Origin of the sequence: Sphingobacterium humi (assembly GCF_009768885.1) — a bacterium.
Classification (GTDB): Bacteria; Bacteroidota; Bacteroidia; order Sphingobacteriales; family Sphingobacteriaceae; genus Sphingobacterium; species Sphingobacterium humi.
The window spans coordinates 57,672-115,342 of record NZ_WSQA01000013.1 but is presented as its reverse complement, the minus strand read 5'-3'; the positions used below and the strand labels follow the sequence as shown (position 1 = coordinate 115,342).

General features: G+C 41.7%; 52 protein-coding genes (2 of these 52 cut by a window edge). 40 read left to right on the top strand and 12 right to left on the bottom strand.

The genetic code is table 11. The features are described from left to right. The 3 genes from GQF63_RS15830 to hemW form a co-directional block, all read right to left on the bottom strand. Window positions 1-880, bottom strand: partial view of a glyceraldehyde-3-phosphate dehydrogenase gene (locus GQF63_RS15830; protein WP_160370209.1) — the 5' portion only. Its footprint begins 569 nt before the window's first position; 880 of the gene's 1,449 nt are visible here — the first part of the coding sequence; its start codon is at window positions 878-880; its stop codon lies off the left edge, out of view. A gap of 222 nt (window positions 881-1,102) precedes the next feature. Next, window positions 1,103-1,426 (bottom strand): hypothetical protein, encoded by a 324-nt coding sequence (locus GQF63_RS15825; RefSeq protein WP_160370208.1) that lies wholly within the window; start codon window positions 1,424-1,426, stop codon window positions 1,103-1,105. Window positions 1,427-1,621: 195 nt separating this feature from the next. After that, window positions 1,622-2,752: a radical SAM family heme chaperone HemW gene (hemW, locus tag GQF63_RS15820; RefSeq protein ID WP_160370207.1), complete on the bottom strand. Its 1,131-nt coding sequence runs from the start codon at window positions 2,750-2,752 to the stop codon at window positions 1,622-1,624. Between the two features lie 183 nt (window positions 2,753-2,935). Here hemW and GQF63_RS15815 point away from each other — a divergent pair, with 183 nt between their 5' ends. The 8 genes from GQF63_RS15815 (at window position 2,936) to GQF63_RS15780 (ending at window position 12,221) form a co-directional block, all read left to right on the top strand. After that, the gene (locus tag GQF63_RS15815; RefSeq protein ID WP_160370206.1) at window positions 2,936-4,015 is read left to right on the top strand and encodes a site-specific integrase; all 1,080 of its coding nucleotides are present in this window, start codon (window positions 2,936-2,938) and stop codon (window positions 4,013-4,015) included. Then, window positions 4,012-4,914, top strand: a complete 903-nt coding sequence (locus GQF63_RS15810) for a hypothetical protein (RefSeq protein WP_160370205.1) — start codon at window positions 4,012-4,014, stop codon at window positions 4,912-4,914. Before GQF63_RS15815 ends, GQF63_RS15810 begins: the two co-directional genes overlap by 4 nt. A gap of 86 nt (window positions 4,915-5,000) precedes the next feature. Beyond that, a complete protein-coding gene (locus GQF63_RS15805) occupies window positions 5,001-5,348 on the top strand; it encodes a helix-turn-helix transcriptional regulator (protein ID WP_160370204.1) in 348 nt (115 codons plus the stop codon). A gap of 110 nt (window positions 5,349-5,458) precedes the next feature. Next, on the top strand, window positions 5,459-6,631 hold the full coding sequence (locus GQF63_RS15800) for a VapE domain-containing protein (protein ID WP_160370203.1): 1,173 nt from the start codon (window positions 5,459-5,461) through the stop codon (window positions 6,629-6,631). Between the two features lie 99 nt (window positions 6,632-6,730). Next, complete coding sequence (locus GQF63_RS15795; protein ID WP_160370202.1) at window positions 6,731-7,594, top strand: toprim domain-containing protein; 864 nt, start codon at window positions 6,731-6,733, stop codon at window positions 7,592-7,594. A gap of 857 nt (window positions 7,595-8,451) precedes the next feature. Then, window positions 8,452-9,660 (top strand): DNA adenine methylase, encoded by a 1,209-nt coding sequence (locus GQF63_RS15790; protein ID WP_160370201.1) that lies wholly within the window; start codon window positions 8,452-8,454, stop codon window positions 9,658-9,660. Further along, a complete protein-coding gene (locus GQF63_RS15785) occupies window positions 9,644-11,401 on the top strand; it encodes an AAA family ATPase (RefSeq protein ID WP_160370200.1) in 1,758 nt (585 codons plus the stop codon). The genes GQF63_RS15790 and GQF63_RS15785 overlap by 17 nt, the downstream gene beginning before the upstream one ends. After that, window positions 11,394-12,221 (top strand): retron system putative HNH endonuclease, encoded by an 828-nt coding sequence (locus GQF63_RS15780; protein WP_160370199.1) that lies wholly within the window; start codon window positions 11,394-11,396, stop codon window positions 12,219-12,221. Before GQF63_RS15785 ends, GQF63_RS15780 begins: the two co-directional genes overlap by 8 nt. Window positions 12,222-12,436: 215 nt before the next feature. Here GQF63_RS15780 and GQF63_RS15775 read toward each other — a convergent pair whose 3' ends face one another. Continuing rightward, window positions 12,437-14,815 carry an ABC transporter permease gene (locus GQF63_RS15775; protein ID WP_160370198.1) on the bottom strand — a complete coding sequence of 793 codons (2,379 nt, stop codon included), beginning with the start codon at window positions 14,813-14,815 and terminating at the stop codon, window positions 12,437-12,439. 372 nt (window positions 14,816-15,187) lie between these two features. Here GQF63_RS15775 and GQF63_RS15770 point away from each other — a divergent pair, with 372 nt between their 5' ends. Next, window positions 15,188-18,397: a PVC-type heme-binding CxxCH protein gene (locus GQF63_RS15770; protein ID WP_160370197.1), complete on the top strand. Its 3,210-nt coding sequence runs from the start codon at window positions 15,188-15,190 to the stop codon at window positions 18,395-18,397. 219 nt (window positions 18,398-18,616) lie between these two features. Next, window positions 18,617-20,155: a hypothetical protein gene (locus GQF63_RS15765; protein WP_160370196.1), complete on the top strand. Its 1,539-nt coding sequence runs from the start codon at window positions 18,617-18,619 to the stop codon at window positions 20,153-20,155. Between the two features lie 21 nt (window positions 20,156-20,176). Here the strand turns inward: GQF63_RS15765 and GQF63_RS15760 are convergent, their stop codons facing one another. The 3 genes from GQF63_RS15760 to tnaA form a co-directional block, all read right to left on the bottom strand. Further along, the gene (locus GQF63_RS15760; protein ID WP_160370195.1) at window positions 20,177-20,710 is read right to left on the bottom strand and encodes a dihydrofolate reductase family protein; all 534 of its coding nucleotides are present in this window, start codon (window positions 20,708-20,710) and stop codon (window positions 20,177-20,179) included. 41 nt (window positions 20,711-20,751) lie between these two features. Then, window positions 20,752-21,909, bottom strand: a complete 1,158-nt coding sequence (locus GQF63_RS15755) for an FG-GAP repeat domain-containing protein (RefSeq protein ID WP_160370194.1) — start codon at window positions 21,907-21,909, stop codon at window positions 20,752-20,754. Window positions 21,910-21,980: 71 nt separating this feature from the next. Next, window positions 21,981-23,360: a tryptophanase TnaA gene (tnaA, locus tag GQF63_RS15750; protein WP_160370193.1), complete on the bottom strand. Its 1,380-nt coding sequence runs from the start codon at window positions 23,358-23,360 to the stop codon at window positions 21,981-21,983. Window positions 23,361-23,534: 174 nt separating this feature from the next. Here tnaA and GQF63_RS15745 point away from each other — a divergent pair, with 174 nt between their 5' ends. From GQF63_RS15745 to GQF63_RS15700, 11 genes are all read left to right on the top strand, one after another. Further along, on the top strand, window positions 23,535-24,092 hold the full coding sequence (locus GQF63_RS15745; protein WP_160370192.1) for a hypothetical protein: 558 nt from the start codon (window positions 23,535-23,537) through the stop codon (window positions 24,090-24,092). Window positions 24,093-24,094: 2 nt separating this feature from the next. Next, a complete protein-coding gene (locus GQF63_RS15740) occupies window positions 24,095-24,718 on the top strand; it encodes an OmpA family protein (RefSeq protein WP_160370191.1) in 624 nt (207 codons plus the stop codon). 109 nt (window positions 24,719-24,827) lie between these two features. Further along, window positions 24,828-24,980: a hypothetical protein gene (locus GQF63_RS19690; RefSeq protein ID WP_212592609.1), complete on the top strand. Its 153-nt coding sequence runs from the start codon at window positions 24,828-24,830 to the stop codon at window positions 24,978-24,980. Window positions 24,981-24,994: 14 nt separating this feature from the next. Further along, window positions 24,995-26,383 carry an enolase C-terminal domain-like protein gene (locus GQF63_RS15735; RefSeq protein WP_246163578.1) on the top strand — a complete coding sequence of 463 codons (1,389 nt, stop codon included), beginning with the start codon at window positions 24,995-24,997 and terminating at the stop codon, window positions 26,381-26,383. 17 nt (window positions 26,384-26,400) lie between these two features. After that, window positions 26,401-27,501: a plastocyanin/azurin family copper-binding protein gene (locus tag GQF63_RS15730; protein WP_160370190.1), complete on the top strand. Its 1,101-nt coding sequence runs from the start codon at window positions 26,401-26,403 to the stop codon at window positions 27,499-27,501. Then, the gene (locus tag GQF63_RS15725; RefSeq protein ID WP_160370189.1) at window positions 27,501-28,988 is read left to right on the top strand and encodes a PQQ-dependent sugar dehydrogenase; all 1,488 of its coding nucleotides are present in this window, start codon (window positions 27,501-27,503) and stop codon (window positions 28,986-28,988) included. The genes GQF63_RS15730 and GQF63_RS15725 overlap by 1 nt, the downstream gene beginning before the upstream one ends. Before the next feature lie 494 nt (window positions 28,989-29,482). Beyond that, a complete protein-coding gene (locus tag GQF63_RS15720) occupies window positions 29,483-31,627 on the top strand; it encodes a hypothetical protein (protein WP_212592608.1) in 2,145 nt (714 codons plus the stop codon). Further along, window positions 31,627-31,959: an SGNH/GDSL hydrolase family protein gene (locus GQF63_RS15715; RefSeq protein WP_160370188.1), complete on the top strand. Its 333-nt coding sequence runs from the start codon at window positions 31,627-31,629 to the stop codon at window positions 31,957-31,959. Before GQF63_RS15720 ends, GQF63_RS15715 begins: the two co-directional genes overlap by 1 nt. 6 nt (window positions 31,960-31,965) lie before the next feature. After that, complete coding sequence (locus tag GQF63_RS15710; protein WP_160370187.1) at window positions 31,966-32,352, top strand: SGNH/GDSL hydrolase family protein; 387 nt, start codon at window positions 31,966-31,968, stop codon at window positions 32,350-32,352. Window positions 32,353-32,472: 120 nt separating this feature from the next. Continuing rightward, the gene (locus GQF63_RS15705) at window positions 32,473-32,886 is read left to right on the top strand and encodes a hypothetical protein (protein ID WP_160370186.1); all 414 of its coding nucleotides are present in this window, start codon (window positions 32,473-32,475) and stop codon (window positions 32,884-32,886) included. Between the two features lie 167 nt (window positions 32,887-33,053). Further along, window positions 33,054-33,617 carry a GNAT family N-acetyltransferase gene (locus tag GQF63_RS15700; RefSeq protein ID WP_160370185.1) on the top strand — a complete coding sequence of 188 codons (564 nt, stop codon included), beginning with the start codon at window positions 33,054-33,056 and terminating at the stop codon, window positions 33,615-33,617. Between the two features lie 58 nt (window positions 33,618-33,675). Here the strand turns inward: GQF63_RS15700 and GQF63_RS15695 are convergent, their stop codons facing one another. From GQF63_RS15695 to GQF63_RS15685, 3 genes are read right to left on the bottom strand one after another with little or no spacing between them, the layout of a single operon-like run. Further along, window positions 33,676-35,535 (bottom strand): M1 family metallopeptidase, encoded by a 1,860-nt coding sequence (locus GQF63_RS15695; RefSeq protein WP_160370184.1) that lies wholly within the window; start codon window positions 35,533-35,535, stop codon window positions 33,676-33,678. A gap of 58 nt (window positions 35,536-35,593) precedes the next feature. Next, window positions 35,594-36,043: a hypothetical protein gene (locus tag GQF63_RS15690; protein WP_160370183.1), complete on the bottom strand. Its 450-nt coding sequence runs from the start codon at window positions 36,041-36,043 to the stop codon at window positions 35,594-35,596. Then, window positions 36,033-37,439, bottom strand: a complete 1,407-nt coding sequence (locus tag GQF63_RS15685; RefSeq protein WP_160370182.1) for a WG repeat-containing protein — start codon at window positions 37,437-37,439, stop codon at window positions 36,033-36,035. The genes GQF63_RS15690 and GQF63_RS15685 overlap by 11 nt, the downstream gene beginning before the upstream one ends. Before the next feature lie 172 nt (window positions 37,440-37,611). On the opposite strand from GQF63_RS15685, the gene GQF63_RS15680 reads away from it, so the two are divergent. Beyond that, window positions 37,612-39,120, top strand: coding sequence for a sulfatase family protein (locus GQF63_RS15680; protein ID WP_160370181.1), 1,509 nt, complete (start codon window positions 37,612-37,614; stop codon window positions 39,118-39,120). A gap of 96 nt (window positions 39,121-39,216) precedes the next feature. Here GQF63_RS15680 and GQF63_RS15675 read toward each other — a convergent pair whose 3' ends face one another. Then, window positions 39,217-40,074: a M23 family metallopeptidase gene (locus tag GQF63_RS15675; RefSeq protein ID WP_160370180.1), complete on the bottom strand. Its 858-nt coding sequence runs from the start codon at window positions 40,072-40,074 to the stop codon at window positions 39,217-39,219. A gap of 129 nt (window positions 40,075-40,203) precedes the next feature. Between GQF63_RS15675 and mutY the strand changes: the two genes are divergently transcribed. The 17 genes from mutY (at window position 40,204) to GQF63_RS15590 (ending at window position 56,555) form a co-directional block, all read left to right on the top strand. After that, on the top strand, window positions 40,204-41,256 hold the full coding sequence (mutY, locus tag GQF63_RS15670) for an A/G-specific adenine glycosylase (protein WP_160370179.1): 1,053 nt from the start codon (window positions 40,204-40,206) through the stop codon (window positions 41,254-41,256). Between the two features lie 14 nt (window positions 41,257-41,270). Continuing rightward, window positions 41,271-41,723: a single-stranded DNA-binding protein gene (locus tag GQF63_RS15665; protein WP_160370178.1), complete on the top strand. Its 453-nt coding sequence runs from the start codon at window positions 41,271-41,273 to the stop codon at window positions 41,721-41,723. 64 nt (window positions 41,724-41,787) lie between these two features. Then, on the top strand, window positions 41,788-42,828 hold the full coding sequence (gene pheS, locus GQF63_RS15660) for a phenylalanine--tRNA ligase subunit alpha (RefSeq protein ID WP_160370254.1): 1,041 nt from the start codon (window positions 41,788-41,790) through the stop codon (window positions 42,826-42,828). Between the two features lie 70 nt (window positions 42,829-42,898). Continuing rightward, window positions 42,899-43,477 (top strand): TetR/AcrR family transcriptional regulator, encoded by a 579-nt coding sequence (locus tag GQF63_RS15655; protein WP_160370177.1) that lies wholly within the window; start codon window positions 42,899-42,901, stop codon window positions 43,475-43,477. A gap of 224 nt (window positions 43,478-43,701) precedes the next feature. Beyond that, on the top strand, window positions 43,702-45,111 hold the full coding sequence (gene rlmD, locus GQF63_RS15650) for a 23S rRNA (uracil(1939)-C(5))-methyltransferase RlmD (protein ID WP_160370176.1): 1,410 nt from the start codon (window positions 43,702-43,704) through the stop codon (window positions 45,109-45,111). Next, complete coding sequence (locus tag GQF63_RS15645) at window positions 45,111-45,506, top strand: hypothetical protein (protein WP_160370175.1); 396 nt, start codon at window positions 45,111-45,113, stop codon at window positions 45,504-45,506. The genes rlmD and GQF63_RS15645 overlap by 1 nt, the downstream gene beginning before the upstream one ends. A 62-nt stretch (window positions 45,507-45,568) precedes the next feature. Then, window positions 45,569-46,327, top strand: a complete 759-nt coding sequence (locus tag GQF63_RS15640) for a hypothetical protein (RefSeq protein WP_160370174.1) — start codon at window positions 45,569-45,571, stop codon at window positions 46,325-46,327. Window positions 46,328-46,445: 118 nt separating this feature from the next. Next, a complete protein-coding gene (locus tag GQF63_RS15635) occupies window positions 46,446-47,135 on the top strand; it encodes a YiaD family glycine zipper/OmpA-like lipoprotein (RefSeq protein ID WP_212592607.1) in 690 nt (229 codons plus the stop codon). A 201-nt stretch (window positions 47,136-47,336) separates the two neighbouring features. Then, complete coding sequence (locus GQF63_RS19800; RefSeq protein ID WP_160370173.1) at window positions 47,337-47,957, top strand: acyltransferase; 621 nt, start codon at window positions 47,337-47,339, stop codon at window positions 47,955-47,957. Window positions 47,958-48,069: 112 nt separating this feature from the next. Beyond that, window positions 48,070-49,503, top strand: a complete 1,434-nt coding sequence (gene miaB, locus GQF63_RS15625; protein WP_160370172.1) for a tRNA (N6-isopentenyl adenosine(37)-C2)-methylthiotransferase MiaB — start codon at window positions 48,070-48,072, stop codon at window positions 49,501-49,503. 23 nt (window positions 49,504-49,526) lie between these two features. Next, window positions 49,527-50,798: a sigma-54 interaction domain-containing protein gene (locus tag GQF63_RS15620; protein WP_160370171.1), complete on the top strand. Its 1,272-nt coding sequence runs from the start codon at window positions 49,527-49,529 to the stop codon at window positions 50,796-50,798. A gap of 11 nt (window positions 50,799-50,809) precedes the next feature. After that, on the top strand, window positions 50,810-51,331 hold the full coding sequence (locus GQF63_RS15615; protein ID WP_160370170.1) for an LptE family protein: 522 nt from the start codon (window positions 50,810-50,812) through the stop codon (window positions 51,329-51,331). A 17-nt stretch (window positions 51,332-51,348) separates the two neighbouring features. Further along, window positions 51,349-52,488, top strand: coding sequence for a hypothetical protein (locus GQF63_RS15610; protein WP_160370169.1), 1,140 nt, complete (start codon window positions 51,349-51,351; stop codon window positions 52,486-52,488). Window positions 52,489-52,503: 15 nt separating this feature from the next. Next, window positions 52,504-52,878 (top strand): preprotein translocase subunit SecG, encoded by a 375-nt coding sequence (secG, locus tag GQF63_RS15605; RefSeq protein ID WP_160370168.1) that lies wholly within the window; start codon window positions 52,504-52,506, stop codon window positions 52,876-52,878. Window positions 52,879-53,660: 782 nt separating this feature from the next. Beyond that, window positions 53,661-53,936: a co-chaperone GroES gene (locus GQF63_RS15600; RefSeq protein WP_153512622.1), complete on the top strand. Its 276-nt coding sequence runs from the start codon at window positions 53,661-53,663 to the stop codon at window positions 53,934-53,936. Between the two features lie 91 nt (window positions 53,937-54,027). Further along, window positions 54,028-55,665 carry a chaperonin GroEL gene (gene groL / locus GQF63_RS15595; RefSeq protein ID WP_160370167.1) on the top strand — a complete coding sequence of 546 codons (1,638 nt, stop codon included), beginning with the start codon at window positions 54,028-54,030 and terminating at the stop codon, window positions 55,663-55,665. Between the two features lie 83 nt (window positions 55,666-55,748). Beyond that, window positions 55,749-56,555: a M90 family metallopeptidase gene (locus GQF63_RS15590; RefSeq protein WP_160370166.1), complete on the top strand. Its 807-nt coding sequence runs from the start codon at window positions 55,749-55,751 to the stop codon at window positions 56,553-56,555. Here GQF63_RS15590 and GQF63_RS15585 read toward each other — a convergent pair. Continuing rightward, a complete protein-coding gene (locus GQF63_RS15585; RefSeq protein WP_160370165.1) occupies window positions 56,552-57,070 on the bottom strand; it encodes a hypothetical protein in 519 nt (172 codons plus the stop codon). The genes GQF63_RS15590 and GQF63_RS15585 overlap by 4 nt on opposite strands. A 154-nt stretch (window positions 57,071-57,224) precedes the next feature. On the opposite strand from GQF63_RS15585, the gene GQF63_RS15580 reads away from it, so the two are divergent. Continuing rightward, on the top strand, window positions 57,225-57,671 hold the start of the coding sequence (locus tag GQF63_RS15580) for an aldo/keto reductase (RefSeq protein WP_160370164.1). Its footprint extends 537 nt past the window's final position; only the first 447 of its 984 coding nucleotides appear in the window; it begins with the start codon at window positions 57,225-57,227; the stop codon falls past the right edge of the window.

The following is a 57,671-nucleotide window of genomic DNA, read 5'->3' as shown; positions in this document are numbered from 1 at the left end:
TGGTACAGCTGGCCGCCGAGAACAATTGATCGGCTTGCGTATCGATGCTGTCTTCATTCACACCGTAAACAATATTCGGTACGCCTTTGCCAGGTGCTGTTAATAGCACTTGCGCGGCTCCTTTGGCCGTTAAGTGTCGACCTAACTCTTGGGCATCACGAAATGCGCCTGTATTGTCGATTACCAAGGCATCGTTGATGCCGTATTGGGTATAATCTATATCTTCTGGGTTTTTGGCCGAAATCAGGTAAACCGGTACGCCATTGATGATTAAGGCACCACGTGCTACATCGATATCGACCTCGCCTTCGAAATCGCCGTGGATGGAGTCTTGCCGTAAGAGGCTTGCTCTTTTTTCCAGGGTTTTCTGATCGGTTTGATCGCGGGTAACAATAGCTCTCAAGCGCAATTGTCTACCTGCGGCGGCCTTTGAAATCAGCTCGCGTGCTAGCAGACGACCAATTCTACCGAAACCGTAAAGCACCACATCTCTAGGGGCAAAGCTTTGATGCTGCTGCGCGCCAGCCAGTTCATTGGCGAGGAAATCGGCTAAATCTTCCTCCTGAACGGCATGCTTGCGAACTTCAAGGGCTAATTTGCCAATGTCTATACGCGAAGGATTTAAGTTAAGCTTTTGGATGGTTTCGGCAATGTTCAAGGTTTCCTCAATTTCAATTGCTTTCTCGGCCAATTCCTTGGTTTCCTGATGCAGGTTCAAGATAAAGCTGACACGGCGATCGATTAATTGATTACGGAACAAAACAAGCTCGATGGATTGGTTAAACCATAGATCGCTAACCAGTTGGATAAGCTTAACGCAAGCGTTTTGCTTCACTTTGTAACTTTTGATTTGGTCTTCAAAAGTAGAATGATGTATCATAATGTACTATAATGGATTATTATGATGCAAAACTATAAATTATAAAGTGGATAGCCTGATTTGGGGAAAGATTTACCGATATTTCAACAAATCAAGAGTTAATGATTTTATTTGCTAATGAAAGGGATTGATTGTTAAGAGAAAATAAATGGCTTTTCGCCTATTCCACAGATTCCTTTCGCTCCTCGCTAAAACAGGGCTTCGCCCTTGCCATGGAGGGCCTTACTTTCGGAAGGCTTTGCGAATGGCGGAATGCGATTGGTAGGGGGAGGTGCGGCTGGCGTAAGGGCTGCTTTTATAGGCATGGCTGAAGACGATTTGCCCACCGATGATCATTCTTTCATAGTGAAGGTGTAGGATGCTGTCACCCAGGTCGATTTTGATTTCTTTGTTTTTATTTTGTTCAAAAAGTGCTTTAATATAGCTGTATAGCTCGTCTAATTCGGCTTGGGAAGCTAAGTAGACTTCTGCTTTTTCGATTATATTCTCGTCGTTTAGTCGAAAGCTAAACCGCACTTGTCCTGTTTCCAACAGGTCGGTTTTCATTTCGTATTTCGTATCCAAGTAATAGGAGCCAATGGATTGACTGATGACATCTATTTCCTTGATTTGTGCGGAAAGATGGAGGCTGCAGAAAAAAAAATAAAACGAGGGCGGCGCTGATTTTTTGAAACATAAGGTGGTCTATTTCTATACTAGAATTCCCCAGCCGCAAAAGGTTTAATCGCGAAGCTTATTTTTTTATTGCAAGACAATAAAGAGGTCGGAGGCAATTTGATCGGCCAGGAGTTTTCCGGAAGAGCTTAAGCGCAAGTATTGCGACTCTTCGAGGAGGATATGTCCTTCTTGCAGGTGTTCTTCGGCTTCTGTTAAGAGGCTGTTCTTAAAATCGCTGCCAAATTCCTGGTTTACATAAGTGAGATCTACGCCCCATTTTGTGCGTAAGGAGGTCATGATATATTCGTTAAAGCGATCTTCGGGGCTCAGGTTTTCTGTTTCCAGCGGCAGTTGGTTTGCATACAGCTCTTTGATGTACAGGGCGTTGTTGGCTTTGTTCCAAGAACGGGATACGCCGTTAAAGGAATGTGCTGAGGGCCCTATGCCCAGGTAATGCTTGCCTCGCCAATAATTGCTGTTGTGGATGGCGTGTTTTCCAGGTTTGGCAAAGTTGGAGATCTCGTATTGCTCATAGCCGTTTGCCTGCAGGTAATCAATCATCATCAGCATCTGCTCGGCACTTTGGCTTTCGTTCATGGCCGGCGTTTTCCCTTTGTTGATCAAATGATCTAGCGCTGTTTTCTTCTCTACCGTCATGGCATAAGAGGAAATATGCGGCACGGCATAATCGATCAACTGCTGCATATTGGATTTCCATTTTTCATCGCTCAGCAGGGGATATCCGTAGATGAGGTCGCAGGTGATGTTTTCAAAGCCGGCATCCTGCACCCGCATCACCGCAGCCTTTGCCTCCTCGGCATGATGCGCCCGATTCATCCAACGTAAATCCTCTTCGTAAAAGGATTGGATACCGATACTGAAGCGGTTGATGGGGGTATGGCGTAAGGTTTGCACCTTGGCGGCGTTGAGGTCGTCGGGATTCGCTTCCAGGGTAATCTCGGCCTGTGGATTGATGTCGTAAAGCTGGCCCACCTTATCGATCAGCCTAGCGATTTCATCGGCTGTGAGTAGGGAAGGGGTGCCACCACCAAAGTAAATGGAATCGATGGTTTTGTTTTGAAGGTAATCGGCACGGCGTTCCAATTCCAGGAGCAAGGCTTGGAGCATGTCGTCTTTGTATTGCAAAGAGGTACTGAAATGGAAATCGCAGTAGTGACAGGCTTGCTTGCAAAATGGAATGTGGAAGTAAATCATGGGTGCAAATATAAGTATAGATAAATTATGATAGAAATTGATAGAATTTAGAAGTATCCTTTTGTTTATCAGGTTGTTATATTGTTATTTTGTCTGATAATTTGTAAATTTATTCGAGGATTTATCAAAGTTTTGTTACTCACCTTGTTACTTCTATCTTGGGAAAAATAACAAAGGTAACACATGGTAACAGTACGATACAAACCCTTGAAGTCTGGAAAGTTCAGCGTTTACTTGGATATTTATTTTAGAACTTCTGATCAAAAATCGAAACGAAGTTATGAATTTTTAAGCATCTATGTTCATCGGGACTATTCGAGTTCGCGGATACGAATCATGGAAAAGGATTCGGAAAATATGAAGCTTATTCGAGCAATAAGAAATAAGCGTGAAACAGAGCTTAATTTCTCAAAGCATGGATATGAAAAGCCGAATAGACCAAGTTTGGAATTATTGGATTATCTTAAGGAATGCTTAGAAAGGCGCTTCAATTACAAATTAGAATGCTTAATAATTCATTTGGGTAAATACATTAGAAATAAGAGTTTTCTAATCTCAGAGGTGTCTGAGGAGTTCTTAAGTTTATTTCAAGATTACCTGCTGCTGTATGTATCGCAAAATACTACCCATGCATACATGTCGGTATTTAGGCAGTATTATAATAAATTGCTTACTCGTCGAATAATAGATAATAGCCCATTTGAGAATTGGCAACCAGTAAAAGAAGTTTATTTAGAACGTGAAAGACTAACTATTGAAGAGGTGAGGACATTAGCTAATGTACATCCAGATTTAGGAAATAAACAAATAAGACAAGCATTCTTATTTAGTTGTTTTACTGGTTTGAGAATCTCCGATGTTAGAAGGATAACTTATGATCATTTAATTGATGGATTTATCAGATTTCGTCCATTTAAAACACCTGCAAAGATTGTTACTGTGCCTGTGGTGGAAGATGTGTTAAAGATAATAGGAGAGATTCCCAAACATCCAATTAATAAAAAGATTTTTTGGGGTTTGCCTTCCACCTCTCAAGCGTTAAATCAGCATTTGAAAAATTGGGCAAGAGAAGCTGGAATAAAAAAGAACCTTCATTTTCATGTGTCTCGACATACCTTCGCAACGATAGGACTGACATTTGGAATTGACTTGTTTACAATGAAAGAGTTGCTTGGTCATTCTAAAATTGAAATGACTCAGATTTATGCTAAGATCGTTGATAGAAAAAAGGAAGAAGAAATTTTAAAATTTCCAAGTTTATGATTCGTAATGTTTTTAAAGTCCTATTGATAGTAATTGCATGTGTTTTATTTGCTGTTTATTCTAAAGCTTCACCAAACTATTCGTTATTATTCGTCATATGTTTATTTTTTCTTGGATTATTTTTTATCCTAAGTAAAAATATAAGGTTAAAATCTGAAGAGGTTTTAGTCAAAATAAAGGATAAAGTTTCCTCCGAACTATATTTAAAAGATCAATCTTTGATTGGAAACAGAAGAACCGAATTGCTGAACTATTATCGGCAAAAATTATTCGTTTATTCGCTTATTTCAGTATTCTATTGGTTAGTACTATGTTTACTTTTTATTCTAGTTGGTTTTTCAGATAGACCTATTTCCGGGTCTATTTTGGTTTCAGTATTGTTTATAATATTTGTGTTCATGGAAGATCACACTTTAGATGGCGATTTCCTTCGAAACATTCCTAGGCTATGGGTAGATCGTCGCGATGCCTTTATTGCTATATCATATTTAAAGCAATTAGATTCAACTAATCATATTGCGAAAAATGAATTATTTAAAAAAAGTGCATTTAGTGAATTCTGGTTGAAAAGTGATATGAGTATCTTGGATCTTATTCATCGGATTAATGAAACTAAAGTGCATTTTGAGTTTTTAAAGGACAAGAAAAAATGGGTGCTTTGTGATGGGTATAGAGCCAGTAGTACGCAACTAAACTTAGCAGGATTTATATCGGCACTCATTAATTTAGGTTTTTTAAGTAAATCCATTACTATCAATAAAGAATCAGCATGTACGCTCAAAGAAATCTTTTATATCCCTGAGCAAAAGTCGGAGAAGGAATTACAAAAACTATATGGTCAAGGATTTAAAGATATTGATGTTAATTATTCGAAGTATTTCGAAGAACTTATAGCATAATTATAACTCTATTGACTCTAGCCCCATTAGAGTCTGTTTTATGATAGATTTTCATAAATATTTGTACTGGTACAAAAAAAACTAGTATGAATGCAATTCCCAAAACAACTAGAATTATTGACCTCACAATTGATCAATTAGATTCAATTTTAGAGGAAAAGTTTTCAAAGCTTATTTATAATCAAGAAGAGCCCGAATTCAAAGTTGGTGATTATAATCTTGCTATGTCTCTTACAGGTTATTCTAAACAAAGACTATATCAACTCGTCTCAGAGGATTTAATACCCCATGTAAAATTGCCCTCTGGTGGGGTTAGATTTATACAATCAGACCTTATTGAATGGTTTAAGAAATATAAAGTAAGAACATCTGAGGATATCGATACGATAGCTGAGAAATTGCTGTTGAAAAGAAAAAACAGTTTAAATAAATAAAGCAATCATTTCTGATTGCTTTTAATTTCTTGTAGAATTTCTTCTTTAATTGACAGAACTAAGTTAAGGAATTCTATTAATCAATAAAACTTTATAATTAGAATTTCGCAATGAAACAACGAGATGATGCTCCGAGTATTCAAAAAGTAGTTGAATACCTTACTAGCACCTATGATTTTAGAAAGAATACACTTACCAATGCTGTTGAATATAAAGCAAAATTAAGTGATACTTTTAAAGAAGTAAATGAAAATAACCTTTATTTAGACCTAAGAATTAATGTTGGTTTAAAGGCAACAATATCTGATATTCTAGTCTTTTTAGGATCGGATTATGTCAGCGAATATGATCCTATTTTGGAATATTTTAACAGCATTAAAGAAAAATACCAACCTTTTTTACATGGCGATTATATAAGCAAGTTTGTCTCCTATGTAAGTGCGAAAGAGCAGACTAGATTTGAGGTGCAATTTAAAAAATGGATGGTTCGGACTATCCTCTGTGCAATTCGTGAAGACTATTTTAACAAGCAGGCTTTTATTTTGGTTTGCAATAAGCAGTCGAATGGTAAAACCACCTTTACAAGATTTTTAGTTCCTGAGAAGCTTAGATCATATTCTGTAGAGAATATTGGAATTGATAAAGATTCTATAATTGCATTATCAAGTAATTTTATTTGCATTCTAGATGAATTAGCATCCCTAACCAAATTTGAAATCAATAGCTTAAAGTCGATTATGTCGAAGCTTCATATTAATGTTCGACATCCCTATGATAGAAAGGCTAGAACATCCCCTCGAAGAATTTCTTTTATTGGATCAACAAATCTAAGTGAATTTTTAACGGATGATGCCAATGTAAGATGGGTTTGCTTTGAGATTCAAGATATAAATTGGCAGTATAAAGATGAAATAGATATAGACCTTCTTTGGTCTCATGCTTATTATTTATTGAATAGCGGATTTAAATATGAAATGTCTAGGCAGGAAATTGAAGAAAATGAGATCGCCAATGAAGGTTTTAAAGTGACTTCAATAGAATATGAATTATTGCAAAAATATTTTTCTCCTGGTTCACCTGATAAGTACGATCGGCAGTTGATGAGTTCCGAGATCTTTCATGAAATTCAGCTTAAATCCTATCCCAAACTGAATCAAAAGGAGTTTGCGAGAGCTATGAAGCGATTAGGATTTTCGCCCTATCAGATTAGAGGTCATGTTACTTCTACTGGCGAAAGATCAACTTATCCTGTTAAAGTTTATTATGTAGTCGAAAACTCCTAACTACATTAATAAAACATGCTTAAAATGACTGTTAAGCCATAAAATGCTGTAGTTAGATTATTAAATTAATCCAACTACATCTGACTACATAACTACATCATGAATGCAAAACAAGCTAACCAAATTTCTATAATACATTTCATTTCTGAGTGTTTGAAAATCAATCCAGTGAAAGCTAATGCAAATTATTGTCTCTATATCTCGCCATTAAGAACTGAAAGCCGTCCATCTTTTAAGGTGTCAATTGAGAAAAACTTATGGGTGGACTATGGTCTTGGAATTGGGGGGACACTAATCGATCTTATTATAACATTGTATCCGAATCTCAATATTTCGGAAGCGATTAATCTTGCTTCTCATTTTAAGGGCAACTCTTTTTCTTTTCAACAGCAAAAAGAAAAGCTTTCTGCTAATCCTATAAAGTTTGTGATTACCAAAATTCAATCAATCACTGTGGATATTGATTTGTCTAAATATATTGAGGGGAGAGGGATAAGGGTCGGAAATGCTTCTCAGTATGTCAAATCAATCCAATACAATTATGGGAAATGGACTTTTAAAGCTGTTGGATTTAAGAATTTAAAGGGGTGGGTATTAAGAAATAATAAATTTAAAGGATGTACGCATAGTAGTATAAGTTTGATTACGAACAACAGTTCCAATCTCATAGTTTTCGAAGGCTTTTTTGATTTCCTAAGTTACCTCGAACTATATCCAGATGATGAGTTTACCTATGATTATTTAGTGTTAAATAGTTTATCAAACACTCAATTCTTAAAAGAGATAATTCCTAACTATAACTTAATCCATCTATTTTTAGATAATGATAAAGCTGGGTGTACCATGACAAACTTAATAATTATGGAGTATCAGAATTTGGAAGTGGTAGACAGGAGCATCCTATACCAAAACTTCAATGATTTAAATGACTACCTAATACATCAAAAATTAAGGAAGGAATAATATTTGTTTTTATAGGCATTCTGAAAGCAAGAGGGTACTGCGGTTTACCGCAGTAAGCTGTGTATTAAGCTGATGTACAGTTGTTTATGTATTTGTTCTGAATGCCATTTTTATTCTTTTTGTAGTAAAGTGACCCTAAGTGCTTGGTGCTCAATAATATTTTTACTACATAAAAAACTACGAAGCAACCTCGGTTTACTACATTTTAACCTTTTTGTTGCTTAAGGTCTTCTATTTTAGTTGATTATGATGTAGTAAAACTTTTCCCAACGCACGATGCGGCTTATCGAGTTAAAACTCCGATTATTAACCTAGCGGTTAAGGCTGTTTAGGGAGTCTGACTAATAACGGTTTTGAAATTTTTGATAAAGATTTCTTAAAAGCTCCTCCTTATTTTCTTGCATCCAATCGTTAATTATGGAACTTGCCAATTTGCTGAGGTTCAAATTGTGATCGGGGTAGTCGGATATGATGTTTTTTAATTTATTATACATATCAACATCTAGATAAATTGTTTTAGTCTCAACGGATTTAAAAGTAGATGTCGATTCGAAGAAATCAGATAATGTATTATGTTTCATGAGGTTGAAAAGGTTAGGCGTGGAACTAAATTAGACTGTTACAGAGTTTCTCAAAGACCCTCCTCGAGAAGGCTTAGCTTAGGACAATATCAGGAATAGATTTATATCATTTGGAGTTACATCAAATCCTATATTTCTGACTATAAGCAATCTCGTTTACGCTTTTTAGTATGCTTGTTGACTAAATTAGTAAAAGAGATGAATAATTGAGCCATTTGTTAATAAAATATGTGCGAAAAGCATTATTTTTATTCTATTTTCGTTTAATTATTAATTATGGCGGGAATTCTTAAAGAAATGGAAGTGTCCTCTAAAATACCTCATATACTTAAATACATGGGGTCAAAGAGAGAAATATTAGATTTTGTAAATTTAGCGGTTACTTCTTTAAATGTTGAAACAGAGTGGTTTTGTGATTTGTTTTCCGGGACTGGGGTAGTTGCTGGTCAATTTGGTGATAATTATTCAGTGTTAGCAAATGATGTTCAGATGTATTCTTCAGTATTTTCAAATACTTATTTGACTAATCTCGATGAATTTATAAATGAGGAATCTCTTAAGGATATAATTGATGAAGCAACATTTTATCGAAATGAGTTTATAAGAGTTCATCCAAGGTTGGTTTTTGAATATCCAGAGAATATCGATTTCCATACATTCGATGATTTAGAAAAAAGAGAGCGTCAATTAATTGATGTCAATTTCGATATGGGTTTTCATCTATTTGCAAAATATTATTCAGGAACCTATTGGTCGCTTGATCAGTGCATTTGGATTGATTCTTTTAGAGCAGTTGCTGAAAAATATAAAGGGACATCAAAGTATTTTATTATCCTATCCTCCCTGATATTTGCAATGTCATATATGTCTCAGAGTACTGGACATTATGCACAATATAGGGATTTAACGGCCTCTAATTTCGAAGATATTTTATCATATAGGAAAAGAGGGATATTACCTTATTTTGAGCGTAAATTTCTTGAATTAATCGAATATCGAAGGAATCGCGATAAAAGGATGCATAACATAACAACAATGGATTTTGAGGATTGTTTGAGAATAATTCCTTTTGGGTCGATTGTTTATGCAGATCCTCCTTATCAATCCGTACATTATTCAAGATTTTATCATGCACTTGAAACACTTGTAAAGTATGACTATCCTGATGTTAAGTTTAAAGGGAGGTATCGAGAAGATAGACATCAATCTATTTTCTGTATCAAAACAAAAGTTGAGTTAGCCTTTACAAAATTGTTTAAAGGAGTTTCAAATAGAAATGCACACTTGTGCTTGAGTTATGCTGATACAGGAATGATCTCTAAGGAAAAGATTTTAGACCTTGCAAAAAGAAGTTTAGGGCAGGAATATTCTGTTAATATTTTAACAAAAGATCATGTTCATAGTAAAATGGGGCGTAGCGATGAAAAGGAACAAGAGGTTGTTGAATTTATAATTAATTTTAGAAAGAATGATCAACCAATCTAAATTTGATATTACGAAACTTACTACCTCTTGGACAAAATTTGATATTGTTCAAGTCTTAGATATATTATATGATAAGGAAACGCTAATTAGCTATGTAAATCAGGATTCTAAAATAAATTTACCAATCTTAAAATCTTTTCTAGGGATGAAATCTTTGAAAGATAAGATTCCTTACTATTGGTTAGAAATTTTGAAGTTTCCAAAGGAGAAAGGTTTGTTTGGCTTATTTTCTTTAATTCTAACACATCATAGTGTGATGGAGATATTTAGAAAATCAGGTACAGACCTTATGACTGGGTTGTTCCAAGTGTCTGAGGGTAAGATGTATACGAATATCAGGAGTTGTTTGGTGGAGTCTGGAGCATCAAAGCCGATTTATCGAAGAGTAGATTTAGTTCCATATGATTTTTCAATTTTGCTTACGAATAAGCTGATAGGACCACTTTTTAAAGATCTTTTAATTGATAGGTTGAATGGTATCTCAAAAGACACTATTAATGAAGGTAATTTAAGAGAATGTTTGCAAGACTTAAGGTTACATGAAGTTTTTTGTCAAGAAGAAGAAAAGTTCTTGAATTGGATTCTGCCAAATGAAATGAATGATCACGGTTATTTACAAGATTTTAGTATCATTGATGAAGTCCAAATTTCGAAATTTTATAGTATTGAGGAAAAGGCTCAACTGAATTTTGAAGGATCAAAGGAAATTTATTTTGTAGGAGAAAATGGCGATGGAAAATCCCTTGTTTTGATGGCTATATATCTGGCTTTCAATCAAAATTATGTGTTAGAATCGACTGATCAGGAGCGGACTGGGAAAATCAGAGAAATCATTAAAGACAATAAGGAACTAAGAATCATTGGTAAAAATTCTCTTGGGGTTAAAAATAGCTATTTAAGTAATTTATTTGCGTATGGTACTCATAGGGGGAGATTTGGTGAAGATCATGAGAAGTATGGATTTATGTCTTTATTTGATTCCGAAGTGGTTTTAATAAGTCCTGAAAAATGGTTGAAAGATCAGAAATTATTTGATTTAGACAATAGTAATTCAGAGTATTCAACTATTGATATTATCGAAGAAGTAATATATAATATCTTAGAGAGGAATGTACGAATTAAATTCCTTGAAAACGAATTGTTTTTCTTTGAAAAGGGAAGACAAATGAAATTTCTCCAATTATCAGAAGGGTATAAAAGTATTACCATTTTTGTCATTGATTTAATTTATCGTCTTCAGGGAATAGCAAAATCGAATTTAGACATCTTTAAGATCCCTGCAGTTGTTCTCGTTGATGAAATTGATTTACATTTACATCCTAAATGGAAAAAAGTGATAGTTAGTAAATTAAGAGAAACATTCAAATACATTCAATTTATTTTTACTACTCATAGTCCAACTATTATTCAAGGAGCGTCCGATGAGGCTTTAATTTTCAAAGTTTATCGAAATGATGAAGATGGTATTTCAAGAATTTCGGAACCTTATTACCGTAAAAATCTTAATCATCTGATGCTAAACACTCTCGTCACTTCAAGTCTTTTTAGTTTAGAATCTGCAAGATTAGATATTAATAATTCATCAGCAGATACAAGTGAAAATTTTTTGTTATACAAGATTAATGATGAATTGAATAAAAGACTTGATTTAATGAAGAAAAGGGGTGATGTACATATTTCTGATAAAGACATTGAGGATCTTATTAAACAAATAACTGATCAGGAATTGAGTGATGATTAGAATATTTAAAAACCTTCAGATAGTCCCTCAATCTCTGATTCCAGCATTTTCTGAGTTGTTTCCTGAACGAGTTGGAAAGAGGAATATCCCTGTTCCGAGAGCTGCAACTAGTACACATAATCGAAGAATTGAATTAATAAATTTAGGAAGATATATAGATAGCAATAGATATAACAGTCGTTATAAGCAAAAAGATGTTAAGTTGGGATTAATCAATATTTATAATGGTAAGTGTGCTTTTTGCGAACAAAAAATTGAATATTATCATATTGAGCATTATAGACCGAAATCGATTTACTATTGGTTAGCATATTCTTGGGACAATTTATTAATGTCCTGTCCGTTGTGCAATAGTTCCAAAGGTAACAATTTTGAAATTGAAGGTGATGAGATTAGATTTGAACTTAATGATCATAACTTAAAATTAATTAATCATTTTTCAGAACGTTACAACGTAGTTGAACGTCCATTATTAATAAATCCAGAACAAATTGATCCAGAGAAATTTTTAGTTTTTTCTAAGGATGGAAGAATCTCTTCCCGAGATCCAAGATTTATTTATACGATTGAGCTATGTAGGTTAAATCGGGATATTCTAGTTGATTTAAGAAGAGGTCTTTTAGATAGATTTAGAGAGAATATTAGAGATGCAATTCTATCTAATCGCGACAGCAAATCGAATCAAATGACAGCTATCAAAACAAACGTCAGGAATTTTAAGTCTGATTCTGAGGATTTAAAAAATGAATTTTTAGCATTTAGAAAATTAGCTATAAGTGAACAATGGTTATCTAAAATTATTAAGGAAGTTGCAACTTAGCTAGTCTCTAAATATTGTAGTCGTGTAGTCACGTAGTCGGATACTTTTCAAACTTTTATAAAAACTTTATAATTTTTTTGTCAAAAAAATAGAGAGTTCTATGTTTTCTATTTGTTGCTTTTTAATCATAACTGACTGAATATAAGGCGGGTTATGCATTCTGGGTGCTCGCTTTGGGAAGCAAAGGTAAGGAATTATTAAGTTCCTATTGTCTTTTATTCATCCCGCAAGCTATCTACTGGATTTGCCAATGCTGCTTTTATCGATTGAAAACTAATCGTGGCTAGGGAAATGACAATAGCGAGCAGTCCGGCGACCACAAAATAATACCATTCGATATGGATGCGGTATTCGTAATTTTTTAACCAATTTGTCATCGCCCACCAGGCAATAGGCGAGGCTATTACAATAGATAGCACGACCAATTTGATGAAATCCATGGAAAGGAGTCTGGTTATTTGGGGAATAGAGGCGCCTAGTACTTTCCGGACAGCAATTTCCTTCATCCTTGTTTCCGCCATATAGGCGATGAGTGCTAATAATCCTAAACAAGAAATAAAGATGGTAAGGCCAGCAAAGAGCATCACAATGGTGCCAACGGCTTTTGCTTCTTTAAATTTATCTGCAAAAACCTGGTCAATAAAATGATAGGAGAAAGGATAATCGGGGTTATATTTTTTGAAGATGCTTTCAATGGTTTTCAGGTTATCGGCTATAGGTCGTTCTGGATTTAATCGATAATGAATGACGTTAAACCAAGCTGCTGGGCCCAAAATAACGGTGGGTTCATTCTTACCAAAAGGAGAGGCCATCACAAAGTCTTTTATAACGCCTACTACAGTTAGTTTTTGACCGTCACCATCGACGATACTTCCTATCGGGTTTTTGAGTTTTAAAGCTTGCACGGCAGCTTCATTGATCAGTATGGCAGAACTATCGGTCGGGAATTTGTAGACATCGATATCGCGGCCTGCTACTAAGGTAAATCCCAGGTTTTTTACGGCATCTGCATCCGTACTGAATCGATTGAAGTTTATCTTTTTATCCTCTTCAACTGATTCACTGGAGGTGAATCCCCAGCCTGAGCTGTATCGGTCTGTTACAGGCGACATATTTTTAGAAACGGAAACAACAGCATTGCTCGCTAATAATTCATTCCTAATATTTAGGTATTGCTTATTGATATTACCTTCGATCTCCGTATATAACAATCCGTTTTCCTGATAGCCCCGATCGCGATCTTTACTGTGTTGAATCTGTCTGCTCACCACTACGGTAGCAATAATGAGGATGATGGCCAGGGTAAACTGAACAACAACCAGGGTAGAACGAATACTTATCCCGCCGGTTTTGGCCTTGAATTTACCCTTTAGGGTATGGATAGGTTTGAAAGCGGATAGGAAAAAAGCAGGATAGGTGCCAGCAAATAAACCGGTTATCAAGGAAAAGGCGATTAAAAACAGCCAGGTTGTTGGGGTAATGAATGAAATGGAGAGGTTTTTTGATACCAATTCATTGAAATAGGGAAGCACGAGCACGATGATGACAAGCGATAGCACCAAAGCAAGCAGACTGATTAGCATGCTTTCCATTAAAAACTGTAGCATCAAGCTTTTTCTATTAGCGCCGATAACCTTCCTAACACCAACTTCTTTGGCCCTTCGTTCTGATTTAGCGGTGCTCAAGTTCATAAAATTGATGCAAGCGACCAACAGAATAAAACTCCCAATCCAGGCAAAGAGCTTGACCAGGTCGATTCTTCCCGAGCTATAGGTACCCCCTTCCCCATTATTGTAGAGGTAATTATCTTGATAAGGGCTGGCGAAAATCTCTACCGTGCTTGGCGTATAGTCATTATTTATATTGATATGGTTCTTTGAAAAGTCGATTATCTTCGCGTTGAACTGGCTTAGATCAACACCCTTTTTTAATAGAACATAGGTTTGAATGGAATTATTAGACCAGTTTTCATCGTAGTAATCAATTGATTTCGCATAATCCCAAGAAATCAAACTCTCAAAATCAAAACTAGAGTTTGCGGGCATGTCTTCGATTACCGCCTGTACTTTTGCCTGATCGACGGAATCGATCTTTATTATTTTCCCAATAGGATTTTCATTGCCGAATAGATCCTGGGCTTTTTTTTGCGTCAGTACAATGGAGCTGGGGTCGGTTAGTAAGCCTGTTTTTTGACCTGCGATAATTTTGACATCGAACAGGTGGAAGAATCCGGAATCTACGAATGCAATATCCGTTTTTAGTTTTTTGTCATTATAGGTTGTTAAAAATTTATTATTACCGTTATAACGACTATAGGATTCGATATCTGCGTAGGTTTTTCCCAATTCCTCCCCTAATATCTTCGGCGTATATACCCAGGCATGTTTCGACCCTTGAATACCATCTCTATTGCTAATGGTATATAAACGGTCATTCTTTTCATGATACCTGTCCATCGTCAGCATATTCTGCAACCATAGCGTAATTAATAAAGCACCGGCCATGCCAAGGGATAAGCCGATAATATTAATCGTTGTAAAACCCTTGTTCTTTTTAAGATTACGAATGGCAATTTTTATATAGCTGGTAAACATAGGCTATGATTTAAGATTTTAAGATACCGAAATGATTATTCATTACGCGTTAAACATTGCGTTTTATAGCTGTAAAGTTTATTCCAATCTATTTGCCATGTTTTTAATACACTGTTAGTGAGGTTGTTGTGAATATTGTTTTAGAGTTAGGCTGTTCGATTTCGAACGTTTCTTTGTTCGATTTTGAACAGGTAGGGATAAAAGGAGGGAAATAAACAGAAAGGATTAATATCTGAAATGTTTTGCTATATTTGATTATCTTGTGTAGACAAGAGAGAAAAGAAACCTAAATTTTTCAAAATGAGTTTTATAAGTAAGTGTACTCTTACACAGTTTTTTGGCTGTGGAAGAGCTAACGATTATCCTACGTTTATGAAAATTTCTGGAGATTCCTATGCTGCTGAATCGAGAAATATAACGCAAGGGGAGCTTAATTGCAGTTTTCCAAAAAGCGTTAAACTTCTTTACTTTATTGCATTATTCTTAGGAATAACCTTACTTATATTCTCCTCCTGCGTCCAGAACCCCAGCAAGGAAGACAACGATTCCATGTCCTACCTCCAGGTTCCGGAAGGCTTTGTTATTGAAGAAGCTGTTTCCCCGGATCTCATTTCCTTCCCTATGTTTGCCAGCTTTGACGATCAAGGGCGTCTATTTGTATTCGAGTCGACGGGAGTAAACACCATGGGGACGGAGAAAATGCTTGCGGAGCCGAGCTACCACATACGTTTGTTGGAAGATTCGGATGGCGATGGAAAGTTTGATAAAAGCACGATTTATGTAGATAGCATTCCCTTGCCTATGGGAGGAACATTCTATCAGGGAAGCTTGTATGCGGCGGCACCTCCGAATTTGATGCGCTATACGGATACCGATAATGATGGAATAGCAGATAAGAAGGATGTCATCTTAAATGGCTGGGTACTCAATGCGAATGCGGCGACCTTGCATGGCCCGTTTATGGGGCCAGACGGATGGCTGTATCTATGCGATGCACGCCGAGGATTTGATATAACAACAAAAGAAGGGGCCCAGCTGAAAGGTAAAGGCGCGCGCATATGGCGCTGTCGCCCTGACGGAACGGGCCTAGAATCTGTTGCTGGGGGAGGTTTTGACAATACCATCGAGATGGTTTTTATGCCGGGCGGCGAAACCATAGGCACGATGACCTATTTTACCGACCCCCAGAATGGACAGCGGGATGCGCTGATGCATTGGGTGGAAGGCGGCGTATATCCGAAATACAATAGCGTAATCGACGAAGATCAGCTGAAACTGACCGGCGATCTCATGCCTGTGATGACCAAGTTGCCAAGGATTGCCCATTCCGGACTCTTACGTTATCGGGGAGAGGGGCTCGGCAATGAATACAATGGCGATTTATTCAGTGCCGTATTTAATACCGGCAAAATCACCCGCCACCGCGTTACAGCAGTGGGTGCAACTTTTAAAACCGAAGAAGAGGATTTTATGACCTCAAAAAACCCGGATACCCATCCTACGGATGTACTGCAAGACGCGGATGGAAGTCTGTTGGTTATCATCACTGGTGGATGGTTTATCGAAGGCTGTCCTTTATCGCGGGTTGCTAAGCCTGATGTAGCAGGAGGGATATACAGGATCCGCAGGAAAGATGCAAGTCCAGTAAAAGATCCTTGGGGCAAAGCACTGGAGCTCAGTAAAAGAAGTCCTGAGGAGTTAGCAGGTCTTATCAATGATTCACGTGTAATGGTTAAAGATGCTGCGGTCGAAAAATTAGTCGCAGCAGGATCGAATTCCGTACCAGCATTAGTAAAGATGCTTCAGGATAAAAACGAGGATAGCCGCCTTGCTGCGCTGTTTGCTTTGGCGCGTATTGGTAGCATAGAAGCTATTGCAGCCGTGCGAGGGTCGCTAAAGGATAACAGTGCTACTGTTCGTACCGCGGCTAGTCGCAGTCTTGGACTTGCTGCAGATCGCGAATCTGTCGATATGCTGATGCAGCTGGTACAGCAAGATTCAGCATCGGTACGTCGGCAAGCGGCAACAGCATTAGGACAAATCGGAGATCCTCGCTGTATTCCGGCCTTATTGAGTGCGGCATCCAATCCGAACGACCGTTTTGTAGAACATGCTATCATCCATAGTTTAATTACCCTTAAAAAACCGGAATTGTTAATTCCTGCCTTAAACCATACCTCGGAAGGCAGTCGGAAAGCTGCTGTTATTGCGCTCGATCAAATGGATAATTCCCCACTTCGCCAAGAGCAGGTGCTCGCCTTTCTGCAAAGCAAACAGCCGGCACTTCGCAATACAGGCATTTGGATTGCCTCCCACCGACCTGCATGGGCAGATATGGTGATCAGCTTCCTGCAAAGCGGCTTGAACATGGAAGAACTCAATAAGGATGAACTTTCTGCAGTTCAGAAGTTACTTATTACTTTCAGTGAAAACCCCAAGCTTCAAGGCTATATGGCCAAAGAACTTGGAAATAACCAAGCCTCTAATTCTTGGAAACAACTACTATTAACGGTTATTTCCGAGAGCCCCGTTAAGGATTTTCCAAATGCATGGACGTTACAATTAGGCAATCTGCTGCGCTCCGGGAATGATGTCTTGCAACGGTCTGTACTCGCCCTGATTGAATCCCGACGGTTAGCGGCCTTGAATAATGACTTAGCAAAGATTATTGAAGATAACTCCGCCGATCCTGATTTCCGGATTGGCGCATTAGGAGCTCGCGGAATGACAGTTCCAGAACTATCAGCAAAGGAATTCAACATTTTGACGGGTTTCCTCAAGCCGCCTACCGAATCACCTATCCGACAATCGGCAGCCCGACTGCTAGCACGTGCTAAGCTTAACGAAGGGCAGCAAAAGGAACTGGCCGAACAGTATGTCGGGACAGCCGATCTTTTCCTACTACCAAGCTTAATGACTGCTTTTGAAGGCAGTAAAAGCGAAGCAGTAGGCTTGGCATTGATCAAGGCACTCAGCCAGACCAAAGATCGCTTGGATAATCTTTCGGAGCAAGACATGGAAAAGTTGCTGGCCAACTTTCCGGAAAAGGTGCAGAAAGAAGGGAAACCTTTAATGGATGCCTTAAGAGCGCGCCATGCCGAGCGCTTGTCTAAGTTGGAGCAGCTGGAAGCAAGCCTGAGTCGTGGTGATCTTGAACGTGGGAAAAAGGTCTTTTTCGGGAAAGCAGCTTGTTTTACCTGCCATGCTGTGGGGCAGGAGGGGGCACACTTCGGTCCAGACTTAAGCAATATCGGAGAAATCAGATCAAGTCATGATATCCTGGAGGCCATTGTCTACCCAAGTGTAAGTTTCGCTAGAGAGTACGATACATATCAGGTGAAGACAAAAACAAAAACCTACCTCGGCGTTATCAAGGAGCAGTTTCCCGATTTAATAATCCTGGCGGTTGGTCCTGGAGCAGAGGTGCGTATTCCGCGAGCAGAGATTGTCTCTTCCGAGCAGCATGCGGTGTCTATGATGCCTCCGGGCTTGGAAAAAAGCTTGAGCCAAGAAGAGTTATCAGACCTAATGGCCTACCTCAAGTCCTTGCCAGACTCCTATAAAACCATGAATAAACAGTAAACAAATTTGGTAATATAATACATGTGGGCGGGGTTCGATTTATTTCGAATTCCGCCTTTTTTATAGTCTTATTATATTTGATTTATATAATTCAAGCACCTAATTGCTTTGCTAATTCTTGAATGTTCACGTCATTTGGGTAAGCAAAGATAAAATACACGTTATCAGCAAATGAAAGCTCTATTTAAATCCATATTTGTAAAGTAATACGCAGCGTCTATGTCCTATCATGCCATTGAGAATTTAGTTGAAGATCTTATCGGAATACTGGAGAAATCGAATCTTCCGGAAGCAAAGCAGCGGCATTTTGTTTATAACCTGTATCAATTCCAAATGAGATTTGATACCAGCTATACCGAGCTGCGGAAGTTTAAATACCTTCAGCAAATCCATTATTTAAAAAAGCTTCCTATTGAACAGCATCCCGATTATAAGGCAAACCGCACTTATTTTGAAGGATTAGAAGAGCAGGACTGGATTGATATTCCTGATGCAGAAACAGAATCCTCCTTAGCCTATACCGAGAACGGTTATTTCTTCCCGAGCTATGGGAGTTTGCTGTGGGAAAGACTGAAAAAGGAGGGTGCCTGGCCGGAAGCCACAGAAGCACCGGAGCAAGTAATCATCCCTAATCTGCTTGCAGATATGTTAGACCTTGCCGAGGCGCAGGGTGAGAAAGCTTTGATGCATAATATTTACCTGGCCTTTCTAAACGGCGTTTTAGCCTATGATTTCGATGCAGAAGCAGGCATTCCAAAACAGTTCAACGACTGGATTAGCGATGCAGATCTAAACCGTATTCGAGACCATTTCATCAAACATGAGCTGCTAAAAATAAAAAAGAAGGATACTGAGTTTGAGGTGCCTAGTCGCCTTAATGAAATCAGCGAGGGTACAGCATTAGACCGTGTGGCGCAGGTTGATTTCTTGATGTCGCCCAAAAAGACGGTAGAGCAAATCGCTGCCGCTTACCAAAAAGAGCAACAGCAATTGGCGGAATTGCCGAAGAAAATTGAGCTCATCCGCAGTAAGTTGCCTAGCGCCTTAGAAGCACAACAATGGCAATTCCTAGCGGATAATAAGCCGGAGGATGGGCATACCATCGTTTGGTTGTTCTATCGGGATGTTAATGTGGAAGCCGTAGCCATGCGACTCTTTCTGGAATTGACATTTTATGTCGACTTAAGTAGCATCGCCGTCAAACAATATGTGCAACATCCCTTGCTGTTGGAATGGCAACAGCAGGAAAAATCCCTAAATATAGAAGATGTACCCTTGAGTATCAATGTTTTTGAATTCGTCGATGCCGATAGCATCGAGAAGAAGCTTAATTTTTTAGGGCTTTGGGTGCTACCACTGAAAGCGAAGGAGGCAACTATAGCTAAATCTATCGATCAATTGCTAGGTTACATTAGTGAAGTAAGCGATCAATATCCGAAGAAGATCCATCAAGAGTTTCCCGACGCATTCTTTGCAAAACCTTATAAAGCTTATGTGGCCATTTTTGATGCCGACGGCCCCATTGAGGATTTCTTATTGTTCAATAATTTATACAGCATCAGCCTCCTGTTTATTTACCATTATGTACAACAGAATAGGTTAGATGCCGCAATGAAAGTACATAAGCAGCTCGAAAGCCGATTGACAGATCGCTTTCGCGTAAATATAGCATGGTATAAAAAGGATTATATGCCTTACATCAAAGCGATACAGCAAGGGAAGAAACCCGCCCTGCCGACTCTGTTCTACAAGAATTAAAAATAAATTTTTTGTATTAAACTATCTATTTCTTTTATAATGCAATTGAACAAGTCCAGTGTCAAACGTTTTCGCCGAAAGGAATGACAAGTGTTGTTCCGGCCGCCCTTCTTTAAATAATCGTATACCCTCACCTAATAAAACAGGAATAACGGAGATTATCAGTTCATCGATTAAATCTTTTTTTAATAGTTCATGGATGATTTCAGCACCGCCGTCACAATAGATGTCTTTGCCGTTTTTACTCCTTAGGGTAGCAATGAGACTTGCAATATCACCCGAATAAAAGCGAATCCTTCCTTTTGATGCCCTTTCTTTATGACTGATGACATAAATGTCCCATTCACCATTGTCATAATGTTGAGTTCCAATTTCACGAGCCACATAATCGAAGGTTTTTCGACCAATAATGATGCTGTCAATTCCTGCAGTAAACTGCGCATAACCATAATCTTCACCTTCTTTTTCCACTAGGGATAAAAAGCTGAGGTTATCTCCAGGCTTGGCAATAAAACCATCTAAACTGCACGCAATGTATATATAAACTTTTCGCATAGGTAAATTTACAAAGGAAATTTAGCCCTAAGATATAAATCCTATTGCTGCCCCTCATTATAAAACACATAAAGCCCGTCTTTGCCGGCCACAATAACATCTTTTCGGCCGGTATTGAGTAGGTCTGCAACGGAAAAGTAAATCCCGGCACCTTTCCCTTCGCCAATCGGGCCATAGCTAATGATGTTCTTCGTGAAGGAGGCACCGTTCCATTTAAAATAATAAAGCCCATAGGGGTCATTCGCACCGGGGTCCCCACCATTATGCGCCCGAAAGCGTTTCCCGGTAATCAATTCTTCTTCGCCATCGTCATCGATATCCAGCCATTCCATCGTATGATATTGCGAGTTAAATGGATCTATCGGATGTTTTTTCCAGGTTCTTTTCCCTTTCGCATCTTTTTGCTGCTCATACCAATCCAAACCGTAGCCATGTCCTTGTCCCACGATAAGATCGTTTAAGCCGTCCTGATTAATGTCCTGAACCAGGATTGGAATACTGGCATCGTGAAAGCTGAAATCCTGATGCAATACCCATTTTCCATCGGGTTTTGCCGGGGCTTCCAGCCAGCCATTGTCCAACACGATATCTATGCGCTTATCGCCGTTTATATCCCCAAAACCCAAGCCGTGGCCATGGTTGGGCGCTACATCCACTCTGGTAAATGTGCCATTGCCCTTGCCTTGGGCATCGAGGTTTAGTTTGTAATATTTTAAAGCTTTGCGAGGGGTATTGGGTATAATCTCCAGTTGTCCGTCGCCATCGAGGTCAAAGGCGCGGATGGTCTCAATATTGCCCGTGCTATCGATGGCATGCTGTTTCCAGTTTCCCTTTTCTCCGGGGTTCTCCACCCAATATAGGGTGCCGGCGAACCATCCACCCATCAGGTAGTCCATGTTGCCATCGCCGTTCACATCCATTGGGATGGTGGCAAAGTCGTCCCAATATTCCTGCTTGCGGGGAATCTCCATAATAAAATGGCGACGGACAAAACCCGGACCCTGATACCAAAAGGCACCCGATACCAAGTCTAGCTGTCCATCGCCATTGACGTCAAAGACGCCGACTGACTCATATGTTTCTGAAGAAATCTTCTTCTTACTGAATTGAACAGGCCCCTTGGGCTTCGCCTGTTGAGGCTGCTGTCCGAGGGCGGCTAGGGAAATCCCTAAACTGAGGATAAACAAGAGGATGCGCATATTCCAAGATACAAAAGCGGCTTGGCTTAACTATCATGAGGTGTCATGCTATCCCATTGTCTATCAAATTCTTATTTCTTCTTCAGTAAGATGGTAAAGTGCCGCAGGATATCCGATTCCCAAACAATCTCTAGTCCGGAGCGAATCTCCTCCCGGCGGTCAAAAATATTCTTTAATGCAGCAGCCACATAGTCCAAATGCTTGTAGGAATAGGTTCTGCGCGGAATCGCCAGGCGTAATAATTCCAGTTTCGGAAAACGATCCTGACGGGTTTCCGGATCCCGGTCGGCTAATAGGGTACCCACTTCCACACCCCGAACACCAGCTTCCTTATACAGCTCAATGGCTAAGGTTTGTGCCGGGTATTCTGCTCTTGGCACGTTCGGTAAGAAGTTCAAGGCATCCACAAATACCGCATGGCCACCAATTGGTTGTTGCACCGGAATGCCATATTCCAATAATTTTTTGCCCAGGTATTCTACCTGATCTATACGGGCTTTCAGATAAGGCAGCTCGGTAGATTCCATTAAGCCTTGGGCCAAGGCCGCCAAATCACGCCCTGCTAATCCGCCGTAGGTAATAAATCCTTCGTAGATAATACCCATGTTTCCACATTTACGATAGAGCTGTTCATCGCGTAGCCCCAATAGGCCGCCAATATTCACCAAACCATCTTTCTTGGCCGACATGGTAAAGCCATCGCTATAGGAAAACATCTCTTTCACGATTTCCTTGATGCTATAATCCCGATAGGCCTCTTCACGCTCTTTAATAAAATAGGCGTTTTCGGCAAAGCGCGCCGCATCGATAAATACCGGAATATCATATTTATCCGATAAAGCTTTTACGGCCTTAATATTTTCCATGGATACGGGTTGTCCGCCCGAGGAGTTACAGGTCACCGTAATCATACAGAAGGGAATCTGTTCTTTTGGATGGCTTTTATAAATGTCCTCTAGCTTGGCTAGGTCGATATTTCCTTTGAAAGGATGCAGGTCATTGATGTCGAAAGCCTCCTCAATCGTACAATCGACGGCATGGGCTTTTCGGAACTCAATATGTCCTTTGGTGGTATCGAAATGGGTGTTTCCAGGTACAATATTATCCTCTTTTACCAAAATACTGAACAGCACATTCTCGGCAGCACGGCCTTGATGGGTGGGCAGGAAATAAGGAAAACCTAAGGTATGGCGTACGACTTCGCGTAGTTTAAGGTAAGACTGGGAACCGGCATAGCTTTCATCGCCCATCATCATTTCTGCCCATTGCTTATCCGACATGGCGCCTGTTCCACTATCCGTCAACAGGTCAATAAAAACACGATCACTGGCCAGGTTAAACAGGTTATAACCTTCTTCTTCTATCCATTGTTCTCTTTGCTCGCGGGTAGATCTAAAAATTTCTTCTACCATTTTTACTTTGTAGGGCTCTGCCCAGGGTAAGTTACTCATAATTAATTTCGGTTATTTCTGCTTTAAAATTAAGAAATACTAATTAAATCTTGCAGGAAGTTTAGCGCAAGGGAAGCCCATGTTAGCAATAGCGTATAAGTTATTATTAGGCAATTGGTATAGTAATTGAAGGCTTGTAATTCTAACTATAACAATAAACTTAATAACATCACTATGAAAAGAGTAAGTATCATGTCCATGGGTTTGGCTGCCCTTTTATTTGCTGCATGTTCCAATGGGGCAAAGCAAGAGCAGAAAGAAGCTGCAGAAGAAACAGAAACAAGCACGGCAACAACAGCCCCTACAGAAAGCCAAGTGGTTATTCAAGAAGAGAAAAAGGAAGTACCAGCAAAGCTCAGCAATGTTATTGCCAGTAAACAGATTGACAAAGGCGTGTTAAATGTAACCAAGGTCGCTGTGGTGGGTAGTATTCTGAATGTGGAATTGGTTTTAGAAAATCCCGAAAAAAGACTCCTTGATTTGAATGTGCCTGCGGAAGACATCTATTTTATCGACGATGCCACCGCCAAGAAAAACAGCTTGCTGAAAGATGATTCCGGCCGCTTCATGATCACACCAGTCAACTCTGAAGGCAAAAGATTACGCTTTATGGGCAGCGATGAGATGCTGATCATTACCTTTAGATTTGCCGTACCGCCTGCCGATAGTAAAACCATCAGCCTGACGGTAGGGAAATATGGAAATTTTGATGCTTTACCGATAACCCGATAATCATGCGTTACATATATGCCATATCCATGCTCAGCTTTGCGCTGGGCATGGCTAGTTGTCAATCGCCGGATGCTAAACAAGCCGAAACGAAAGCAACTGCATCGACCGAGCCCCAAGAAAGCCCAAGTGCCGGTACAGCCTTGGAAACACAAAGCGATACGCTCTATACCCAACAGAGCGAGGTGTCTACCGGGAATAGCAATTTAACGGCGGGCGGAAGTAGCCTTACTGCCGGGCAAAGTGGCCTAAACACCGAGATTAGTCTGGCTGCCGATCAATTATTTGATTTTGATAAGGCACTGCTGAAACCCGAGGCCGAACCTGCTTTGGAAGCCTTGGCTGCCCAATTGCAAAAACTGGGGCAAGAGCCCGTAGAAATTACCGGCTATACCGATTCCAAAGGCGATGATGCCTATAACGAAAAACTGTCTTTAAGACGTGCTAATGCCGTAAAAGACTGGTTGCTAGCGAAGGGCTTGCCGAATAATTTTCGAACACAAGGCTTGGGCGAAAAAGACCCTGTTGCCGAGAATACCTTGGCCAATGGTGCCGATAATCCAGATGGTAGAGCCAAAAATAGAAGGGTAGAAATCAAATACTTAGGCTCGCAAAGCATCAGTAAGTAAGGCGGAATTTTTCGATAAAATTTGTATTTTCTGATTTATACTTTTAGCTTAGTGGCTATTAGCCTGACACTTTATGCCGAAACAGATGTAAGAACACCGCCCAATAGCCTTGCATACGCTTACCTACCGTGTACGTAAACGGATAACGCAAGGAACAACGGAATCTAAACCTCAAACCATAAAGCTTCAGCCCGATAATAACCAATGGCATGTGCCAAATGGAATTACCCTTTGGGGGATAGACCTGAATTTAGACACATAGCTAGGAACAGCAACATGGATCGAAGAGAATTTATAGAGCGCTGCGCTTTGCTCTGCGTCACAACGCATGGCCTTCTGCAACAGCCCAGCCTGAACAGCAAAACAATGATGATGGATCAATTGACTATCCGGAAAGTAAGCTCCGATTTTGAACGTGAAAAACTGCGCTTCCCTTTTGGGTTTAAAGGCGCCTTTTTAACGGAACTATGGCAAACCGTGGTGCTACTGGAAGGCGCCAAGGGACAGTATGGGGTTGGCTTGGCCACCCAAAGCGTGCTTTATGGCGATGCGGATGTCTTTGCCTCTACATCGGAGGCCAATGGCAATGCCTGGATGTTTGCCTTAAGCAACCGCGCTTTAACTTGGTTAAAAGATAAATCCTTCGAAAACCCCGTGGCGGCTTTAGATGCCCTGCTGCCTTGGCTATACCAAGAAGGAAAAACCCTAACGGGACAAGCTAAGCTCAATATCAATTTTGTATTCAACGCCCTGGTGAGTGTTGACAATGCCATGTGGATGCTCTATGCGAAGCAAAAGAACCTCAGCACCTTTCATGAACTCATTCCCGCGCCCTATAAATCGGCCTTTAGCCATCAGAACGATAAGGTAGCCGTCATGTTCCAGATTTCCTACAACATGCCGCTCAGCGATATTGAGCAAGCCGTGGAAGCCGGTTATTTTGTGTTCAAGCTAAAAACAGGTAGCCCCGGCGATCAAGCGAGCATGTTGAAACAGGATCAGGTTCGCCTAAAGGAAATCCATGAAACCATTAATGCGACCTTAAAAAGGATAAACAGCAACAAAAGGATGTATTATACTATGGATGCGAACGGTCGCTATGAAAAGAAAGCAACCCTAAAGGCCTATTTAGACTATGCCAAGCAAATTGGCGCTTTCGACCGGATTTTGTTCTATGAAGAGCCCTTTGTGGAAGCTAATACGGAACATGTAGGCGACTTAGGCCTTATTGTCGGTGCCGACGAAAGTGTACACAATGAACAAGATGCCCTGAAGAAAATAAAACTAGGCTATAAGGCATTTATCTTAAAAGGAATTGCCAAAACCTTAAGTCAAACCATAAAAATTGCCAAAGTGGCCCATGATCATCAGATCCCTTGCTTATGCTCGGACCTGACCGTCAATCCGGTGCTCATTGAGTGGAATAAGATTATTGCCGCCAGCTTGCCGCCTTTCCCAGGCTTGGGCATGGGGCTGATGGAAACCAATGGCGATATGAATTATGTGGCTTGGGAAGCAATGAAGCAGAAGCACCCATTCCCGGAGGCCTCCTGGACACAGGCGCGCGATGGGGTGTTTCATCTCGATGCCAGCTTCTTTGAAAAGATGGGTGGCATGATGACCGTATCTACCCATTACAAAGCTTTTTTAGGACTGAAAGACTAACCCGCTAAACCTAAATTATGAATAAAAATTATGCACTGCTGCTCTTGGGGCTACTCCTGGTTCTTAGCCAAGGGTATAGAAACCAAGGAAAAGACGAGCAAGCAGCAAAAAAGGAAATCAAAATCTCCGTATTGCCGGGTCTACAATTTGATATCCCCCGTTTCCATGTGCAACCGGGGCAGCAGGTTACCCTCCATTTTCAAAACAACGATGATATGGACCACAACCTGCTCCTGTTAAAACCCGGAACACGGGTAGAAGTGGTCGATTTAGCAACCAATATGGGGGCTAAAGGCATGGCGAAAGATTATATTCCGGAAAGCAAAGCCATCTTATGGCATACCAAGATTTTGCATGCCGGGCAAACAGGAACCCTGAACTTTAAGGCGCCCCTAGAAGAGGGGGTATATCCGTATGTATGTACCTTACCCGGGCACGGCTATATCATGTATGGGGCCATGTATGTCAATAAATCGGGGAAAATGCCAAGCCTAGCGCAGGATAAGAACATCCCGCCAAGCAATGCGGCCAATGCCCATGCGCATCATGCCCATCAAGATCATCCTTTCGAGCAAAAACCTCCCTATTATTACCGCACCTATATGGAAGGGGCGAGCCCTGCCGCTTTTGCCGTTCGCCTCAGCGATCAGCTTGCCTTCTGTTGGGATGCCACCCATTGCAAGCTGCGTTACATCTGGTCCGGTGATTTTCTAGATTTTACCGCCATTTGGAAAGGCCATAAAGATGCCAAGGCGAAAGTATTGGGCGACATCTTCTACCGCGAAGGTGCGCTGCCCACACTGCAAATTGGAAGCACTGCACATGCGGAGAAACCTAAATTCAAAGGCTATAAATTATTGAAAGATGGTCATTTGGAATTCCGCTACAGCCTGGCCGGGCAAGACGTGTTTGAAACCATCAGCTTGGCGCCGGAAGGAAAGGAGATTATCCGCGCCTTCCGCATCCCAAACTTAAAACAAGCACTAACTTTCCAGCCTACGCAGCTGGAAGGAGCAGGGTCTTTTACTTACCAAGGAAAGCCCCTGCCCGGCGGAAAGTTAAGCCTGGATGCCCAAGCCGGAAAACAGTTTACTTTAGTCTATAGCCTTAACCCATAATGAAAAGACAGTTTATATACCTCCTGCTGATTTTACTCGGCTTTTCTGCTTGTCAGGATGCAGGCAGCGACCAAAAAGAGGTTTTTCACATCGATACCATCAAAACGCCCGATGGCCTAACGGCGGAAGTGGCGGCGTTAGATTTCTTGCCCGACGGTCGTTTAGTGGCCGCTTTTATGCGTGGCGAAATCATGATATACAACCCCAAAACGGCGGCATGGAGCCTCTTTGCTACTGGCCTGCACGAACCCTTGGGGCTCAAAGTCATCAACGAAAAAGAAATGCTCGTGATGCAACTGCCGGAGTTGACCCGCATTCGGGATACCGACGGCGATGGACAAGCCGATGATTTTGAAACCGTATACGATGGCTTCGGCATGACCGGGAATTACCACGAGTTTACCTACGGTCCGGTGAGTGATGCCGAAGGCAATTTATTTATTGCCCTAAACTCCAGTTCTTCTGGTGGCGGGGTGTCCCCGGAACTGCGTGGCGATACCTTAGGCATTGGACGCGCAAAAGAAGGGAAGCCCATGTTTTCCATCGTGCCTTACCGAGGTTGGGTCATGAAAATTAGCAAGGATGGTCAGGTGACCCCATTTGCGTCTGGCTTTCGCTCGCCGAATGGTTTAGGCATCGATGCCAAAGGCCGGCTCTTTGTTTCGGAGAACCAAGGCGATTGGGTAGGCTCGAGCCCATTATTCCACGTGCAACAAGGGAAATTTTATGGACATCCTGCCGGATTAGTGTGGACGCCCGGATGGAACCAGGGGAATCCTTTTGATTTGGGTGCCGAAAAGCTGGATAGCATGCGCGAGAAGCCTGCCATTATCTTCCCGCATGATCTATTGGCCAATTCACCAACCCAGCCTGTCCTCATCAAAGATCATCCGCAATTGAAGGCCTATGAGGGGCAGTTTATTATTGGCGAAATGAATAAGGAACGCTTGGTGCGGGTGGCTTTAGAAGATATCAAGGGCAACATGCAAGGGATGGCCACTATTTTTATCGAGAAACAAGGCTTACGTAAAGGAAATAACCGCTTGGCATTTGCGCCGAACGGCGATTTATGGGTAGGGCAGTCGGATCATGGTTGGCTAGGCGACAGAGGCGTGCAACGCATCTCCTTTACCGGTAAAGTGCCTTTTGATGTGCAAGATATGAACCTGAAGCAAGATGGCTTCGACCTGAACTTCACGAACGCCATCGCCGATTTTGGCGAGGTACCACTAGATAGCATCGTTCAGATCCGCAGATACCGCTATCTCTACCACCAAAAATACGGATCACCTCAGGTGGATGTAGAAGCGATTAAGATTAAAAAGGCCGATGTAAAAAACAGCAATAAAAAGCTAAGCCTACAGCTAGAAAAAATGGACGCCGGCTTTGTTTATGAGTTTCAGTTAAACCAGGTATTTAATAAAAAACGAACGGATAGTTTGGAAAATAGGCTGTATATGTATACGCTGAAGGAAAAGTTGTTTTAGAACGTGGTGTCATCGTGCTGTCATCGTGAGCGGAGTCGAACGACTGGTACGTCAGTGCAATCAAACATACCTAACACATTTAGTAAAGCAATTGGTAATCAGGTAGATTGCATTGTGGTTTTACTGACGTACCAGTCGTTCGACTCCGCTCACGATGACAATACGATAACAGCACGATGACAAAACTATGACAAACTGATGACATCACTCACCTACGCTCCCACCACCTTCCGCTCTTTCCCATTTCACTTCCCTTTCACTTCCCTTTCTCACCCCTTTCAAACCCCTTTGCACTAAGCTATACAATGGGTAATCATAAGCGTTAAAAAAGTCCTGCAAAGCTCCTAACCCCCAGCATCTCCTACCAAATCTCAAACCATTTCTACCCAAGTTCTGTTATTAAAAAATATTACAATTAATATCTATATTTTAAAAAATATTCTTAAATTGCTGATTGAAACCTAAATTATTATAAAACTTACAGAAACCTTAACATGAATCTCAAGCGTTATTTTTCCCTTCTTTTGTTGTTATTAATGCCATTTGCGGCCTTATTTGCCCAGCAGGGCAGTATTCGGGTGGTTTTGTTGGGCGAGGAGCAGAATGACCTGTATCAATTGCTGAAAAAGCAGGATGCGGTTAAGCTGCAACGCGTATCTACCGCAAAGGATGCCTTACGCAAATTAAAAAAGGGCGATATCTTACTGTGTATGGCAGATGGCTATCCGAAGGCTAAATTGGCATTGGATGCGTCGTTTTATGAAGCATTGAAAAAGAAAAATGTCAAGGCTTATGTGGAGTTTCCTTCGTTTATTCCCGGGCATAGTGTACAGGACTCTTTATTTCACGGGGAACTGGAGCGGGCGGTGGTTTCCTCGGATGCCTTTGGTGCCGCATTAGCCAAACTAACCATCTTGGGGATTAATGATACGTACCTTTTACAAACACAGGCTGCACAACCCCTCTTGATTTTAGGAAAGGTTGCAGGATTGAATACCGCAGCATATGGCATTGATGATGTGAAGCAATACCCTTTATTGTTTAAGCAGGATGGAAATTATGTGGCTACCACGAAGCTCAGTGGCTTTGCTACCGGTCGTTATGGCCCTAATGATGCTTGGAAAGCCGTGTGGAATCATATTCTACAGGATCTTTCCGGCAAGCCCGATTTTGCTTTAAAGGGTTGGTTAAGCTATGTAAATCCAGCTTATGGCAAGCATGAAACCTTACCTGCAAATGCTAAAAAAGAAGCCGTGCGCCTAGGTGTAGATTGGTTTGATAAGGCCAAATTATATGTAGACCCTAGTTGGCAAGCGGAATATGAAAAATTTCAAGGCAATGGGGAAACCCCTTTTGGTCCGCAATTGCCGAATAGCTACAAAGTGGGCGATGGTTCATTAGGTTTATTAGAGGGGCATGCCTCCAAGATTTACTTTGATGGTTCGCAACAGTTCCGCTATTGGTTACGTGCCGATGTGCAGGGAGAGGCCAGCTTCGCCTTAGCGGCTGCCGGAAAATACCTGGGCACCAAAGCTTATGACCAGAAGGCTAAAAATGTGGTGGATTTTGTGTTCGATCATTCCAACCTGCGCGCGGAAGAGCGTAACGATCCGAACTCTCCATCCTATGGCTTAATCGGTTGGTCGGTAACCCATCCTTATGTGTATTATGGGGATGATAATGCCCGCGCATTATTGGGCATGATTGGTGCGGCTTCCTTAATGGACACCCATAAATGGGACGAAAAGATTGTTGAAGCCATTCTGGCCAACTTCCGTACCACGGGCAAATTTGGCTTCCGCGAAGGGCATATCCGCGATAAGGCTATTCAGGAGAAAGGCTGGCCATATTTCTTTAATCGGGAAATTGAGCATTATGCGCCACACTTCGAGTCGTGGAACTGGGCCACCTTCTTATGGCTATACGATAAAACAGGCTACAAGCCTTTATTGGAAAGAACAAAAACCGGCATACGGATGATGATGGCAGCCTACCCCGATAAATGGGAATGGACAAATGGCCTGCAGCAAGAACGCGCCAGAATGCTATTGGTATTGGCTTGGTTGTTACGCGTGGAAGATACCGCCGAACATCGGGCTTGGTTAGATCAAATGGTGGAAAGCATCTTAGCTAATCAAGATAGCAGCGGCGCCATTATGGAATGGTTAGGAGCAGAGGATAAAGGGAAATATGGGAAAACAAGTTCGAATGCGGCCTATGGCAATACGGAAGCAACCTTGATTTTTACGAATGGGGATCCGATTGCGGATATGTTATATACGACGAATTTTGCGTATTTTGGATTAAATGAAGCCTACCATGCCAGTAAAAATCCGAAGTATAAGGCCGCACTGGATAAGATGTCAGACTTCTTGATCCGCATTCAGGTGCGTAGCGATAAATACAAAGATCTGGATGGTGCCTGGTTCCGTGGTTTTGAATACGATAAATGGGAATATTGGGGCTCGAATGCAGATGCCGGCTGGGGCGTGTGGGGAACACTTTCCGGATGGACCCAAAGCTGGATTGTGGCCACCCAAGTGTTGACCGGCATGGACCAAAGCTTTTGGGACTTAAGTAAAGATACGCAGGTAGAAAAATATATGCCTGCAAAAGTAAAATTAATGATGCAAGAATAATGTGGTTTCGCTATTGTTGGATAGGCTTTGCCCTGCTTTGTTTTTCCTGTAAAACATCTTATACGGTGCTCAATAAGGGAATTTCGGGGCATAACTCCGCGAATTTATTGGCGCGGGTAGACCGGGATGTCAATGCCTTTCACCCCGACCTGGTTTTACTCATGGTCGGTACCAACGATATGATAAACTCGAAGAAATTTTTATCCAATGCGCAGTACCTCCGCAATGTCAAAGGCATTGTTGACAAGCTTCGCCAAGCGAACCCGAAGGTAAAAATCGTTATGGCCAGCATTCTTCCGGTGGAGGAGGAGTACCTTTTTCAACGGCATTAGCGGGCTTTGTTTAGCGTATCGCCAAATGATAAAATAAACGCATTAAACCAGGATATACAGCGTTTTGCGCAGCAGGAACAGCTGTATTTTATTCCTTTGCACGATGAATTTAGTAGACATGGGCTCGATTTTAAATCGGCCCAGTCTTTATTGGTCAATGCCCAGAATGGCCCTTCGAATGATGGGGTACACCCAACGGCAGCGGGGTATCAGCTAATTGGCGATTATTTTTACGCGCAGCTGAAGGCCATGAAATTGCTGAAGCGCAAGATGCTATTGCTTTGTTTCGGCGACAGCATCACCTACGGTGCTTTCATGGAAGGGAAGGGAACAGCGAGCGGAGATACCTATCCGGCGGTATTAAATAGGCGGCTGCAGGGCGCCACAAAATAAACCCCAAAATCAACTATCCCCGAATTACTTACTAACCTTTGAGGAATTAGCAATGCTAAAATTTTTTATTATTTCTTGGTAAATAGTTTTAATTTTATCCTATCTAATCTCAATTAAACCATGAGTAATATCAAAGAGCGGGTACTTCATATTGCTGAAGTAAAAGGCATTTCCAAAATTGAATTTTTTAAAGACTTGGGTTTATCTTATGCGAACTTTAAAGGCATACAGAAAAACTCGGCCTTAGGGTCGGATGCCGTTGCGAATATTCTGGCAGCACATTCAGACATTGATCCGGAATGGTTGCTAAATGGTGCTGGCGGGATGTTTAGAGCCGATCATCAGGAATCGGATGGCCATACGTTGACCATCCCTTCAAAGTTGGATGAAATCGATCCGACCAATGCGGTAATCGAGGCTCTGGAAAAAGTAATTGCTGCCCAGCAAACCACAATTAAGTCGCAAGAGATTACCATCCATGCCCTCACGGATCGGATAGATACCCTGGAAAAGAAGAAGAAAAAGAAAAAATAAATTCTTCTTACCCAGTTTATCCAGCATTCTGTTCACCCAACAACAGGATCGGGCTGGGTATTCTTTTTATCGGGCCGATAACTTTCTATTCATCGGCTTTAACCGGGCGATGGTTGCATTGGACGGGGATTAAGCCTAACTTTGTGTTGGAAAAAATTCTTGAGTTTATGCAGATACGGAAGGGTAAAGTAGAAGAAAATGAAGCAATTGCCAAGCATCTCTTGCTGGCCATGGAAGATATAGCCTACCTGTTTATTGGGGATAGAAACTACGATAAGGCTTTACATTTTATGAAGACCTTGGTGGGCCAACAAGGAAACCAATATTCATACGATAACAATTGGGTGGTTTTGGAAGATGATGAGATTGTAGCGACGGCTTTAGTGTATCCAGGTGATGCCTTGGCAGCCTTGCGTGCGCCGGTTGCTCATTTATTGAAAACCGAATATCAAGTAGCTTTTAATCCGGAGGATGAAACCCAGGCCGGCGAATACTATATCGATTGTATCGGGGTTAGCCCTAATCAACAAGGAAAGGGAATAGGGAGCCAGGTGCTTCAGTTTTTGATCGCTAACTACGTGGAACAAGAAGGCAAAGTATTGGGGTTATTGGTGGATGAGGATAATCCGAAAGCAAAACGCTTATACGATCGATTGGGTTTTGAAGTGGTTGGCGAGAAGACCTTGCTCGGAAAACGCTTGGAACATATGCAGGTAAAACCGCAAGGATAAAAGAAAAGGCCAGTTGAAAAACTGGCCTTTTCTATGCAATGGGGATGATTTCACCTCCTTATTGCTTATAGCTGTTATCTTGCGGGTTTACATCGGCCAGGCGTTGTGTCGGATCGATGGTTACTGCTTTTGCTTTTTTGCTCAATGGTAAACGGTATACCGGTCTGGTCCAGAACCAATCGGTAAGCACGGTACGTTTCACCCCTTGGTAAACCGGGTAGTTTTGTTCTGCTGGTTTTTCCCCGCGCATCTCGCGTAATGGAATATAGAACAGTTCCTTGCTGCCATCCGCGTATTCTACCAGTATATCCAAAGGCATAGCGAGATCTGATTTGTTGCGAATCAGGACATGATCGTCTTTTACCTGCGCAATGCCATAATCGATTCGACGTGTCGTGTTTAGGAATAAATTAAAGTACCATTTCAGGTTAATGCCTGAAACCTCTTCGGCTACGCGTTTAAAATCATTGGGCGTTGGATGCTTAAATTTCCACAGCTCATAAAAGCGTAGAAATGTTTTTTGAAGGTTCTCCTTGCCAATAATATACCCTAATTGCTCGGCAAATACAGCCCCTTTAGAGTAGGCTTCATTGCTATAGGCATAATTGCTGTTGTAATAATCAGCCAATAAACTCATTGGCTCTTCTTTGCCCGATAGGGCTAATTTAATATAGGCATTATAGGCCATGCCGATTGGATTTAAGGCCCGAACTTGGGGTCTATCAAAAATCTCTTGGTAGGCTAATTCTTCAATATAGCTGGTAAATCCTTCATCAAACCATTCATCAACAGTTTCATTGATGCCGAATAGGTGCTGATACCAGGAATGGGCAGCCTCGTGGTAAATAACACCAACCAGGCCTTTCAAGTTACGTCCTCCGGTTACTAAGGTAGCTGTACCATATTCCATACCGCCATCACCACCTTGCACTACGGTATAGGTTGGCCATGGGTAGGCGCCGAAATGCTTGCCGGTATAGTCGAAGAAATCGGTCGCCATGGTTAAGGCTGTTTTCCAATTGTCAACAATGGTTTTGTCCGTAGGTAAGTAAACGGTATAGACCGTGATGCCGCCTTTTGATTTGGCTGAATCTACCACAAATTTAGGGTCTGCCGCCCAGGCAAAATCGTGGATGTTCGACACTTTATAATGCCAAGATGCTTTGTTGTTCTTGGATTTTACCTTCGCATTTTTTACATAGCCTTTAACCTCATTTGGGTTTTGCAGCTTGCCGGACGAACCGATGACATAGTTCTTATTGATGTGGATGGTGACATCGAAATCACCAAAAGGAGCGACGAATTCACGACCTACATATTCGTCTAAATGCCAGCCAAACTCGTCGAAGTGTGCCATTTTAGGGTACCATTGGGTCATAGAGAAAGCTACACCCTCTGCCGAGTTACGGCCGCTACGGCGGATTTGCTCCGGCACCTGCGCGGTCCAAGTCAAGTCGAAAGTCGCGGTGCTGTTGTCCAGAATCGGGCTTGGCAGCGTCACTTCCAAGATGGTGCCATCTACTTTAAAGCTGGCTTCCTGACCGTTATAGCGGATCGATTTAATCTTTTGATAGCCTATTTGCTCTGGCGTTAAGCTGGCAATACGGCTTTCGGGCTTGCCGTTCACTTGTTTCACCATGCGACGGTCGGGGTCTGGAATCGTTTTTAAACGTTCATCCATCATGCTGCCTGGTTGAAAAGCATTGAAATACAAGTGGAAATAAACCTTGTTTAAGGATTGACCGGAATGGTTGCTGTATTTTAAGGTCATCTTGCCATCGTATTGAAAGGTCTTTTCATTGACATCAATATCCATGCTATAGTCTACCTTTTGTTGCCAATACCCTTTTCGCTGTCCAAATGCAGCAAGCGAGAGTAGGCTTACTAATAAAAAGCTTATCGATAATTTCAAGTTCATAGGCTCAAAATTACAAAATGTTTGCACATGAGCAAGATTTGAAGCACTTACAAGGGCCTTAGGCCATGATAATTTCGATACCTAAAGCTTTTAATTGCTGAAGCATGGCGTCGAAATCATCTTGGGCAACGAAGAGTTTATTGCGCCAGATGCGAATGGGGGTTGATTTTTTCTCGCGGTAGATGCCCAATAAGTTTCCGCCGGAGCGCATGTGGTTTTTGATGTAGGCAATATCGGCTATGGGTATTTCAATATCCTTACCCGGCTTCTGGATGCGAATGGTTTGATCGTTGAAATGCCATGTAGACGCTTGATAGCTGAATTTGGCGCCCGCAAATAGGGCTGCAGGAATGCTGAATAGCAAAATAATAATCTTCACGATTTCCCGGATGTCAGCATAGGATAGGAGGTAGCCCAATACGAATAGGGAGCCTAAGAGTATCCAGATGAATTTGCCGCGGTGCAGGCTGTGAATATGATAGGATGTGGTGTCGGTGTTACTGCTCATCGGCTGCTACGGTTTCTCCTTTTATATTGATATAGCTGACCTCATCGGTGCCAAATTTCGTGACCATGGCTTTGCCATCATAGAATGGGGAAGCCGTGCTATAATTAAATGGGATGACGGTATGCCCTTGTTTATCTACATAACCAAAGCGTTCAGCATCTTTGGAAGCAATAAACAGGTCTTTTTCTTCGGCAAAGGCCAAGGTTTTAAAGCCTCCAAAGATCTTTTGCTTGCTTTTTAAATCGTACAGATCGAAGATATCTTGTTCGATGACGATAAAATATTCAGCATTGTATTGGCCGATCAATTCATAGTTGGCTGGCACAACGATTTGACCGCTGCTATCGACCAAGCCTACCTTATCGTCCTGGCAATAGATGGCAAACTGATCGATAAAGGGCGCAAGGCAAGGGTAGCTGTTTTTCCATAGTCGTTTCCCCTGTTTGTCCATGACGCTGAATGCCTCGTCTTTAGAATAGATATAAGCTTTCAGTTGGCTATCGTAGGTGATGATGTCGTAGGTTAGCGGAACCAGTACCTGTGCATTTTCATCTAGTATACCGGTTAAGAATTCCTCATTGCTGACAATAAAGGCACCATCGATATATTCGCCAATGGAAGAATAGCTGGCAGGGGTCAGCACTTTGCCTTCTTTCATTAAACCGTAGCGAGATGCTGTGCTGTCGTAATAGGCTACAAAACCTTCGCCGAGTTCGATGTCGTTATTTTCAGTGTACTCCGATTCATCTCCCGTAATTAAGTTGTAGTCGGCAGGGATTTCAAAGCGGGATTGCGGGATTTCAACCTGGCTAATCGCTGTGGCTTCAATATGTAAGCCTTGGACACCCAAACTCAGGGCAGCGCCGGGTAATTGATTGAGGTAGCTGTAATCATCCCAGTAAAAAGCAGGGATTTGCTCGCTATACCAAACTTGTATTTCAATGATTTCCTCGCCACCTATAGGTTTAACAATAGCGAGCTTGCAGGGAACACCGGCGATTACTTTGCTTCGATCTGCGATATAGGTTATCTGAAAGGCTGCCGCCTGCTGATCGATTTGCTCGGGGCTATTGTGGATATATTCCTTATGTTGGGGCAATAGCAAGTAACTGTTGTTTGTTTTTTTATGCTGCAATTGAATGTCGTTGTTGGGGAATTTAGCTGAAATTAGGGCATAGCTATCGTTAACATAGGCTTCCATGTCGAGGCTGCTGGCCTGCATGCCCGCAAGGAGGTTTGTTACAATTTCTGCGGAAATACTGTCTTGGTTTAAACGCTTGGCAGTTATCGAATTTTCTTCGACTTTAAGACTATAATTAATTTTGAACACCTGTTGTTGTCCTAGTCCGATTTGAGTGCACAATCCCCAGAAGAGGAAGGCCATAGCTAATTTCATGCTGTATAAGAATATGACGCAAACTTCCCTGTTTTTTTTCATTTTACAAAAAAGATAATCGCTTATTTTTTTTTACTATTGGGGGTTTCTGGCTTTCAACTTGTCTTTAAGTAAAGCCGCAGTTTTGCAGGCTAATTCTGTAAATTGCATTATACAACCTAAAGACAATAAAATGAAAAGAGCTATCGTCTGTAGTTTTCTATTGTTGATGACTACCTTGACATGGGGACAAGAGAAACCCAATGTATTGTTTATTTATGTAGATGATTTGGGCTACGGAGACCTAAGTGCTTATGGGGCGCAGAAAATTAAAACCCCCAACATCGATGCCTTGGCGCAAGCAGGAATCCGTTTTACCAATGGCCATGCTACCGCTGCTACCTGTACACCATCGCGCTACTCGCTGATGACTGGAAGATACCCGTTCCGCAAAACCGGAACCGGTGTATTGCCGGGGGATGCCGCCTTAATTATTTCTCCGGATCAGCTTACCCTACCGGCATTGTTTCAACAAGCGGGATACCAAACGGCCATGATCGGAAAGTGGCACCTGGGCCTAGGAACTGCCGTAGAGAAGAATTGGAATGCTGAGGTGAAGCCTGGGCTTTTGGAAGTGGGCTATGGTTATTCTTATATTTTCCCGGCAACGGCAGACCGCGTGCCTACGGTGTTTTTGGACGGGCATAAGGTGGTAGCTACCGATCCATCGGATCCGATTGAGGTTTCTTACCAACAAAAGATAGGGAATGAGCCAACGGGTTTGGAGAATCCAGAGCTCCTCAAGATGAAAGCCTCGCCTAACCATGGGCACAACAATACCATTGTGAATGGGATTGGCCGCATCGGTTGGATGAGTGGTGGTAAAAAAGCACGCTGGACCGACGAGGAAGTGACTTACACTTTTTTGGATAAGGCCATCAGTTTTATCGAATCAAATAAAGACAAACCTTTCTTCATAAGCTACCATGCTACCGAACCGCATGTGCCCCGGATGCCGGCTACTCAATTTAGAGGAAAAAGCGGTTTAGGCTATCGTGGGGATGCTATTTTGCAATTAGACCATACGGTAGGCGAATTGGTAAAAGCCTTGAAAAATAACGGGCTATATGAGAATACCATGGTTATTTTTACCAGTGATAATGGGCCCGTGCTTGACGATGGGTATGTGGATGGCGCCGTAACGGAGTTGAATGGGCATGATCCGAAAGGAGGATTGCGGGGTGGCAAGTATTCTGCTTTTGAGGCCGGAACTCGCGTTCCGTTTATCCTGTCTTGGCCAAAGAATGTGAAAGCAGGGCAGCAATCGGATGCCTTGGTGAGTCAAATCGACTTCCTGGCGAGCTTCGCCAAGTTGCTTGGAAACAAGAACCTGGACGCTGCGAGTTTGGATAGTAAAGAAATACTAGCGGCTTTCCTCGGAAAGGATAAAAAAGGAAGAGATTATTTAGTGAAATCTTCTGGCACCCATTCCATTCTGCAAGGAGAAATGAAATATATTAAACCGAGCAAGGGCAGAGCTTATAACCCATTGACCGATACAGAGCTGGGGAATTCTCCGGAGGAACAGTTGTATAACCTAAAAAAGGATTGGGGAGAACAGCACAACATTGCCAAAGAAAACGCGAAGAAAGTGAACGAGCTGAAGACCTTGCTGCAAAAAGAATTGGAAGCCAAGAAATAAGTGTAGCACAGCATATCATGTCAATAAAAAACACCACTTCAAGTGGTGTTTTTTATTGACATTATGATAGGTGGTTAGTATTCTTTCAATAACCGCTTAAAATCTTAAGGTTTTTTCCGGGTTCAACTTTCTTCCGTAGCTCAATAGCTCGTAATGAAGGTGAGGGCCGGTGGAACGACCTGTGCTGCCTAAGGTGCCGATAATTTGGCCGGCATCTACCCGCTGTCCTGAGCGAACGCGCGCACCGGAAAGATGTGCATATCGGGTTTCCCATCCGTTACTGTGTTCAACAATAACTACACGTCCGTACTGGCCTTTGTAGCCTGCAAAGGTCACTTTGCCGGCAGCTGTCGCTTTAATAGGCTCGCCGATACGTCCTTTGATGTCTATTCCGGAGTGCATCTCACGTCCTTTGTTGGTAAAAGGGTTGCGACGGTATCCGAAACGGGATGTTATTTTCCCGTGGTGCGGAATCCCTAAAGGGATGCCTTCCAGCTTTTTGTCTAAATTCTTCAGTTCTTTTTTGTAGAACTTCGTCAATTCTTCGATATCTACCTCTTCCTCTACTGGTCCCCCCACGTTTTTAATCTTCGGCGCGATGTCTTTTAACCCTCTTTTGCGCATTTTGGCATTAATTTGGTTAATCGTACTATCGATAGCGTCAAATGACTTTTGGAGTTGCTCCATACTCATTTGGTTCGAGGCTTCTTCGCTAGCTAAAGACTTCTTCGCAGCCTCTAACGCTTCAATTTTCTTTGTAAGTTCCTTTTCGTATCGGTCACTGGTGTTTTTAGTGGCCAAGTATACGATGGTGCTACAGGCTAGGCAGATCACAAAAATGCCTAGTACAACTATCCTTTTCCAATTTTTAACGACAAAAGTTGGAATTTGGATCTTGCGATCAGAGTTTCCGTTGGCATCTAGAAAGACAACGGAAGTCTTTTGTTTAATCATAGTAATTACTTCTTCTAAATACTGCTAGTCACTTGCTAATTTAAACCATGCATTGTTTAGTTAAATAAAATTTAACATTTCATTAACGATTGATCACCGCTTTCTTGGAATATTTTTCATCTTTGTACTATGTCGTTTTCAGATCGTATCCTTGCGTGGTACCAAAGCCACAAAAGGCCTCTACCATGGCGTGAAACTAAGAATCCTTACGTGATTTGGCTGTCCGAAATCATCTTGCAACAAACGAGAGTGGAGCAAGGCTTGCCTTATTTTTTACGATTTGTGGAGGAATTTCCGAATGTAACAAATTTCGCTAGGGCTTCCGAAGGTCGAATTTTAAGGCTTTGGCAAGGCTTGGGCTACTATTCTCGCGCTAGAAATATGCATAAGGCTTCAAAATTGGTGCTGGAGGAATTTTCTGGTGACTTCCCGACGCAGTTTCAGGATTTGTTGCGCTTGCCCGGGGTAGGGGAATACACGGCGGCAGCGATTTCGTCCTTCGCGGCGAACCAGCCCCATGCGGTATTGGACGGGAATGTGTTTCGCGTATTGTCCCGTTATTTCGGGATTGAGGAACCGATCAATTCGACAGCGGGTAAAAAGATCTTTTCTCAATTGGCCGACGAATTGTTGGATCGGCAACATCCGGGAGAATATAACCAAGCGATTATGGACTTTGGTGCCCTGCAATGCAAGCCTAAAAGTCCGGATTGTTCGGTATGTCCCTTGCTGATTGATTGCGAAGCCTATAAAACAAATCGGCAGGATGAGCTGCCCAAGAAATTGAAAGGCAAGAAGAGTAAGGATCGCTATTTCCATTATTTTCTGATCGAGCAGGATGGGCAGGTGCTGATGTCACAACGCGGCGAAGAGGATGTCTGGGCCAATCTGTATGAGTTTCCAATGATTGAGAGTGCCGCGCATATGGATGCCCAGGAAATTCAGGATTTGCCGGAATTTCAAGGCTTATTTAAGGATGCTGCACCGGTTTTGATTGGCGATGTGCGCAAGCATGTGCTTAGTCATCAGAATATTTATGCGCGCTTTTATAAATTAGATGTTGAGAACGTGGAATTGGCCAAAAAAAGCCATTGGAATTATTTTTTGTCAGAAAATTTAGATAAATTAGCTAAGCATAAACTGATTAGCTCGTTCATCGAGCATTATTTTTTTGCTAACTAACCCTAAATTATTGTATGTCTGGAGTAAACAAAGTTATCTTAGTGGGACACTTGGGCAAAGACCCTGAAATCCGCTATTTAGAAGGAAATGTATCCGTAGCCAGCTTTCCATTGGCTACCTCGGAAACCTTTAGTAAAGATGGAAAACGTATTGAACAAACCGAATGGCACAACATCGTCTTGTGGCGCGGATTGGCCGATGTTGCGGTGAAATACCTCAGCAAAGGGAAACTCGTCTATATCGAAGGAAAATTAAGAACGCGTTCTTATGAAGATAAGGAAGGAATCAGGCGCTATACCACCGAGATTGTCGCGGAAAGCTTCAACCTCTTAGGTCGTCGTTCAGATTTTGAACCGCAAAGTCCGCAAGCAGGAAATTCGGGGGCTGCTGCAGATACTACCAATGATAAAGAACAAACCGTAGATTTTACGGAGAATAATGATGATAATGATGGCTTGCCATTTTAACATTTACCTAGTTTTTTACCAAACCTTATCATAATCTTTTTAAAATTTGCTGTATCTTTGGCGCATGTTGCAAGATAAAATAACGCAGTATACCCAAGAGATTGAAGCTTTTGCTCCAAGCTCTGCGCAAGACGTGGAAGCATTCCGCTTGAAGTTTTTAGTGTCCAAAGGCCTTGTTAAAAGTTTGTTCGAAGAGTTTAAAACCGTCTCTGCCGAAGAGAAACGTGTTTTAGGTAAAGTGTTGAATGAATTTAAACAATTGGCTGAGCAGACCTATCAAGACGCTTCTGCAAGGTATAATAGCCAAGCCGATCAAAAACAGTCTGTAAAAGAAGGCGACTTAACCCTTCCGGGAGCAGGCTTTACCATAGGTTCTAGACATCCGCTATCCTTAGTACGTAAGGAAATTGTGGAGATCTTCAAGAAACTAGGCTTCGTTGTTGCCGAAGGCAATGATATCGAAGATGATTGGCATAACTTCTCTGCGTTAAACTTTGCGCCGGAACACCCCGCACGGGATATGCAGGATACCTTCTTCGTGAAAAAACAAGAAGGAAACGATGTGGTATTGCGTACGCATACCTCCTCGGTGCAGGTACGGTTGATGGAAAATGGAAAACCTCCTTTCCGTGCAATCATGCCAGGGCGTGTATACCGTAATGAGGCTATTTCCGCACGTGCGCACTGTTTCTTCCACCAAGTGGAAGGACTGTATGTGGATGAGGAAGTTTCCTTTGCCGACTTAAAGCAAACCCTGTATCACTTTGTAAAAGAGTTATACGGTGAAGATACGAAAGTGCGATTCCGCCCTTCTTATTTCCCTTTTACGGAGCCTTCCGCAGAAATGGATATTTCTTGTACCATCTGTAAAGGTGCCGGATGTCAGATGTGTAAACAGTCTGGCTGGGTAGAGATTCTAGGATGTGGTATGGTGGATCCAAATGTTTTGGAAAACTGTGGTATCGACTCGAAGAAATATTCCGGATATGCGTTCGGAATGGGAATCGAACGGATAACAAACTTAAAGTATGAAATCCGCGATTTACGCTTATTCTCTGAAAACGACGTTCGCTTCTTAGCGCAGTTCGAAACAGAGATCATCTAAGCATCGAAATGAAATTTTAAGCCTGCTGCCCAGCCCGGGCAGCAGGAATTAATAAACGTTTATACGATTAATGGAAGATAAAATAGTCATAGCAATAAAGAAATCGGCGCGCGATCTATTTAGAAAGTATGGCTATAACAAAACCAGTGTAAACGAACTTTCCAAAAACGCCCATATTGCCAAGGCGACTTTCTATAAGCATTTTGCCAGTAAAGAATTGATCCTGCACGCGGTGCTGATGGATTATATTCAGGAAAATGTGGAAGACATCTTAAATAAACTCGTCAATGAGCGTGATCTGGCAACTTTCCTCGCCAATACGATTCTGCGGGTCAGCCGCGTAACTTATACCGTTTGTAATGAGTTCGTGGGTTGGGAGTTTATCCGGGAGTCAGCCAATGCGCAAGAATACCTTAAAATATTATCCGATGATTTGGAGTTCCTCCTGCTGCGTTCCTTTATGCAGAATGAAACCATCGGCTCTATGATTCCGGAAGAACGACTTACCTTCCTGATCAAATGCTCTAAGAATATTGTGTTTTCCTTCGCCTTTACCGCTGTATCGGAAGCCGATGTTCGCAAAAACTTCATCTCCTTTCAGAAAGATATGCTGCCCTATTTGGTAGAAACGACGCTGAAGGAAATGTAATTTAGATAAGAGATTGGAGACAGGAGATGTGAGAGCGTGCTGGGAAACCTTGCTTTCACGCTAGGTGAGGTGTTGGAATGTTTCTTTGGGGCTGCTTTAATTCTGAACGTTTTCTTTATGAAATGCTGTATTTTCACCTACAATAAGTTTGCTGTTGATTAGCACTTGCTTATTCTCAAATCTCCTATCTCATATCTCACATCTAATCTGTATTTTTGCGTCCTATGGGAAGAAGAATTGCTCAAGACAAGAAGTTTGTTACTGGTCTGTCTATCATTGATATTGCGGAAGAGGGAAAAGGAGTTGCCAAACAGGATAATCTCGTTTATTTTATTGAACGTGCCGTGCCGGGGGATGTTGTAGATGTGGAATTGCTACGTAAGAAGAAAAGCTTTGTTGAAGGGAAAGTGACGAATATTACGCAGCCTTCCGCTTACCGGGTTGAGCCTTTCTGTTCGCACTTCGGTGTTTGTGGTGGTTGTAAATGGCAGCATATGAGCTATGAGGCGCAGTTGAAGTTTAAAGAGCAATATGTTGGGAATGCCCTTTCTCGCATTGGGAAAGTCGATGTATCGGATATGGAAGCTATCCTTCCCTCAGAAGATACCAGCTATTACCGCAATAAATTAGAATATACCTTTTCCAATAAACGTTGGCTAACGGATCTGGATGATGTGCAGCCCGGCGATTCTATGGACGCTCTAGGCTTCCATGTTCCTGGACGTTTTGATAAAATCTTAACGGTAGACCATTGTTATCTGCAACAAGACCCTTCCAACGAGCTTCGTAACAGCATCTTCGCCTTTGCAAAAGAACAGGAGATGTCTTTTTACGATTTAAAGCAGCATGAAGGTTCCCTACGGAACTTAATTATCCGTACCTCTTCTACAGGCGAGTTAATGGTGATGGTAGTCTTTGCTTATCCGGAAGAAGGACAGGTTGAGCAACTGATGTCTTTTATCCAAGACAAGTTCCCACAGATTACCTCCTTATTATATATCATCAATCAAAAAAGAAACGATACGATCTTCGATCAAGATATCCATATTTATGCAGGCCGCGACTTCATTTATGAGGAAATGGAAGGGCTGAAATTTAAGGTAGGGCCGAAGTCGTTCTATCAAACAAACTCCCGCCAAGCTTATGAACTGTATAAGATTACCCGTGAGTTTGCTGAACTAAAAGGTGATGAGCTAGTATACGATTTATACACCGGTGCAGGTACGATTGCCAACTTTGTTGCTAAAACTGCCCGTGAGGTTGTCGGTGTAGAATATGTGCCTACGGCTATTGAAGATGCTAAAGTAAACTCTGCCATCAATGGGATAGCCAATACCAAGTTCTATGCTGGTGATATGAAGGACGTACTTACCTCTGAATTTATTGCTGAGCACGGTAAGCCGGATGTGGTAATTACTGACCCTCCGCGTGCCGGAATGCATGCCGATGTGGTAGAGCGTATTCTGGAAATGGAGGCCGAGAAGGTGGTGTATGTAAGCTGTAATGCGGCAACACAAGCGCGTGACCTAGAATTGTTGCAAAGTAAGTATGACGTAGCACGCATTAAGCCTGTCGATATGTTCCCGCATACGCAGCATGTGGAGAATGTGGTGCTTCTAAAATTAAAAAGATAATGGATTTACAAGACCTATTGAACCGACAAGAGGGCGAACAAGAGCCTGGTAAAGGCCAAAGCCCCTTGGTAAGTTTAAAAAGTGATTTAACATTTTATAAAGAAGCCATTCAAGAAGTATCCGTGGAGTTAATGGCCGAAGGATATACCTTGTATCCTATTTTTGTTGCCCATCAACACCAGGTTGATTTGGGTGAAGTAATTCTCGATCGTGGAGAATTGAATACCTCCTGGACCATCCATGCGAGCTCTTTAGAAGAGTTTGTGGAAAAGGGAATCATCAAGGATGATAAGAAAGATTTCTTTATCAAAAGCTTCAAGCCTGCTAACGATTATATGTGTTTATTCGTGATTGTTCCTGAGGGAGCTAACTTTGTATTCTATCCCTATCAATAAGCTGTTTATTTTAAACTTTTTAACATTTGGTAGTCTAAACTATTATTACCTTTAGCATATTTATGTTTAGAAATCTAAGAAATATCGCTTTATTGAGCATCCTATTCACGCTTTTTACGGGCTACTCGTTACAAGCACAAGAGTCGGGATCTATTTCCGGGCTGGTGCTGGAAAAGGGAACAAGCAACCGTATTGGTGATGCCAATATCACGAATTTAAGAAGTAACTATACCACGCGCTCCAATGCTTATGGTGTTTTTGTAATGCCTGTAAGCATAGGGGATACCTTGTCGCTAAACAAAGTAGGTTATGGTCCTGTGAAGACCATCGTCCGCACCTTAGAGGATATCTTAATTGATTTACAGCCAGGCTTACAAATCGAAACAGTTATCGTGACGCGTAGTACCAAAGAGGCTGAAATGCGTGGCTATCTGGATGATTTCCGCAAGAAAGGGATCTATAACGGTGGACACAATAAGTTCGGGACCTATTTAGCAAGTCCGGCTACCGCTTTATACAACCTGTTTGGGCAAGAAGCCAAAAACGCGAAGCGTTTTGAGAAGTACATGAATGTCGAGCTGGAAGCCACCAAAGTTGACCGTATTTTTAATAAAACCATTGTTTCCGAGCTGACCAAGTTAGAAGGGGATGAATTGCAATCCTTTATGGATCTTTATCGTCCTTCCTATTCCACTGCGCAATATTGGGGGCAATATGATTTAATGACCTATATTTCCAACTCCTTTAAGTCTTGGGATGCACAGGGCCGTCCAAAATCTCAACGCTTACCCAAGCTTGAGATACCTGAGCAACAAAAATAATACATTGAAATTCAGTGGTTTGTATCCGTGCGCTTATTGAAATAGCAGTTTGGCATTGGCTTTGCAAAACTTTAAATTCTTAATAGAATATATAAGTATAAAGATAAAATTAGTGATTATGAAAATGAATAAAAGATTTGCGGTTTACGGTTTAACAGTTGCAACATCGGCGATGTTATTTGCAAGCTGTTCCACTATTCAAAATACAAGTAACACAACTAAAGGTGCTGTGGTAGGTACAGCTGCTGGTGGTGCAATCGGTGCATTAATCGGTGGTAAAGCTGGTAATACAGCTGTAGGTGCTATCGCAGGTGCTGTAATTGGTGGTGCTGCTGGTACTTTGATTGGTAAGAAAATGGATAAACAAGCGAAAGAAATCGAAAACACTGTTGCTGGTGCGGAAGTAGAGCAAGTGGGTGAAGGTATCTTAGTGAAGTTTGATTCGGGTATCTTATTCGATTTTAACAGTACAGCATTGAAAGCATCTGCTAAAGAAAACATTGCTAAATTGGTTGAAACCTTAAATAAAGAGCCAGATACTGAAATCTTAGTATTAGGTCACACCGATAACGTAGGTAGCTTATCTGCCAACCAGAAAGTTTCTGATGGCCGTGCGGCATCAGTAAAATCATTCGCTGTATCGAAAGGTTTAAGCAGCTCACGTGTAAGAACTGAAGGTAAAAACTACTCAGAGCCTATTGCTTCTAACGATACGGATGCAGGTAGAGCAGAAAACCGTCGTGTAGAGATCGTTATTGTGGCTTCTAAGAAAATGCAAGAAGAAGCTAAACAACAAACTGGTCAATAAGAAAACGACTAGAAATAATATTGGATAAAAGTTCCTGATGGCTTAATTGCTGTCAGGAACTTTTATTTTAATGGCTGCGCCAGTTGAATTGTAATTGCTATACTACAGTTAAGTAAATTCTTATTACGATATGAATATTTCGTGAGCATAAATAGGTATAATTGTGGTATAAATCTTTACTGTATTCGATTTGCGCCTATTATGTTTAAAAAAATATTCTCTAGAAGAATCCATCTATTAAAAACAGTTTATTGGGGGAGTAGATTTTCCTGTCTAGGGAAATTTATTGTGTACCGAAATACAAGATTATTCATTCGGCCCAGCGCCAAAGTTATTGCCCATCAGAAATTTGGGATCAACTGTTCTTGGGCCGGGTCATCACCCTATTCCTTCGAGCTTATTCTTAAAGATAATGCACAATTAGTTGTTAATGGTGTATTCCATTTGTATGCGGGCGGGAAAATAAGTGTCAATGAAGGTGCAGTTCTACAATTGGGTAGTGGCTATATCAACAATAATGTAAATATCGCCTGCTTTTCGAAGATAGCAATCGGGGAGGGGGTCGCAATTGCTGAAAATGTGGTCATCCGCGATTCAGATAATCACCATTTAAATGGTAATACCAAAGAGCAAATGACTCAACCTATCCATATTGGTGACCATGTTTGGATTGGAATGAATGCTATTATACTGAAAGGTGTTACGATAGGAGAAGGTGCCGTAATTGCTGCAGGAGCTTTGGTGAATAAAGATGTGCCAGCTCGAGCACTGGTTGCTGGCGTGCCAGCCAAAGTAATTAAACAAGATGTCAGCTGGAATTAACAAACAGCGTCCACTCCCTAGCTTATTTTTTGTTAAATTTTAGCCATGTGCTGACAAACTGTCATTTCTTTTCGTTTTTAATTACTAACTTTGTAGTCTTTGAAATTTGACTATGTTAGAGTTAACACATACTACCAAAACGCACGATGAATCACGCCAGGGGGAAGCATTGGAGCTGGTGCCAACTGGATCATCAAATGGTCGCAAATTATATATTGAAAGCTATGGCTGTCAGATGAACTTTTCTGATAGTGAGATTGTTGCGTCCATCTTAATGGACAAAGGATACGAAACTACCCGTGACTTTAAAGAAGCCGATGTGGTGTTTATCAATACCTGTTCCATCCGTGAGAATGCGGAGCAACGCGTGCGCAACAGGCTGAAGGAATTTGAGTCTGCAAAAGCGAAGAACCCAGGCATGGTGGTAGGTGTATTAGGATGTATGGCCGAGCGCTTGAAAGCGAAGTTCCTCGAAGAAGAGAAACTTGTGGACGTAGTTGTAGGGCCAGATGCTTACCGTGATTTGCCGAATTTAATTGAAAAGGTAGATGAGGGTGGACGTGCGGTGAACGTATTGTTATCGCGTGAAGAAACCTATGCCGACATCAATCCGGTACGTCTGAATTCCAACGGTATTTCTGCGTTTATTTCCATTATGCGTGGTTGCGATAATATGTGTTCTTTCTGTGTTGTGCCGTTTACACGCGGTCGCGAGCGCAGTAGAGATGTAGACTCTATCGTAAAAGAAGCGCAAGATTTATTCAATGCAGGGTATAAAGAAGTAACCTTATTGGGTCAGAACGTTGACTCTTATAAATACACGCCAAAAGTAGCGGAGGGCGAAGAAGAACAACCTACGGTTAATTTTGCACAGCTATTGGGCAAGGTGGCCGAGGTGAGCCCGGAATTACGTATTCGTTTTTCTACTTCCCATCCGAAAGACATTACCGATGAGGTATTGTATACCATGGCGCGTTATGAAAATATCTGTAAGTACATCCACCTGCCGGTACAGTCGGGCAACTCCCGCGTATTGGAATTGATGAACAGAACTTACGACCGCGAATGGTATAAGGGTCGGGTAGATGCTATCCGTCGTATTATCCCAGAATGTGGTATTTCTACCGACGTGATTACCGGTTTCTGTACAGAAACGGAAGAAGAACATCAGGAAACCCTTTCCATGATGGATTACGTGAAGTACGATTATGCTTACATGTTTGCTTATTCTGAACGACCAGGTACTTTGGCGGCGAAGCGTTATGCCGATGATATTCCGGAAGAGGTGAAGAAACGCCGCTTAACGGAAGTTGTCGATTTACAACGCGCGCATAGCTTATACCGCATTCAGAACTTTGTAGGCAAGGTACAACGCGTATTGATCGAAGGCTTCTCCAAGCGTTCCGATCAGGATTATTGTGGTCGTAACGATCAGAACACCATGGTGGTATTCCCAATGGATGCGCGCTATAAGGTGGGCGATTATGTGAATGTATTAGGGGAGAGCTGTACATCGGCTACCTTGATTGGAAGGATCGTTGACTAATTATCAAAAGTAAAAGGAGATAAATGGATCATCAGGATATAAAGAATAGGTTTGGAATCATTGGAAATTCGCCCTTATTAAACCGTGCTATTGATATTGCACGCCAAGTGGCACCTACCGATATATCGGTTTTGATTCAAGGTGAAAGTGGATCCGGGAAGGAAGTCTTTTCTCATATTATCCATCAATTAAGCGGGCGCAAGCATGGGCCATTTATTGCGGTAAACTGTGGTGCAATTCCGGAAGGAACGATCGATTCCGAGCTTTTTGGTCACGAAAAAGGATCGTTTACCGGTGCGCATGAAGCCCGTAAAGGTTATTTTGAGGTGGTTGATGGCGGAACGATTTTCCTGGACGAAGTTGGTGAGTTGCCCTTAGGCACCCAGGCTCGTTTATTACGTGTATTGGAAAGTGGTGAGTATATCCGCGTAGGTTCCTCCAAAGTACAGAAAACCAATGTACGCGTGGTTGCAGCTACCAATGTGGATGTATTTGAGGCCGTGAAGAAAGGTAAGTTCCGCGAAGATTTATACTACCGATTAAATACCGTTCCATTGCGCATTCCAGCCTTGCGCGAACGTAAGGAGGATATCTACTTGTTGTTCCGCAAGTTTGTGGTTGACTTCGCTGATAAGTACCGCACGCCGGGCATTCAGCTGACACCCGATGCGCAAGACCTTTTGACGAATTATTCCTGGCCAGGTAATGTGCGCCAGTTAAAAAATATCGCCGAGCAAATTGCCGTCCTGGAAAAGGAACGCGTCGTTACGGCACAAATATTAAGCAATTATATCCCCGCAGAATCGCAAACCACCCTACCCATGGCAGTAAAAGACGCCAACAAGGAGAGTTTCTCGGAAAGAGACCTGTTGTACAAGGTGTTGTTCGATATGCGTAAGGATATGGTGGACTTAAAGAAATTGGTGGTGGAATTGATCCAGAACGGATTTAATCCGGGAACCATTGAGCAAAATTCCCCTTATATCAATCAGCTCTATCAGGAAGTAAGGCCAGCAGCCAATGCTATGGTTAATGAAGAGTACAATATGCAGCAGCCTGCTACCTTAACTATTCATAACCCGAATCAACAGCATGGTAATAATAACGATTACCTAACTTATGATACCCAGGATGTGGAGGAAGTGGAAGAATCCTTATCTTTATTGGATAAAGAGTCGGACTTGATTAAGAAGGCCCTGAAAAAGCATAAAGGAAAGCGGAAAGCTGCCGCCCAGGAATTGGGCATTTCAGAACGTACGCTTTATAGAAAAATTAAAGATTTGAACCTCGAATAAGCTTATTATTAATGAGTAAGATCAACGCAATAATCTTCAGCGGCCTCATGGGCTTGATGATTTGCATGTTACAAGGCTGTGGAGTCAGTTATAGTTTATCGGGAGGTTCCATTCCTGAAAACCTCAAAACCTATTCTGTTGCATTCTTCGAGAATATCTCGCCTATTGTAAATCCGAATTTAAGTCAGAATTTTACGGAGGGCTTAAAAGAGCGCATTCGTACGCAATCCAGATTAAGCCAGGTGAATCAAGATGGCGATGCGACCTTTGAAGGTGTCATCACGAATTATGCAATTACAGCAGCGGCGGTAGAGTCCAACACCGATATGGCGGCCTTAAACCGCTTAACCATTACGGTGAAAGTAACTTATAAAAATATCAAGGACCCAACCGGTGAGAGTGATTTTGAGGAGTCCTTTACGCAGTTTAAGGAATACAGGGGCGATTTCACCTCTCAGGAGACTAACCTGGCACAGGAAATCGTGAAAATGCTAACAGAGGATGTTTTTAACAAAGCATTCAACAACTGGTAATCTACTTAAGGAAAACAATGGATCAACTTCAACTATTTAGAAAAGCATTAGAAAACCCACTCGAAGTCAGTGAGCCGGATTTTCAACGCCTGCTTTCCAAATATCCTTATGCGCAACCCTTGGTTTTTGCAAATGAACGCAAAAAGCAACTGGAACAAAAGCCCATTGATAAGCAGAAAACCTTATTATATGCTTACAATGCGTTCTGGTTAAAGGATTACTTGCAGAAACCGATTAAGGAAATCCCTGAGTTGGAGGTTGATTCCGACGAATATATCAGCTTTGAAGAGTTGGAGCCTACGGAGGACATGCTGGAAGCCACAACTACGAATGTTCCTGTAGCAGAAGAGCAGAACGAGGAGGTGTCGACGGAGGAATTTGTCATTGCAGAGGTGGAGGCTAGTCCTGCCGCAAGTATAGCAGCGGAAGTTGAGGAGGAAGAGGAGTTGGATGAAAGCCAACTGTTCGATTACGAAAAGTATGCTTTAGGGGCTAAGCCTAGAGCGGCGAAGGTGGTTCAGGAAGAAGAAACGCCAGAAGTCGAGGAGGAGCCCGAAGCGGAAGTTGAGGAGGAGGAGGATTCCCCTATAGCTGTTGAAGAAGAAGAAATAGGCGCTCGCTCGGAAGAGGATATCAGTTTATACAACGATGAACTGATGCCTTATAGTTTCCGTTGGTGGTTATATAAAACCCGTTTAGAGCATGCCGATACCTACCAGCCTTTTGCTACGCCTTCTTTTCCAAAACCACACAAGGGGCAGTTTGATGCGAAGAAATTAGATGAGGCTATTTTAGACCAGCAAATCCGGGAGAACATTTTTCATTTGCAGAATCCGGAGGATAAGCTGAGTGAAAAATACAAGAAGGATACGGTGGAGTTCAATCCGGTGCAAGATAGCGATGAAGTTATCGCGAAATTTATCCGGGAGGAACCTCAGATTCAACCGCCACGAGCCGAAGAAATAAACACCGAAAACAAAGCTAGACGCAGCTCTGAGGACCATTTAACGGTTGTAACAGAGACCTTAGCAAACATATACGAAGGGCAGGGGATGTACGAAAAAGCAATTTTGGTATTTAAAAAATTAATTTCCGAGAATCCAGAAAAAAAATCGTACTTTGCGCTCCGAATTAAAGAATTGGAACAAAAGTTATAAAATAGATATATAAAAATGACAACCTTATTTATTATCCTTATTATTTTAGTGAGCTTATTATTATCGTTTTTTGTATTAATACAAAATCCGAAAGGTGGCGGTTTATCGTCAGGATTCTCCGGAGGAGCGAACTTAATGGGGGTACAACGTACCGGTGATATCTTAGAGAAAGGTACTTGGATTTTAATTATTTCCTTAATGGTATTCAGCATTGCGGTGAACGTTGCAGGCCCATCTGCTGGAAGCACTGGCGGATTGGATGATCAAATTGAAGCACCCGTTCAAGGCCCTAGCTTAAACTTAAACCCAACAGCTACACCTATAGCACCGTCTACAGGTACAGAAGCTCCTGCCGCACAAACACCTGCCGCAACAGATTCAACGAAATAAACGAAGCTTAAATGCTTTAATGGCTTATGTTTTAGCATAAGCACAAGATAAATGACATCCTCTACTGGAAAGTAGGGGATGTTTTTTTTTAACGTTACTGCCTGTGTTGTTATCGTTTTGTCATCGTGTTTCCATCATTTTGCCATGGGTTTGTCATCATTTTGTCATGGTGAGCGGAGTCGAACCACGAACCACGAACGACTGGTACGTCAATACAAACCACAATATATAATAACCTTATTTACAGTTTATTACAAAAACATGTCATCGCGGAGCTGAAAGACGAACAATCGCTGCATCAGAACGCGTAGAAAACGATAGTTTGTTAATTAAGTGGGTGGTGTAAAGAGTATTAGGTGTGGTGGATTGCACTGACGTACCAGTCGTTCGTGGTTCGACTCCGCTCACCATGACAGATTGATGACAGATTGATGACAAATTGATGATAAAACAACAAACCAAAAACCAAACACCGCCAGCTCTCCTCCTTTTCTCCTCCCTTTCTCACCCCTTTCACTCCCCTTTCAAGCCCCTTTCAACTAGGCTTTGCAAGAGGTCAGAAAAGGCTTATCAATGGCAGTTCAACAGCCCACAACAAATCCAATTATTACCCTCTTCCTTGCAAAAGTGACAGCTTGGCACTGCTATCTAAATGGATATGTCAGGAAAATGTCTGTAAAAAGGAAAAAATGACAATAAAAAGGGCTTAAAATCGATTGGCATAGTTAGTGATGCCATAAGGAAAAGTAAACGAATAAATAATTAACATTTGATATACAATTATGGCTTTAAGTATTAAACCTATCGGAGACAGAGTAGTAGTTGAACCTGCTCCAGCAGAAGAAAAGACAGCGTCTGGTATCTATATCCCGGATACAGCAAAAGAGAAACCTTCTCAAGGTACTATCGTTGCTGTAGGTACTGGTAAACCGGAAGAACCCCTTACGGTACAAGTAGGTGATAAAGTATTATACGGTAAATATGCTGGTACTGAGATTACTTATGAAGGCAAAGAATATTTAATTATGCGTGAAGCTGATATTTACGCAGTTCTGTAATTCAATCAAACACACAGTATTCACAATCTAAACGCAAGTCTACCGACCCTTTAGGAGCTGTTAGCCTTGCAACTATACAATTACATTAAACATGGCAAAACAAGTAAAATATAACGTTGAAGCTCGCGACGCGCTGAAAAAAGGTGTTGATACCTTAGCAAATGCAGTAAAAGTAACTTTAGGACCAAAAGGACGTAATGTTATTATCGAGAAGAAATTCGGTTCTCCAGCCATCACTAAAGATGGTGTTTCTGTAGCGAAAGAAATCGAATTGAAAGATGCATTAGAAAATATGGGTGCACAAATGGTAAAAGAAGTAGCTTCTAAAACTGCTGATCAAGCGGGTGATGGAACGACGACTGCTACTGTATTGGCACAAGCGATTGTTGCTCCAGGTATTAAATCTGTAGCTGCAGGTGCAAACCCAATGGACTTAAAACGTGGTATCGACAAAGCTGTTGCAGCTGTTGTAAACAACTTGAAAACACAATCTCAAGTGGTTGGTGCCGACAACAATAAAATCAAACAAGTAGCTTCTATTTCTGCAAACAATGACGAGGTTATCGGTTCATTAATTGCTGAGGCGATGGAAAAAGTAGGTAACGACGGTGTTATTACTGTTGAAGAAGCAAAAGGTACGGAAACTGAAGTGAAAACAGTGGAAGGTATGCAATTCGACCGTGGTTATTTATCACCATACTTCGTAACCAACTCCGACAAAATGGAAGCGGAATTAGATAACCCTTACATTTTAATTTACGACAAGAAAATCAGCAACATGAAGGAATTGTTGCCTGTATTGGAAAAACAAGTACAAACAGGTAAACCTTTATTAATTATTGCTGAGGATCTTGATGGCGAAGCATTAGCTACCTTGGTAGTTAACAAAATCCGTGGTTCCCTGAAAGTGGCTGCTGTTAAAGCACCAGGTTTTGGAGACCGTCGTAAAGCCATGTTAGAAGATATCGCCATCTTAACTGGTGGAACGGTAATTTCTGAAGAAAGAGGTTACAAATTAGAAAACGCAGAATTATCTTACCTAGGCCAAGCAGAGAAAGTGGTTGTTGATAAAGACAATACTACCATCATCAATGGTTCAGGTAATGCCGACGATATCAAAGCTCGCGTAGCACAAATCCGTTCTCAAATTGAAACTACAACTTCCGATTACGATCGCGAGAAATTGCAAGAGCGTTTAGCGAAGTTATCAGGTGGTGTAGCCGTATTATACGTAGGTGCTACTACTGAGGTTGAAATGAAAGAGAAAAAAGACCGCGTTGATGATGCTTTACATGCTACACGTGCTGCTGTAGAAGAAGGTATCGTTGCAGGTGGTGGTGTTGCTTTCATCCGTTCGGTTGAAGCGTTAGCGACCCTAAAAGGTGATAACGAAGATGAGCAAATTGGTATCGACATTATCAAACGTGCTATCGAAGAGCCTTTACGTCAAATCTGTGCGAATGCCGGTATCGAAGGTGCGGTTATTGTACAGAAAGTAAAAGAAGGTACTGCAGACTTTGGTTATAACGCACGTACAGATAAGTTCGAGAACTTAATTGCTGCTGGTGTTATCGACCCTACGAAAGTATCTCGTGTAGCTTTAGAGAATGCTGCTTCTGTAGCTTCTATGTTATTGACTACCGAGTGTGTACTTGCAGACGAAGTTGAAGACAATCCAGTAGGAGCAGGTGCTCCTCCAATGGGTGGTGGTATGGGTGGCATGATGTAAGCCCTATCGCTTCTGATAAATAAAAATAGCTGTCCATTGGGCAGCTATTTTTTTTGTTGTTATTATTTAGCCATTTTTGTGTTATGGGATATGATCCGGTCGTTATTACGTTGGGGCTTTTTATTTTCGGGGGGCTCTTGATATGGTTTGTTTGGAAGCGCGTAGGCAATAAGAAAATTGTGAATAAGGCCTTGCCTTCCGCCACGGAAATTGAGCTGGTGCTCAGGGGGCGAGTTTCCTTTTTTCAACATCTGAATGCGCAACAGCAGGAAACCTTTGTGAAACGGCTGATCTACTTTTTACAGACCACCAAGATTAGTGCAGAGAAAGGGGCGGAAATTACAGATGAACATCGGATATTGGTGGCGGCGAGTGCTACTATTCCCTTATTCCATTTTGAGCATTGGTCTTATGAAAACCTAGATGAAGTCTTGATCTATCCAGAGATGTTCAATGAGAAATACAATACCGAGGATAAGGCGCGCAATATTTTGGGTATGGTGGGTGATGGCGCCATGCACCGCAAGATGATTCTTTCTCTCCCGGCCTTAGAGGCAGGCTTTGCAAAAAATGCAAGCAGCAATACGGCCATCCATGAGTTTGTTCATTTAATTGATAAGGCTGATGGGGAGGTGGATGGTATTCCGGAATACCTTATTCCCAAAGAATTAGTGGCGCCCTGGTTGGAGGAAATGCATGAAACGATTTCCTTAATTCGTCGGGATAAATCGGATATTCGCGATTATGCCGCAACGAATCAAGCGGAGTTTCTGGCTGTACTGTCGGAATATTTCTTTCAAAAACCGAAGTTACTGCAAGAAGATCATCCGGAATTATATGAGCTGTTGAATGAGATTTACAGCCCGAAGGCTGCGGCATCAGAAGCTTAGATTTCCTGTAAGATTTCACTTTTTAGCGGGCCATCAAACTGCTTATCAACTATTAATAATGCTACGGGGCGCATGGTAAAGCTTTGTTTTTCGCCCAAGGTTTCCTTATAATTCAAATGCAGGCCATCGGCCAGTTTCTTCAGACTGATTTGGTCTATTTGTGGGGCAAGATCCGAACTGGGCGATATAATAGCAATAACAAATTGCTGGTTAAAATCGATGATGGTAGGCATCCCATTATTTCCCATGCTTGCTGCTGCAGCAAATAGCTCATCAAATTCCGCTTGGCTTTCAATTTTAAAGGCCCCATTTTTATCTTCAGCAACGGTATACTTAACGAAGTAATGCTGCGCCAAAACATAAGGCACTTCCTGACCGGCATCTACCTGATTTTCAGTCGTGTTTTCTTCGGTACGGGCGTTGCTATCTAAGCTGTCCTTCTTTTGCTGATCGGTATTTCCGCAAGCGAAACATAAACTCAATAGGATGGAAAAGGGATAATAAATAAACTTCATAAAGCGTGTTTTTTCTTTCTTGGTAAACAATTGAGCAGGCTAATGGTTTGTATATTAAGTAAATACATGTCGCTGTTCGGTTTGTTGCAGTGGAAATTATTAAATAACTTTAACGTATCAAGGTAAACGTAATATAAGAATCAATAGTATTAAAATGGAATATAGAACATTAGGAAATAGCGAATTAAAGGTCTCTGCCATTACTTTTGGGGCCTGGGCAGCCGGAGGCTGGATGTGGGGTTCGACTGATCGGAATGATGCCATAGAAGCCATAAAAGCAGCGTATGATCTGGGGGTTACCTCCATCGATACGGCGCCGATTTACGGTCAAGGAACCAGCGAGGAAATTGTTGGAGAAGCCATTAAAGGGATCCCTCGAGATCAGGTTCAGCTCCTCACTAAATTCGGGATGCGTTGGGATTTGGATAAAGGCGACTTTGCCTTCCACAGCAAGAATAATCAAGGTGAACCTATTGAAATCTATAAATACGCCGGTAAAGAATCTATTATCTACGAGTGCGAGCAAAGTTTGAAGCGCCTGGGAACCGATTATATCGATCTATACCAGATCCATTGGCCCGATAGTACGACGCCTATTGCG

Coding starts and splice junctions, on each gene's coding strand:
- GQF63_RS15825 (WP_160370208.1), bottom strand. CDS start 1,426: ATGAAAACCGACCTGTTGGAAACAGGACAAGTGCGGTTTAGCTTTCGA.
- hemW (WP_160370207.1), bottom strand. CDS start 2,752: ATGATTTACTTCCACATTCCATTTTGCAAGCAAGCCTGTCACTACTGC.
- GQF63_RS15815 (WP_160370206.1), top strand. CDS start 2,936: ATGGTAACAGTACGATACAAACCCTTGAAGTCTGGAAAGTTCAGCGTT.
- GQF63_RS15810 (WP_160370205.1), top strand. CDS start 4,012: ATGATTCGTAATGTTTTTAAAGTCCTATTGATAGTAATTGCATGTGTT.
- GQF63_RS15805 (WP_160370204.1), top strand. CDS start 5,001: ATGAATGCAATTCCCAAAACAACTAGAATTATTGACCTCACAATTGAT.
- GQF63_RS15800 (WP_160370203.1), top strand. CDS start 5,459: ATGAAACAACGAGATGATGCTCCGAGTATTCAAAAAGTAGTTGAATAC.
- GQF63_RS15795 (WP_160370202.1), top strand. CDS start 6,731: ATGAATGCAAAACAAGCTAACCAAATTTCTATAATACATTTCATTTCT.
- GQF63_RS15790 (WP_160370201.1), top strand. CDS start 8,452: ATGGCGGGAATTCTTAAAGAAATGGAAGTGTCCTCTAAAATACCTCAT.
- GQF63_RS15785 (WP_160370200.1), top strand. CDS start 9,644: ATGATCAACCAATCTAAATTTGATATTACGAAACTTACTACCTCTTGG.
- GQF63_RS15780 (WP_160370199.1), top strand. CDS start 11,394: ATGATTAGAATATTTAAAAACCTTCAGATAGTCCCTCAATCTCTGATT.
- GQF63_RS15775 (WP_160370198.1), bottom strand. CDS start 14,815: ATGTTTACCAGCTATATAAAAATTGCCATTCGTAATCTTAAAAAGAAC.
- GQF63_RS15770 (WP_160370197.1), top strand. CDS start 15,188: ATGAAAATTTCTGGAGATTCCTATGCTGCTGAATCGAGAAATATAACG.
- GQF63_RS15765 (WP_160370196.1), top strand. CDS start 18,617: ATGTCCTATCATGCCATTGAGAATTTAGTTGAAGATCTTATCGGAATA.
- GQF63_RS15760 (WP_160370195.1), bottom strand. CDS start 20,710: ATGCGAAAAGTTTATATATACATTGCGTGCAGTTTAGATGGTTTTATT.
- GQF63_RS15755 (WP_160370194.1), bottom strand. CDS start 21,909: ATGCGCATCCTCTTGTTTATCCTCAGTTTAGGGATTTCCCTAGCCGCC.
- tnaA (WP_160370193.1), bottom strand. CDS start 23,360: ATGAGTAACTTACCCTGGGCAGAGCCCTACAAAGTAAAAATGGTAGAA.
- GQF63_RS15745 (WP_160370192.1), top strand. CDS start 23,535: ATGAAAAGAGTAAGTATCATGTCCATGGGTTTGGCTGCCCTTTTATTT.
- GQF63_RS15740 (WP_160370191.1), top strand. CDS start 24,095: ATGCGTTACATATATGCCATATCCATGCTCAGCTTTGCGCTGGGCATG.
- GQF63_RS15735 (WP_246163578.1), top strand. CDS start 24,995: ATGGATCGAAGAGAATTTATAGAGCGCTGCGCTTTGCTCTGCGTCACA.
- GQF63_RS15730 (WP_160370190.1), top strand. CDS start 26,401: ATGAATAAAAATTATGCACTGCTGCTCTTGGGGCTACTCCTGGTTCTT.
- GQF63_RS15725 (WP_160370189.1), top strand. CDS start 27,501: ATGAAAAGACAGTTTATATACCTCCTGCTGATTTTACTCGGCTTTTCT.
- GQF63_RS15720 (WP_212592608.1), top strand. CDS start 29,483: ATGAATCTCAAGCGTTATTTTTCCCTTCTTTTGTTGTTATTAATGCCA.
- GQF63_RS15715 (WP_160370188.1), top strand. CDS start 31,627: ATGTGGTTTCGCTATTGTTGGATAGGCTTTGCCCTGCTTTGTTTTTCC.
- GQF63_RS15705 (WP_160370186.1), top strand. CDS start 32,473: ATGAGTAATATCAAAGAGCGGGTACTTCATATTGCTGAAGTAAAAGGC.
- GQF63_RS15700 (WP_160370185.1), top strand. CDS start 33,054: ATGCAGATACGGAAGGGTAAAGTAGAAGAAAATGAAGCAATTGCCAAG.
- GQF63_RS15695 (WP_160370184.1), bottom strand. CDS start 35,535: ATGAACTTGAAATTATCGATAAGCTTTTTATTAGTAAGCCTACTCTCG.
- GQF63_RS15690 (WP_160370183.1), bottom strand. CDS start 36,043: ATGAGCAGTAACACCGACACCACATCCTATCATATTCACAGCCTGCAC.
- GQF63_RS15685 (WP_160370182.1), bottom strand. CDS start 37,439: ATGAAATTAGCTATGGCCTTCCTCTTCTGGGGATTGTGCACTCAAATC.
- GQF63_RS15680 (WP_160370181.1), top strand. CDS start 37,612: ATGAAAAGAGCTATCGTCTGTAGTTTTCTATTGTTGATGACTACCTTG.
- GQF63_RS15675 (WP_160370180.1), bottom strand. CDS start 40,074: ATGATTAAACAAAAGACTTCCGTTGTCTTTCTAGATGCCAACGGAAAC.
- mutY (WP_160370179.1), top strand. CDS start 40,204: ATGTCGTTTTCAGATCGTATCCTTGCGTGGTACCAAAGCCACAAAAGG.
- GQF63_RS15665 (WP_160370178.1), top strand. CDS start 41,271: ATGTCTGGAGTAAACAAAGTTATCTTAGTGGGACACTTGGGCAAAGAC.
- pheS (WP_160370254.1), top strand. CDS start 41,788: ATGTTGCAAGATAAAATAACGCAGTATACCCAAGAGATTGAAGCTTTT.
- GQF63_RS15655 (WP_160370177.1), top strand. CDS start 42,899: ATGGAAGATAAAATAGTCATAGCAATAAAGAAATCGGCGCGCGATCTA.
- rlmD (WP_160370176.1), top strand. CDS start 43,702: ATGGGAAGAAGAATTGCTCAAGACAAGAAGTTTGTTACTGGTCTGTCT.
- GQF63_RS15645 (WP_160370175.1), top strand. CDS start 45,111: ATGGATTTACAAGACCTATTGAACCGACAAGAGGGCGAACAAGAGCCT.
- GQF63_RS15640 (WP_160370174.1), top strand. CDS start 45,569: ATGTTTAGAAATCTAAGAAATATCGCTTTATTGAGCATCCTATTCACG.
- GQF63_RS15635 (WP_212592607.1), top strand. CDS start 46,446: ATGAAAATGAATAAAAGATTTGCGGTTTACGGTTTAACAGTTGCAACA.
- GQF63_RS19800 (WP_160370173.1), top strand. CDS start 47,337: ATGTTTAAAAAAATATTCTCTAGAAGAATCCATCTATTAAAAACAGTT.
- miaB (WP_160370172.1), top strand. CDS start 48,070: ATGTTAGAGTTAACACATACTACCAAAACGCACGATGAATCACGCCAG.
- GQF63_RS15620 (WP_160370171.1), top strand. CDS start 49,527: ATGGATCATCAGGATATAAAGAATAGGTTTGGAATCATTGGAAATTCG.
- GQF63_RS15615 (WP_160370170.1), top strand. CDS start 50,810: ATGAGTAAGATCAACGCAATAATCTTCAGCGGCCTCATGGGCTTGATG.
- GQF63_RS15610 (WP_160370169.1), top strand. CDS start 51,349: ATGGATCAACTTCAACTATTTAGAAAAGCATTAGAAAACCCACTCGAA.
- secG (WP_160370168.1), top strand. CDS start 52,504: ATGACAACCTTATTTATTATCCTTATTATTTTAGTGAGCTTATTATTA.
- GQF63_RS15600 (WP_153512622.1), top strand. CDS start 53,661: ATGGCTTTAAGTATTAAACCTATCGGAGACAGAGTAGTAGTTGAACCT.
- groL (WP_160370167.1), top strand. CDS start 54,028: ATGGCAAAACAAGTAAAATATAACGTTGAAGCTCGCGACGCGCTGAAA.
- GQF63_RS15590 (WP_160370166.1), top strand. CDS start 55,749: ATGGGATATGATCCGGTCGTTATTACGTTGGGGCTTTTTATTTTCGGG.
- GQF63_RS15585 (WP_160370165.1), bottom strand. CDS start 57,070: ATGAAGTTTATTTATTATCCCTTTTCCATCCTATTGAGTTTATGTTTC.